Source organism: Streptomyces sp. GESEQ-35, from assembly GCF_017948485.1.
In the GTDB taxonomy this organism is placed as follows: domain Bacteria; phylum Actinomycetota; class Actinomycetes; order Streptomycetales; family Streptomycetaceae; genus Streptomyces.
In genome coordinates this window covers 278,086-335,282 of the sequence record NZ_JAFFSX010000005.1, presented here as the reverse complement: position 1 = coordinate 335,282, position 57,197 = coordinate 278,086, and the positions used below count along the sequence as shown (strand labels likewise).

At 70.5% G+C, this 57,197-nt stretch carries 50 protein-coding genes (2 of these 50 only partly in view); 27 read left to right on the top strand and 23 right to left on the bottom strand.

What is annotated here, in order from left to right; genetic code table 11:
- Together KCH87_RS13135 and KCH87_RS13130 are read right to left on the bottom strand one after the other, a co-directional pair.
- Positions 1 to 450, bottom strand: partial view of a phosphoribosyltransferase gene (locus KCH87_RS13135; RefSeq protein ID WP_210586197.1) — the 5' portion only. It extends 207 nt beyond the left edge of the window; the window shows 450 of its 657 coding nt (coding positions 1-450); the start codon lies at positions 448 to 450; its stop codon lies off the left edge, out of view.
- Between the two features lie 69 nt (positions 451 to 519).
- Positions 520 to 1,176, bottom strand: coding sequence for a dienelactone hydrolase family protein (locus KCH87_RS13130; protein WP_210586196.1), 657 nt, complete (start codon positions 1,174 to 1,176; stop codon positions 520 to 522).
- Positions 1,177 to 1,337: 161 nt separating this feature from the next.
- Between KCH87_RS13130 and KCH87_RS13125 the strand changes: the two genes are divergently transcribed.
- A complete protein-coding gene (locus KCH87_RS13125) occupies positions 1,338 to 3,320 on the top strand; it encodes an aconitate hydratase (protein WP_210586195.1) in 1,983 nt (660 codons plus the stop codon).
- Positions 3,321 to 3,395: 75 nt separating this feature from the next.
- Here KCH87_RS13125 and polX read toward each other — a convergent pair whose 3' ends face one another.
- Positions 3,396 to 5,132: a DNA polymerase/3'-5' exonuclease PolX gene (gene polX / locus KCH87_RS13120; protein WP_210586194.1), complete on the bottom strand. Its 1,737-nt coding sequence runs from the start codon at positions 5,130 to 5,132 to the stop codon at positions 3,396 to 3,398.
- Between the two features lie 177 nt (positions 5,133 to 5,309).
- Here polX and KCH87_RS13115 point away from each other — a divergent pair, with 177 nt between their 5' ends.
- Both KCH87_RS13115 and KCH87_RS13110 read left to right on the top strand, forming a co-directional pair.
- Positions 5,310 to 6,515, top strand: coding sequence for a hypothetical protein (locus KCH87_RS13115; RefSeq protein ID WP_247196120.1), 1,206 nt, complete (start codon positions 5,310 to 5,312; stop codon positions 6,513 to 6,515).
- Between the two features lie 77 nt (positions 6,516 to 6,592).
- Entirely contained in the window at positions 6,593 to 7,060 is a 468-nt protein-coding gene (locus KCH87_RS13110) for a pyridoxamine 5'-phosphate oxidase family protein (protein WP_210586193.1), read from the top strand.
- A gap of 30 nt (positions 7,061 to 7,090) precedes the next feature.
- Here KCH87_RS13110 and KCH87_RS13105 read toward each other — a convergent pair whose 3' ends face one another.
- Both KCH87_RS13105 and KCH87_RS13100 read right to left on the bottom strand, forming a co-directional pair.
- A complete protein-coding gene (locus KCH87_RS13105) occupies positions 7,091 to 7,813 on the bottom strand; it encodes a response regulator (protein ID WP_210586192.1) in 723 nt (240 codons plus the stop codon).
- Positions 7,810 to 9,435, bottom strand: a complete 1,626-nt coding sequence (locus tag KCH87_RS13100) for a sensor histidine kinase (RefSeq protein ID WP_210586191.1) — start codon at positions 9,433 to 9,435, stop codon at positions 7,810 to 7,812. The genes KCH87_RS13105 and KCH87_RS13100 overlap by 4 nt, the downstream gene beginning before the upstream one ends.
- 218 nt (positions 9,436 to 9,653) lie before the next feature.
- Here KCH87_RS13100 and KCH87_RS13095 point away from each other — a divergent pair, with 218 nt between their 5' ends.
- From KCH87_RS13095 to KCH87_RS13080, 4 genes are all read left to right on the top strand, one after another.
- Positions 9,654 to 10,640: a tripartite tricarboxylate transporter substrate binding protein gene (locus KCH87_RS13095; protein ID WP_210586317.1), complete on the top strand. Its 987-nt coding sequence runs from the start codon at positions 9,654 to 9,656 to the stop codon at positions 10,638 to 10,640.
- A gap of 31 nt (positions 10,641 to 10,671) precedes the next feature.
- Entirely contained in the window at positions 10,672 to 11,208 is a 537-nt protein-coding gene (locus KCH87_RS13090) for a tripartite tricarboxylate transporter TctB family protein (protein ID WP_210586190.1), read from the top strand.
- Between the two features lies 1 nt (position 11,209).
- Positions 11,210 to 12,703, top strand: a complete 1,494-nt coding sequence (locus KCH87_RS13085) for a tripartite tricarboxylate transporter permease (RefSeq protein ID WP_210586189.1) — start codon at positions 11,210 to 11,212, stop codon at positions 12,701 to 12,703.
- 160 nt (positions 12,704 to 12,863) lie between these two features.
- On the top strand, positions 12,864 to 13,862 hold the full coding sequence (locus tag KCH87_RS13080) for a serine protease (RefSeq protein WP_210586188.1): 999 nt from the start codon (positions 12,864 to 12,866) through the stop codon (positions 13,860 to 13,862).
- Positions 13,863 to 13,913: 51 nt separating this feature from the next.
- Here KCH87_RS13080 and KCH87_RS13075 read toward each other — a convergent pair whose 3' ends face one another.
- Complete coding sequence (locus tag KCH87_RS13075; RefSeq protein ID WP_210586187.1) at positions 13,914 to 15,554, bottom strand: thiamine pyrophosphate-binding protein; 1,641 nt, start codon at positions 15,552 to 15,554, stop codon at positions 13,914 to 13,916.
- Positions 15,551 to 16,336, bottom strand: a complete 786-nt coding sequence (locus tag KCH87_RS13070) for a cyclase family protein (protein WP_210586186.1) — start codon at positions 16,334 to 16,336, stop codon at positions 15,551 to 15,553. The genes KCH87_RS13075 and KCH87_RS13070 overlap by 4 nt, the downstream gene beginning before the upstream one ends.
- A 104-nt stretch (positions 16,337 to 16,440) precedes the next feature.
- On the opposite strand from KCH87_RS13070, the gene KCH87_RS13065 reads away from it, so the two are divergent.
- On the top strand, positions 16,441 to 17,619 hold the full coding sequence (locus KCH87_RS13065; protein ID WP_210586185.1) for a cytochrome P450: 1,179 nt from the start codon (positions 16,441 to 16,443) through the stop codon (positions 17,617 to 17,619).
- Positions 17,620 to 17,625: 6 nt separating this feature from the next.
- Here the strand turns inward: KCH87_RS13065 and KCH87_RS13060 are convergent, their stop codons facing one another.
- Positions 17,626 to 19,599, bottom strand: a complete 1,974-nt coding sequence (locus KCH87_RS13060; RefSeq protein WP_210586184.1) for a serine protease — start codon at positions 19,597 to 19,599, stop codon at positions 17,626 to 17,628.
- 119 nt (positions 19,600 to 19,718) lie between these two features.
- Positions 19,719 to 21,407 carry a heme peroxidase family protein gene (locus tag KCH87_RS13055; RefSeq protein ID WP_210586183.1) on the bottom strand — a complete coding sequence of 563 codons (1,689 nt, stop codon included), beginning with the start codon at positions 21,405 to 21,407 and terminating at the stop codon, positions 19,719 to 19,721.
- Between the two features lie 320 nt (positions 21,408 to 21,727).
- On the opposite strand from KCH87_RS13055, the gene KCH87_RS13050 reads away from it, so the two are divergent.
- The gene (locus tag KCH87_RS13050; RefSeq protein ID WP_247196119.1) at positions 21,728 to 24,622 is read left to right on the top strand and encodes an AAA family ATPase; all 2,895 of its coding nucleotides are present in this window, start codon (positions 21,728 to 21,730) and stop codon (positions 24,620 to 24,622) included.
- Positions 24,623 to 24,638: 16 nt separating this feature from the next.
- Here the strand turns inward: KCH87_RS13050 and KCH87_RS13045 are convergent, their stop codons facing one another.
- Both KCH87_RS13045 and KCH87_RS13040 read right to left on the bottom strand, forming a co-directional pair.
- Positions 24,639 to 25,745 carry an FAD-dependent oxidoreductase gene (locus KCH87_RS13045; protein ID WP_210586182.1) on the bottom strand — a complete coding sequence of 369 codons (1,107 nt, stop codon included), beginning with the start codon at positions 25,743 to 25,745 and terminating at the stop codon, positions 24,639 to 24,641.
- A gap of 153 nt (positions 25,746 to 25,898) precedes the next feature.
- The gene (locus KCH87_RS13040; RefSeq protein WP_308298823.1) at positions 25,899 to 26,408 is read right to left on the bottom strand and encodes an FAD-binding oxidoreductase; all 510 of its coding nucleotides are present in this window, start codon (positions 26,406 to 26,408) and stop codon (positions 25,899 to 25,901) included.
- On the opposite strand from KCH87_RS13040, the gene KCH87_RS13035 reads away from it, so the two are divergent.
- Positions 26,304 to 26,555, top strand: a complete 252-nt coding sequence (locus KCH87_RS13035) for a helix-turn-helix domain-containing protein (RefSeq protein ID WP_308298822.1) — start codon at positions 26,304 to 26,306, stop codon at positions 26,553 to 26,555. The genes KCH87_RS13040 and KCH87_RS13035 overlap by 105 nt on opposite strands.
- Before the next feature lie 25 nt (positions 26,556 to 26,580).
- Here the strand turns inward: KCH87_RS13035 and KCH87_RS13030 are convergent, their stop codons facing one another.
- From KCH87_RS13030 to KCH87_RS13015, 4 genes are all read right to left on the bottom strand, one after another.
- Positions 26,581 to 26,922, bottom strand: a complete 342-nt coding sequence (locus KCH87_RS13030) for a VOC family protein (RefSeq protein WP_210586181.1) — start codon at positions 26,920 to 26,922, stop codon at positions 26,581 to 26,583.
- Positions 26,923 to 26,958: 36 nt separating this feature from the next.
- A complete protein-coding gene (locus tag KCH87_RS13025; RefSeq protein ID WP_210586180.1) occupies positions 26,959 to 28,377 on the bottom strand; it encodes a DEAD/DEAH box helicase in 1,419 nt (472 codons plus the stop codon).
- Positions 28,378 to 28,565: 188 nt separating this feature from the next.
- Complete coding sequence (locus KCH87_RS13020; protein ID WP_210586179.1) at positions 28,566 to 28,769, bottom strand: cold-shock protein; 204 nt, start codon at positions 28,767 to 28,769, stop codon at positions 28,566 to 28,568.
- A 474-nt stretch (positions 28,770 to 29,243) separates the two neighbouring features.
- A complete protein-coding gene (locus tag KCH87_RS13015) occupies positions 29,244 to 29,867 on the bottom strand; it encodes a hypothetical protein (protein ID WP_210586178.1) in 624 nt (207 codons plus the stop codon).
- A 242-nt stretch (positions 29,868 to 30,109) separates the two neighbouring features.
- Between KCH87_RS13015 and KCH87_RS13010 the strand changes: the two genes are divergently transcribed.
- The 5 genes from KCH87_RS13010 to KCH87_RS12990 all read left to right on the top strand — a co-directional run bounded on the left by KCH87_RS13010 (position 30,110) and on the right by KCH87_RS12990 (position 36,607).
- Positions 30,110 to 31,249 (top strand): sensor histidine kinase, encoded by a 1,140-nt coding sequence (locus KCH87_RS13010; RefSeq protein ID WP_210586177.1) that lies wholly within the window; start codon positions 30,110 to 30,112, stop codon positions 31,247 to 31,249.
- A complete protein-coding gene (locus KCH87_RS13005; protein WP_210586176.1) occupies positions 31,246 to 31,896 on the top strand; it encodes a response regulator transcription factor in 651 nt (216 codons plus the stop codon). Before KCH87_RS13010 ends, KCH87_RS13005 begins: the two co-directional genes overlap by 4 nt.
- A 177-nt stretch (positions 31,897 to 32,073) precedes the next feature.
- Positions 32,074 to 33,333, top strand: a complete 1,260-nt coding sequence (locus tag KCH87_RS13000; RefSeq protein WP_210586175.1) for an EfeM/EfeO family lipoprotein — start codon at positions 32,074 to 32,076, stop codon at positions 33,331 to 33,333.
- Positions 33,330 to 34,550 (top strand): iron uptake transporter deferrochelatase/peroxidase subunit, encoded by a 1,221-nt coding sequence (gene efeB, locus KCH87_RS12995; RefSeq protein WP_210586174.1) that lies wholly within the window; start codon positions 33,330 to 33,332, stop codon positions 34,548 to 34,550. Before KCH87_RS13000 ends, efeB begins: the two co-directional genes overlap by 4 nt.
- A gap of 185 nt (positions 34,551 to 34,735) precedes the next feature.
- Positions 34,736 to 36,607, top strand: a complete 1,872-nt coding sequence (locus tag KCH87_RS12990; RefSeq protein ID WP_210586173.1) for a phospholipase C — start codon at positions 34,736 to 34,738, stop codon at positions 36,605 to 36,607.
- A gap of 66 nt (positions 36,608 to 36,673) precedes the next feature.
- Here the strand turns inward: KCH87_RS12990 and KCH87_RS12985 are convergent, their stop codons facing one another.
- The 3 genes from KCH87_RS12985 to KCH87_RS12975 form a co-directional block, all read right to left on the bottom strand.
- Positions 36,674 to 37,888 (bottom strand): beta-propeller fold lactonase family protein, encoded by a 1,215-nt coding sequence (locus tag KCH87_RS12985; protein WP_210586172.1) that lies wholly within the window; start codon positions 37,886 to 37,888, stop codon positions 36,674 to 36,676.
- A gap of 243 nt (positions 37,889 to 38,131) precedes the next feature.
- On the bottom strand, positions 38,132 to 39,154 hold the full coding sequence (locus KCH87_RS12980; protein ID WP_210586171.1) for a DNA-directed RNA polymerase subunit alpha: 1,023 nt from the start codon (positions 39,152 to 39,154) through the stop codon (positions 38,132 to 38,134).
- Between the two features lie 194 nt (positions 39,155 to 39,348).
- The gene (locus KCH87_RS12975) at positions 39,349 to 40,176 is read right to left on the bottom strand and encodes a hypothetical protein (RefSeq protein WP_210586170.1); all 828 of its coding nucleotides are present in this window, start codon (positions 40,174 to 40,176) and stop codon (positions 39,349 to 39,351) included.
- A 255-nt stretch (positions 40,177 to 40,431) separates the two neighbouring features.
- Between KCH87_RS12975 and KCH87_RS12970 the strand changes: the two genes are divergently transcribed.
- Genes KCH87_RS12970 through KCH87_RS12955 form a run of 4 tightly spaced genes read left to right on the top strand, consistent with a single transcriptional unit; the run spans position 40,432 to position 44,050 of the window.
- Positions 40,432 to 41,079 (top strand): ABC transporter permease, encoded by a 648-nt coding sequence (locus tag KCH87_RS12970; protein ID WP_210586169.1) that lies wholly within the window; start codon positions 40,432 to 40,434, stop codon positions 41,077 to 41,079.
- Positions 41,076 to 42,275 (top strand): ABC transporter ATP-binding protein, encoded by a 1,200-nt coding sequence (locus KCH87_RS12965; protein ID WP_210586168.1) that lies wholly within the window; start codon positions 41,076 to 41,078, stop codon positions 42,273 to 42,275. Before KCH87_RS12970 ends, KCH87_RS12965 begins: the two co-directional genes overlap by 4 nt.
- Complete coding sequence (locus KCH87_RS12960) at positions 42,276 to 43,064, top strand: ABC transporter permease (protein ID WP_210586167.1); 789 nt, start codon at positions 42,276 to 42,278, stop codon at positions 43,062 to 43,064.
- The gene (locus KCH87_RS12955) at positions 43,061 to 44,050 is read left to right on the top strand and encodes a glycine betaine ABC transporter substrate-binding protein (RefSeq protein WP_210586166.1); all 990 of its coding nucleotides are present in this window, start codon (positions 43,061 to 43,063) and stop codon (positions 44,048 to 44,050) included. The genes KCH87_RS12960 and KCH87_RS12955 overlap by 4 nt, the downstream gene beginning before the upstream one ends.
- A 47-nt stretch (positions 44,051 to 44,097) precedes the next feature.
- Here KCH87_RS12955 and KCH87_RS12950 read toward each other — a convergent pair whose 3' ends face one another.
- Positions 44,098 to 44,520, bottom strand: a complete 423-nt coding sequence (locus KCH87_RS12950; protein WP_210586165.1) for a YjbQ family protein — start codon at positions 44,518 to 44,520, stop codon at positions 44,098 to 44,100.
- A gap of 123 nt (positions 44,521 to 44,643) precedes the next feature.
- On the opposite strand from KCH87_RS12950, the gene KCH87_RS50740 reads away from it, so the two are divergent.
- The 6 genes from KCH87_RS50740 to KCH87_RS12925 all read left to right on the top strand — a co-directional run bounded on the left by KCH87_RS50740 (position 44,644) and on the right by KCH87_RS12925 (position 49,784).
- Positions 44,644 to 44,727 (top strand): putative leader peptide, encoded by an 84-nt coding sequence (locus KCH87_RS50740; RefSeq protein ID WP_349817350.1) that lies wholly within the window; start codon positions 44,644 to 44,646, stop codon positions 44,725 to 44,727.
- Between the two features lie 127 nt (positions 44,728 to 44,854).
- A complete protein-coding gene (locus tag KCH87_RS12945; RefSeq protein ID WP_210586164.1) occupies positions 44,855 to 45,745 on the top strand; it encodes an ABC transporter permease in 891 nt (296 codons plus the stop codon).
- Positions 45,718 to 46,458, top strand: a complete 741-nt coding sequence (locus KCH87_RS12940; protein ID WP_210586163.1) for an ABC transporter ATP-binding protein — start codon at positions 45,718 to 45,720, stop codon at positions 46,456 to 46,458. The genes KCH87_RS12945 and KCH87_RS12940 overlap by 28 nt, the downstream gene beginning before the upstream one ends.
- Before the next feature lie 42 nt (positions 46,459 to 46,500).
- The gene (locus KCH87_RS12935; protein WP_210586162.1) at positions 46,501 to 47,526 is read left to right on the top strand and encodes an ABC transporter substrate-binding protein; all 1,026 of its coding nucleotides are present in this window, start codon (positions 46,501 to 46,503) and stop codon (positions 47,524 to 47,526) included.
- The gene (locus KCH87_RS12930) at positions 47,526 to 48,665 is read left to right on the top strand and encodes an LLM class flavin-dependent oxidoreductase (RefSeq protein ID WP_210586161.1); all 1,140 of its coding nucleotides are present in this window, start codon (positions 47,526 to 47,528) and stop codon (positions 48,663 to 48,665) included. The genes KCH87_RS12935 and KCH87_RS12930 overlap by 1 nt, the downstream gene beginning before the upstream one ends.
- A 51-nt stretch (positions 48,666 to 48,716) precedes the next feature.
- Positions 48,717 to 49,784, top strand: coding sequence for an NAD(P)-binding domain-containing protein (locus KCH87_RS12925; RefSeq protein ID WP_210586160.1), 1,068 nt, complete (start codon positions 48,717 to 48,719; stop codon positions 49,782 to 49,784).
- 12 nt (positions 49,785 to 49,796) lie between these two features.
- Here the strand turns inward: KCH87_RS12925 and mltG are convergent, their stop codons facing one another.
- Together mltG and KCH87_RS12915 are read right to left on the bottom strand one after the other, a co-directional pair.
- Positions 49,797 to 50,636, bottom strand: a complete 840-nt coding sequence (gene mltG / locus KCH87_RS12920) for an endolytic transglycosylase MltG (protein WP_210586159.1) — start codon at positions 50,634 to 50,636, stop codon at positions 49,797 to 49,799.
- Between the two features lie 43 nt (positions 50,637 to 50,679).
- Positions 50,680 to 52,482, bottom strand: coding sequence for an ABC transporter ATP-binding protein (locus KCH87_RS12915; RefSeq protein WP_210586158.1), 1,803 nt, complete (start codon positions 52,480 to 52,482; stop codon positions 50,680 to 50,682).
- Positions 52,483 to 52,576: 94 nt separating this feature from the next.
- Here KCH87_RS12915 and KCH87_RS12910 point away from each other — a divergent pair, with 94 nt between their 5' ends.
- A complete protein-coding gene (locus tag KCH87_RS12910) occupies positions 52,577 to 53,020 on the top strand; it encodes a MarR family winged helix-turn-helix transcriptional regulator (RefSeq protein ID WP_210586157.1) in 444 nt (147 codons plus the stop codon).
- A 66-nt stretch (positions 53,021 to 53,086) separates the two neighbouring features.
- On the opposite strand, the gene KCH87_RS12905 is transcribed toward KCH87_RS12910, so the two are convergent.
- Together KCH87_RS12905 and KCH87_RS12900 are read right to left on the bottom strand one after the other, a co-directional pair.
- A complete protein-coding gene (locus KCH87_RS12905) occupies positions 53,087 to 54,475 on the bottom strand; it encodes a cation:dicarboxylate symporter family transporter (RefSeq protein ID WP_210586156.1) in 1,389 nt (462 codons plus the stop codon).
- 169 nt (positions 54,476 to 54,644) lie between these two features.
- Positions 54,645 to 56,252 (bottom strand): peptide-N4-asparagine amidase, encoded by a 1,608-nt coding sequence (locus KCH87_RS12900; RefSeq protein ID WP_210586155.1) that lies wholly within the window; start codon positions 56,250 to 56,252, stop codon positions 54,645 to 54,647.
- 184 nt (positions 56,253 to 56,436) lie between these two features.
- Here KCH87_RS12900 and KCH87_RS12895 point away from each other — a divergent pair, with 184 nt between their 5' ends.
- Positions 56,437 to 57,197, top strand: the beginning of a protein-coding gene (locus tag KCH87_RS12895; RefSeq protein ID WP_210586154.1) for an ABC transporter ATP-binding protein. Its footprint extends 1,027 nt past the window's final position; only the first 761 of its 1,788 coding nucleotides appear in the window; the start codon lies at positions 56,437 to 56,439; the stop codon falls past the right edge of the window.

The window sequence follows — 57,197 nt, the reverse complement described above, 5'->3', positions numbered from 1 at the left end:
GCGTACCCGGCGCAGTGCGGCGCGCGCGGTCGCGCCGGTGGCCAGGCCGTCGTCGACGACGATCACCGTGCGGCCCCGCAGATCCAGTGCGGGACGGCCCCGCCGGTAGCGCTGCTCGCGACGCCGTATCTCCTCCTGCTCCCGTTCGACGGTCCCGGCGAGGGCGGCCTCGCTCAGGCCCAGCCGGTCGAGGGCCCGTTCGTCGAAGAGCGGAGGGTCGTCGCCGGCGATCGCGCCGACGCCCAACTCCTCCTGGAACGGCGCCCCGATCTTGCGGACGACGAGTACGTCCAGCGGGGCGTCCAGCACGTGTGCGACCTCGCGGGCGACCGCGGCACCACCGCGGGGCAGGGCGAGGACGACGGGGTGCGGGAGAGTGCCCTTCTCCTGGAGGGTGCGCAGCCGCTCGGCCAGTTCCCGCCCGGCCTGCCTGCGGTCGCGGAACTGCATGGCCGCTCCCTTCGGGTTGTCTCCGTGCGCGCCTGCCGGGTACCCGGCCCATCGGTCGCCCACACGGCGTCACCGCCGCTCCGCGCCCATGCGCTCCGCACACCACTCCCGGGCCAGGCCGGCGACCTGGTCCAGTGCGCCCGGCTCCTCGAACAGGTGGCCCGCGCCCGGCACGACGCGCAGCGTGCAGGGCGCCCGCAGTCGCCGGGCGGCGTCCTCGTTGAGTCGCAGCACCTGCTCGTCGTGCCCGCCGACGATCAGCAGCACGGGTGCACGTACGTGTTCCAGGGCGTCGTCCGCCAGGTCGGGCCGTCCGCCGCGTGAGACGACGGTCAGAACGCGGTCCGGCCGGTCCGCCGCTGCCGTCAGGGCGGCGGCCGCGCCGGTGCTGGCCCCGAACAGGACGACGGGGACTCCCCTGACGTCGGGTTCCCCGTCGAGCCAGTCGATCGCGGCCACCAGGCGGCGCCCGAGCAGCGGGATGTCGAAGCGGAGTTCGGCGGTCACCGCGTCCCGGCGGTCCTCGCCCTCGGTCAGCAGGTCCATCAGCAGGGTGCCCAGTCCGGCGGTGCGGAGTTCGGCGGCGACCTGCCGGTTGCGCGGGCTGTGCCGGGAGCTGCCGCTGCCGTGCGCGAACAGGACGACGCCGTGCGCCGACGGCGGGACGACGAAGTCACCTGGAAGCTCGACGCCGTCCGCGGGCACCAGGACCGTCTGCGAGATCATCGGATCCGGCCCTCCTCCGTCCGGAGCGGTCCTGACCTGGTCCGGGTATCCGTTGCGCGGAGATCGACACGTCCCGCTTCGCGGCTCGTCGTAGAACCATGTGCAAGTGCCGCCGCTCAGGGCACCCGGTTCCCGAACGGAAGGCGGGAGGTGGTCGGCGTATGGCCGCACAGTCGCGCTCCGGCGGCACGGTGGCGCACCAGCTGATCGAGGAGCACCTGCTTGAGGGAGACATGGTGCCGGGTGAGGAGATCGGGCTGCGGATCGACCAGACCCTCACCCAGGACGCCACGGGCACGCTGGTCATGCAGGAGCTGGAGGCGCTCGGACTGGACCGGGTGCATACGGAGGTCAGCGTGCAGTACGTCGACCACAACCTGCTCCAGGCCGACGAGCGCAACGCCGAGGATCATGTCTTCCTGCGCTCCGGCGCCCGCCGTTACGGCGTCTGGTACTCCAAACCCGGCAACGGTGTCTCGCACCCCACCCACATGCAGCGCTTCGGCCTCCCCGGCAGCAGCCTGGCCGGCTCCGACTCGCACACCTGCGCCGCCGGTTCCCTGGGCATGCTGGCCATCGGCGTCGGCGGCCTGGAGGTCGCGCTGGCCATGGCGGGACGGCCGCTGTACCTGCGGATGCCGGAGATCTGGGGCATCCGGCTGACCGGTGCCCTGCCGGACTGGGTCAGCGCCAAGGACGTGATCCTGGAGCTGCTGCGCCGCCACGGTGTGAAGGGCGGGGTCGGCAGGATCCTGGAGTACCACGGGCCGGGGCTGGCCTCGCTGACCGCGATGGACCGGCACGTCATCGCCAACATGGGTGCCGAACTCGGCGCCACGACCACCGTCTTCCCCGCCGACGACGCCGTACGGGCCTTTCTGCGCACCGAGGGACGCGAGGACGCCTTCGTGGCGGTCACCGCCGAGCCCGACGCCCGCTACGACCTGGCGGAGGAGATCGACCTGTCCGTCCTCCGGCCGCTGATCGCCAGGCCCACCTCCCCCGGCAACGTCGTGCCGGTGCGCGAGGTGGCGGGCGAGCCGATCGGGCAGGCCGTCATCGGCTCGTCGGCCAACCCGGGCCTGCGGGACTTCGCGATCGCCGCGGCCATGGTCCGCGGCCGGCAGACCGCGCCGGGGGTGAGCTTCGACGTCAACCCGACCTCCCGGGAGATCCTTCAGGACCTCACCCGGGCCGGGGCGACCTTCGACCTGCTGGCGGCCGGTGCGCGGCTGCACCAGGCGGGCTGTCTGGGCTGCATCGGCATGGGCCAGGCCCCCGCCGCCGGACGCAACTCGCTGCGGACGTTCCCCCGCAACTTCCGCGGCCGCTCCGGCACCGAGGACGACGCGGTCTGGCTCTGCTCCCCGGAGACCGCCACCGCCTCGGCGCTGACCGGGACGATCACCGACCCGCGCGACTGGGCCGCCGACCGCGGGGTTGCGTACCCGGCACTGGACCTGCGCGAACGGGCCACGGTCAACGCGGCGATGCTGGAGCCGCCCCTGCCGCCCGCCGAGGCCTCGCGGGTACGGCTGGAACGCGGGCCGAACATCTCCGCGCTGCCCGACTTCGACCCGCTGCCCGACGCCCTCGACGTGCCGGTACTGCTGAAGGCGGGCGACCATGTCTCCACCGACGAGATCTCCCCGGCCGGCGCCAGGGCCCTGCCGTACCGCTCCAACATCCCCAAGCTCGCCGAGTTCACGCTCACCCGGCTCGATCCCGACTATCCGTGGCGGGCGGCCGAGATGCGCGAGCACGGCGGGCACGTCATCGTCGCCGGGGAGAACTGGGGCCAGGGCTCCTCGCGCGAGCACGCCGCGATCACCCTGCGCCACCTGGGGCTGCGCGCCGTGATCGCCCTGTCCTACGCCCGCATCCACTGGCAGAACCTCGCCAACTTCGGTGTCCTCGCCCTGGAGTTCACCGACCCCGACGACTACCGGCGCGTCGAGCCCGGCGACCGCCTCCGCCTGGACGGCCTGCACGATGTGCTCGCCCCCGGCGCCCCGCCGGAGCCGACCGCGCACAACATCACGCGCGACCAGACGTATCGTCTGCGCCACCGCCTCTCTGACCGGCAGCGGGAGGCCGTGCTCGCCGGTGGCACGATTCCCGCACTCGCCCGGGTCACGCAATGAATCTCCGGCCGCGCGGGCCGTCGAGAAGCAGGAACTCGCGGACGGCACCCTCATCGGGCTGTACCGCCGCTGAGATCAGACGGTGCCGCGCCCCTTGCGCAGGAAGCGCCGCAGCCGGGTCAGGGACCAGGTGTTGATCACGTCGTCCTTGGTGAGCCGGCCGCGCTGTGCCGTGCCCACGCCGTAGCGCATGTTGGCCAGGTGGATGACGGAGTGCGCGTCGCTGTCCACGGCGAACTTCGTCCCGTGCCGCCCGGCCCACAGGATGTGCTCGTCGGACAGGTCGAGCCGGTCCGGATGGGCGTTGATCTCCAGGGCGGTGCCGGTGCGGGCGCAGGCGGCGAAGAACTCGTCGAGGTCGACGTCGAGGCCGGGCCGCTTGCCGATGAGGCGTGTGGTGGGGTGGCCGATGATGTTGACGTACGGGTTCTCGCAGGCCCGGACGAGCCGGCGGGTCAGCGCCTTGCGTCCCTGGTTGAAGTGGGAGTGCACCGAGGCCACGCACAGGTCGAAGCCGGCGAGGAACTCCTTGGGCCAGTCCACCGCGCCGTCCGGGTCGATGTTCAGCTCCGCGCCGTGCAGCAGCCGCATGCCGGGCTTGCCATGGGCGCGGTCGAGTTCCCGCACCCGTTCGCGCTGGGCCAGCATCCGCTCGTCGGTCATCTGCTGCATGTACAGGTTCGGGCCGTGGTCGGTTATCGCGTAGTAGGCGTAGCCGCGCTCGGCGGCCGCGGCGACCATCTCCTCCAGCGGGGCGAGTCCGTCGGTGAGGTCGGTATGGGTGTGCAGGTCGCCCACGATGTCCCGCTCCTCGACCAACTCGGGCAGCTCCCCGCGCAGACCGGCCTCGATCTCACCGCGGTCCTCGCGCAGCGGCGGCGGGATCCACGGCAGTCCGAGCCGGGCGTACACCTCCTCCTCCGTCTCGGAGACGACCTTCTCGCCGCTCTCGACGTCGAACAGCCCGTACTCGGAGAGCTTGAGCCCCTGGTGCACGGCCAGATTCCGGGTGCGGATGTTGTGGGCCTTCGAACCGGTGAAGTACTGGAGCGCCGCTCCCCATGAGTCCGGTGGTACGACACGGAGGTCGACCGCGAGGCCTTTGCCGGTGCGGATCGACGTCTTGGTCTCGCCGCGCGCGATCACTTCGGTGACGTACGGCAGCTCCGTGAACGCCCGCATCAGCGGCCCCGACTTCTCGGCCGCGGCGAGGACGTCGATGTCGCCGATCGTCTCGCGGCCGCGGCGCAGCGACCCGGCGTATGCGCAGCGCCGGCAGCCGCGTACCCCGGACAGCACGGCGACGACGTCCTCCGCGAGGTCGGTGGCGACGTCGAGCCGGACGCGGTCCCCGGCGGACTTCAGGAGGGCGATGCCGTGGAGGATGTTCTCCTCCGTCCTGGGCCCGAAGCCCTTGAGGTCGCGCAGCCGCTCCTCGTGGATGGCGTCGGCGAGTTCGTCGATCGAGGAGATGCCCAGCTCCTCGTACACGACCAGCGCCTTCTTGGGACCCAGTGCGGGGATGGCCGTCAGCCGCCGTACACCGGCCGGGATCTTCGCCCGCAGCTCCTCCACCGCGGACACGCGGCCGGTGCCGATGTACTCGACGACCTTCTCGGCGATCGACTTGCCGACGTTGGGGATCTCCGTCAGGCCCTTGGCGTCGAGCGTGGAGACATCGGCGTGATAGCCGCCGATGGCGCGGGCGGCCTTCTCGTAGACACGCGCCCTGAACGCCTCGCCGCCGGTGATCGAGATCAGGTCCGCGTATTCCTGGAACAGCGCGGCTACCTCGTCGTTGGGCCGGGCCATGTGCGGACCTCCCGGATCCACGGAGCTGGGCACGTTGCCCGCGTAGCCCAGTACGGGCAACGGCAAACCCGTCCCCGCCCCTTGACGCCCCGGGAGGCCGTTGGCACACTCACCGGCCACTCATAGAAAACGCTTGCTACAGCCTCGCCGCACACCCCACATTTTGGAGAGGACGAGATGGGACGCAGAGCCGCACATCACCTCGCCGACACTCCGGCAACGGCCCACAGAGGACGGGCCGTTGCCGCCGGCGCATGCGCCACCGCCCTGCTCACCGGCGCGGCCCTGCTCGCCGAACCCGCGAGTGCGGCCGCTCCCCCGCAGCCGACGGCGGCGTGCGGCGAGGGCTCGTACCAGGCGGAGGCCGTGCTCAGCGGCAGCACCTGGACCGCACGGCGCGGCAGCAGTGTCGTGTACTCCGGCAGCGATATGCGCGCGGCGATGCAGGCGGCCGTGGGCAGCCTCACGGCGGGCCGCACTTCGAAGGAACGGGTCGTCGTGCGCGGCTCGGGCTCCATCGGCGCCGGGTCCAGGGTCTCGCTGCCGAGCTACACCGTGCTCGACGTCTGCGGCACGATCAACGTCACCGGATCGGGCTCCGGCGACCAGGCCCCGGTGTACGCCCGCGGCGTCCGCGACATCGAGGTCCAGCACCTCAACCTCACCGGGACTCCGCTGTACGGCATCTTCATGCGCAACGTCCAGAACGTCGTGCTGGGCCAGCTCGACATGCGCCTGTCGGCGGGCCTCGGCGTACGCATCGACAACCGCGGCGACACCAGCCAGTGGACGCGGAACGTCAGGATCGACAACGTGTACGTGTCCGGCGCGAGCAGTCACGCGGTGGAGACGTACGGCGTCGACGGACTCACGGTCGGTACGGTCACCGCGCGCAACGTGGGCGAGTCCGGACTGCTGCTCAACCAGACCGTCAACGCCACCGTCACCAAGGTCGACGCGGACGGAGCGGGCACCGGCACCGGCTACGCGGCGTTCCGCATGGCCAACCGCAACGGCCGGGTGGGCAGTTCGTACCCCACCAACATCCGGGTGGGTGAGGTGATCGCGCGGGGCGGCGGCCGCGGGGTGTTCTGCGTCTCCGAGAGCGGCGGCGCGGTCATCGACCGGGTCAACATCTCCAACGCCGGCAACAACTCGATCCTGGTCGAGAACTGCTACAACGTGAACATCGCCGCGCAGAGCGGCAGCGTCACCGGCGGCGGCGAGATCCGGCTCGCGGCCCGCTCGGAGTTCCCCAACAACGCCGACGTCACCATCCAGAACCTCACGGTGACCAACTCGGCGATCAGGGAAAGCCCCTGCGGCACCAACACCACGTTCCGCAACAACACCCTCGTCAACAGCAGTCAGAGCATCTGCTGAGCGAACGGCCCGAGCACTGTGCCGGTGCTCGGGCCCAGGCTCCCGAACGACCGTCCCGAGAGAGCGGAGTGATCGACGTGGCCGAGAACGAGGCAGCGGCGCTGGCGCGCCGGATCATCGACGCCAATCGTTACCTCGTGCTGTCCACCGCCGACGCGACGGGACGGCCATGGGGTTCACCCGTGTACTTCGCCCACATCGACTCCACCGAGTTCTTCTGGGTCTCCTCGCCCGACGTCACACACTCCCGCAACATCGCGGTGCGCCCCGAGGTGGGGATCGTCGTCTTCGACTCCCAGGTGGAGATCGGCACCGGGCAGGGCGTCTACCTGCCCGCCGTCGCGGAGTTGGTGGACGGTGCCGCGTCGGCCCGGGGGATCGAGGCGTTCTCACGCCGTTCGGTGGCCCACGGCGGCCGGGAGTGGACCGGCGAGGACGTCCGGCCCGGCGGCGGAATCCGGCTCTACCGAGCCACCGCCGACTCGCACTGGATGCTCGCCAAGGACGGCCGACCCGACCACCGCATCCCCGTGGACCTCACCTGACCACTCTGCCGCGGCCCGTCACAAAGGAACTCACTGCATGACAGCGGGCTGTCCGCGGAACCGGTAGCGGCGTTCGGGGCGCCCGGCCGCGCCGTAGCGCAGGGAGACCTCCGCGTTGCCGGTGGTGTGGAAGTACTCCAGGTAGCGGCGGGCGCTCACCCGGGAGACACCGGTCAGGGTCGCGCACTCGGAGGCGGACAGAGTGCCGGGACAGTCGCGGAGAGTGCGCTCGACGAGGTCGGCGGTCTCCACGCTCATGCCCTTGGGCAGCATGGAGACGGTCGACGCCGGTACGGCGGCGCCGGCCAGGACCCGGTCCACGTCGGCCTGACTGCGGACGACCGTGGTGCGCAGCCGGCCGCGCTGTGCGGCGTACCGCTCCAGGCGGGAGCGCAGGTCCTGGAACTCGAACGGTTTGAGCAGGTAGTCCACGACACCGCGGCGGACGGCACGGCGTACCGTGTCGGCCTCCCGTGCGGCGCTGATCACCATGACGTCGCAGTCGTGGCCGGCGGTGCGCAGCCGGGGGATGACGTCGAGGCCGAAGACGTCGGGCAGGTACAGGTCGAGCAGGACGACGTCCGGGCGGAGTTCGTCGACGGCGGCGATGGCCTCCTCGCCGGTGGTGGCGACGCCGACGACGGTGAAGGGCCGGACGCGTTCGACGAAGGTGCGATGGACCCTGGCCACCATGAAGTCGTCGTCGACGACGAGGACGCCTATCTCGTTCGGCTCGCCGGTCGTGCCGGTCATGTCGCTCCTTCCGCCACCGCGTCGGTGAGGTGGCTGACGGTCATGCGCGCGGTGAACACGGCCCCGTCGGGGGTGTTGGTCACCGAGATCTCACCGCCGTGACGTTCGCAGACCAGCCGGGTGAGCGCCAGACCTATCCCGCGCTCGCCCTCGTGGGCGGCCTTGGTGGTGAAGCCGTGCGTGAACACCTCCCGGGCGAGTTCCGGTGCCACGCCGGGACCGGAGTCCCGTACGACGATCTCCACACTGGAGGCGTCCTGCCGCAGTTCGACCTCGACCCACCGTTCGCCGTCGTGCGCCGCGGCATCCACGGCGTTGTCGACGAGGTTGCCGACGACGGTCGCCACGTCGGCGGCGTCCTCCGGGGTGAGCCGGTCGAGCGCGGTGTCGTCCGAGATCCGCAGCGTGACCTTGCGTTCGGCGGCGAGGGAGGCCTTCGCCGTCAGCAGGGCGGCGACGGCGGTGTCCCGGACGCGGCGGCTGAGGGTGACATCCAGCGACTGACGGCGCCGGCTCAGCGCGCGGATGTAGCGGACCACCTCGTCCTGTTCGCCGATCTGGATGAGCCCGGAGATGGTGTGCAGCTGGTTGGCGAACTCGTGGGCCTGGGCGCGCAGCAGCTCCGACGAGCTGCGGAACGAGCCGATCTCCCGCTCCAGGCGGGCGAGTTCGGTGCGGTCCCGCAGGGTGGTGACCGAGCCGAGCAGCCGGCCGTCCTTGGTCACGGTCATCCGGTTCATCACCAGGACGCGGCCCCGGCGTACGACGACCTGGTCCCGCTGTTCGGGCGCGGCGCCGGCGAGGACGTCCCGCAGCCGTCCGTCGATGCCGAGTTGGTCCAGGCTCCGGCCCACGCACTCCTCGGGCAGGTCGAGCAGGGTCCGGCCCATCTCGTTGACCAGGGTCAGCCGAGCACCTGGATCCAGGGCGATCACACCTTCGGCGATGCCGTACAGCATCGCCTCGCGGTGCTCGGCAAGACCGGCGATCTCGCGCGGCTCCAGACCGAGGGTCTGCCGTTTGACGCGCCGGGCGAGCAGCCAGGAGCCGGCCACGCCGAGGCCGCTGGCGATGCCCAGGTAGGCGAGGAGATAGGAGGACGCGCCGCTCAGGCGCTGCCACACCGTCGGGTCGGCTTCGCCGATCATCACCGTGCCGAGGTGCCGGCCGAGGTTCTCCCGGGTCGCCCCGAGGACGGGCACCTGGGCCACACGTTCATGGCTGCCGTCCAGGGTCAGCGGCCCCGACCAGCCGCGTCCCGCCGCGCCGCCCTCCCCGAGGGGCAGCCGTTCGCCGATCACCGTGGGGTTGGTGGAGCTGACGATCCGGCCGAGGGCGTCGGCCACCGTCACCGAGGTGACCCCTGACTGGGTCTGCATGGAGTTCACCAGCGGGGCGAGGCCCTCCTGCGGCACCGGCTGGGCGAGTTCGCTGCGCACCAGGGGCGTGGCGGCCAGTTGCTCGGCGAGCGCGGTGACCCGGCGCCCCTCGACGCGGTTGAAGGTGGCCTCGGACTGGGCTAGGGAGACCGCGGCGATCGCGAGCAACACCACCACGACGATGGCGAGTTGGAGCACCAGCATCTCGCCCGCGAGGGTCTGGCGACGGAAGGTGGTGGCCACGACGTACTCAATCTCTGACCTGGTGGTTCGGGTGCCGGGACGCCCCATGATGGCCCCCGGCCGTGGTCAGGGGAAGACATCCGTCGCCGCCCGGCCCGCTGACACAAAGACCAAAACCTCCGTTGGTTCCGGAAGCGAGACACGTCGTCGGCACCCGTGCAGCATGTGGCCCACATCACGCTCCACTGACCCGCATCGACCGACAGGTGGTGAAACTCGTGCGCCTGCGCTTTCCCCTCGCCCTGCTCGGGGCCGCCGTGCTGGTCCTCGTCGGACCGCCGCTGCTCACCACCGGCAGCGGCTCCGAGACCGGCACACAGATCCCTGGCCTGCGCTTCATGGTCCCCAACACACCCGGCGGCGGTTACGACATCACAGCCAGGACGGCCGCGAAGAACGCCGAGGACGCCGGCCTCACGCACAGCATCGAGGTGTTCAACCTGCCCGGCGCCGGCGGGACGGTCGGCCTGACCCGGCTGGTGGGCGAGCACGGCAACGGCAAGCTGGCGATGTCGATGGGGCTCGGTGTCGTGGGCGCGGCCCGCTCCAACCACGCGCCCAAGACCCTGGCCGACACCACGCCGATCGCCCGGCTCACCGAGGAGCAGGACGTGGTCGTGGTCGCCAAGGACTCGCCGTACAAGACGATCGACGAGCTCATCGACGCCTGGAAGGCCGCCCCGGGCAAGCTGCCGGTCGGCGGCGGCTCCTCGCCCGGCGGGCCCGACCATCTGGCGCCGATGCTGATGGCGCAGGCCGCGGGCATCGCACCTAAGCAGGTCAACTACATCCCCTTCGACGGCGGCGGCGAGCTGCTCGCCTCGATCCTCGGCAACAAGGTCGGCTTCGGGGTGTCCGGCGTCGGCGAGTACCTCGACCAGATCAAGGCGGGCGAGCTGCGGGTGCTCGCGGTCACCGGCCCCGAGCGCGTGGGCGAACTCAAGGACGCGCCCACGCTCAAGGAGTCCGGCTACGACGTGAACTTCACCAACTGGCGGGGCATCGTCGCCCCGCCCGGTCTGTCCGCCGCCGAGCGCGACAAGCTCACCGGGCTCATCAGGGAACTCCACGACTCCCCCGAGTGGCAGAAGTCCCTGGAGCAGAACGGCTGGGAGGACGCCTTCCTCACCGGTGCGCAGTTCGGCGACTTCCTCGACGCCCAGGACAAGCGCGTGGTGTCGGTGCTGAAGGAGCTGGGGTTGTGACGACACATACGGAAGTGAAGGAGCTCGGGCCGTGACGACGCAGACTGATCTTCCCCCTGCCGAGGCGGCAAAGCGGCGCTCGTGGCTGCGCGAGCACTCCGAACTCGGTGTCTGCGTCCTGCTGTTGGCCCTCGGCGTGCTGGTCCTCACCGATGCGCTGACCATGGACGTCGAGATCGCCCAGCGCGGTCCCGTCGGGCCCAAGACCGTGCCGATCGTCGTCGGTATCGGCCTGCTGGTCATCGCCGCGCTCCTCGCCGTCGACGTACTGCGCGGCGGCCGCGGCCAGGCCGAGACCGGTGAGGACATCGACCTGTCCGAACCCGCCGACTGGCGCACGGTGCTGCTGCTCGCCGGGGTTTTCCTCGGCGCGGCCGTCCTCATCGAGCCGCTGGGCTTCCCCGCCGCGGGCGCCCTGCTCTTCTGGGGCGCCGCGTTCGCCCTCGGCAGCCGCCGTATCGACCGCGATCCGCTCATCGCGGCCGTCCTCTCCCTCGTCACCTACGTCGTCTTCAACAACCTGCTCGGAGTGCCGCTCCCCGGTGGCCCGCTGATGGGAGCGCTGTGACATGAACGCCCTCAACTCCCTTATGGACGGCTTCGGTACGGCACTCACCCCGCTCAACCTGCTGTGGGCGGCCGTCGGTGTGCTGCTCGGCACCGCGATCGGCGTCCTGCCCGGCATCGGGCCCGCGATGGCGGTGGCGCTGCTGCTGCCGGTGACGTACGGGCTCGAGCCCATCGGCGCGTTCATCATGTTCGCGGGCATCTACTACGGCGCGATGTTCGGCGGCTCCACCACCTCGATCCTGCTCAACACCCCGGGCGAGAGCGCCGCCGTGGTCGCGGCCATGGAGGGCAACCCCATGGCCAAGTCGGGGCGTGGCGCGCAGGCCCTCGCGGCCGCCGCCATCGGTCACTTCGCGGGCGGTCTGATCGGCACGATCCTGCTGGTGGCGCTGGCGCCGACGGTCGCCGATCTGGCCGTCGACATCGGCGCGCCGGACTACTTCGCCATCATGGTGCTGGCGTTCATCGCCGTGACGTCGGTGCTGGGCTCGTCCCGGATCCGAGGACTCGCCTCCCTGCTGATCGGCCTGACGCTCGGTCTGGTGGGCCTGGACCAGATGACCGGGCAGCAGCGTCTCACCTTCGGTTCCCTCCAACTCGCCGACGGCATCGACGTGGTGATCGTGGCGGTGGGTCTCTTCGCGATCGGCGAGGCTCTGTGGGTCGCGGCGCATCTGCGGCGCAGTTCCGGCGAGGCGATCCCGGTGGGCCGCCCGTGGCTGGGCCGCGATGATGTGCGGCGGACCTGGAAGTCGTGGCTGCGCGGCCCGTTCATCGGCTTCCCGTTCGGTGCGATTCCGGCGGGCGGCGCGGAGATCCCCACCTTCCTGTCGTACGTCACGGAGAAACGTCTGTCGAAGCACAAGGACGAGTGGGGCAAGGGCGCCATCGAGGGCGTTGCGGGACCGGAGTCGGCGGCGTCGGCCTCGGCGGCGGGCACGCTGGTGTCGATGCTGACGCTGGGCCTGCCGACCACGGCCGTCGCGGCGGTGATGCTGGCCGCGTTCCAGCAGTACGGCATCCAGCCCGGGCCGTTGCTGTTCGAGCGTGAACCCGAGCTGGTGTGGGGCCTGATCGCCTCACTGTTCGTCGGCATGGTGCTGCTGCTCGCCCTCAACCTGCCGCTGGCGCCGGTGTGGGCGAAGCTGCTGCGCATTCCACGGCCGTACCTCTACGCGGGGATCCTCTTCTTCGCGATGGTCGGCGCGTACGCGGTCGGCGGCGAGGTCATCGACCTGGTCACCCTGCTGATCATCGGGCTGATCGGCTTCGGCATGCGGCGCTACGGACTGCCCATCCTGCCCGCGGTCATCGGTGTCATCCTCGGGCCCAACGCCGAGCAACAGCTGCGGCGCGCCCTACAGATCAGCGACGGGAGTGTCTCGGGTCTGGTCGACACGCCTTTCGCGGTGACCGTTTATGCGGTGGTGGCGCTGCTGCTGGTGTGGCCGCTGATCAGGAAGCTCGTGGTCCGGGGCCGAACCGAGGCCTGATGTATGCAGGGTTTGTGCAATTTCGGCCATCGTGGTGACGTGCACCTGCCCAGACACCGCTTCCTGATGGCACGCTGCCCTGACCGCACGCCGTAACACCCCTGCCCACCCGGGCGGACGGTCCGCACCGCCCGGTCCCCCCACCGCAGAAGGAGACCGCGTGAAAGGCAGACTCGGCACATCCGGCGGTGCCCGCGTCCGGCGCACCGTTCTCGGCGCCCTGGCCGGCGTCGCCGCACTCCTGGCCACCGGTGTCACCGCATCCCCGGCCGGTGCCGCCACTCCGGAACCGGGGTCGTTGACCCTCTCGGCGCAGGAACACGCCCGTGACTTCTGGACCGCGGAGCGGATGCGGCAGGCCACGCCGCTCGACGTGCTGTCCGTCGACCGCTCCGACGTGACGGCATCGGCCCCTCGTCAGGGCAAGAAGGCCGTCGTCGCGCCGAGCACCCCGGCGTCCACTGTCGGAGCTCTGGCGTTCCCCAACGGCGGCGGCGCCTGGACCGGGGGCGGTGCCGTGGTGCAGACCGCGGGGCGGGTGTTCTTCAGCTACCAGGGCCGTACCGCATCGTGCTCGGGCAACGCGGTCACCAGCGCCAACAAGAGCACCGTGATGACCGCGGGGCACTGTGTGAAGCTGGAGGGGGCCTGGCACACCAACTGGGTCTTCGTGCCCGGCTATCACGACGGACAGGCTCCGTACGGCACCTGGACCGCGTCCAAGACCCTGTCCACGCCGCAGTGGACGGCCAGTGAGGACATCAACTACGACATAGGCGCGGCCGTGGTCGCCCCGCTGGACGGAAAGAGTCTGACCGATGTCGTGGGCGGCCAGGGCCTGGCCTTCAACACCGGCTACAACAAGGCGATGTACGCCTTCGGCTTCCCCGCCGCCGACCCGTACGACGGCGAGAAGTTCATCTACTGCAGCGGCACCACCTACCGGGACTTCCTGCTGTCCAGCGACCACGGCCTCACCTGCGACATGACCGGCGGCTCCAGCGGAGGCCCCTGGTTCACCCAGTTCGACGAAACCACCGGCACGGGCCTCCAGTCCTCGGTGAACAGCTTCAAGTACAACTTCCTGCCGACCGCGATGTACGGGCCGGTCTTCGGCACTGACGCGCAGAACCTGTACCAGACCGCCCAGTCGTCCTGACCGGTCGCCCCGTCCGGCGGGCCTGCGCCGCATGCAGGCCCGCCGGCGGGCTCAGTGCCCCCGGAACGCCTCCTCCAGCCACCAGGACCCGTGGTCGCGGACCACCTTCGCGTCGATGAGCAGCGGTGCGGAGCGTGGCCCGGCGACCCAGTCCTCCACGGCCTTCAGATCCGCCCGCGAGCGCACGGTGACCGCCTCGAAGCCGTAGCCTCGCGCCACGGCGGCGACGTCCGTCGGCGGGAACTCGACGAGGCCGAGGGGGTGTCCGTCGGGCCCGAAGTGGTGCACTTCGGCTCCGTAGGCGTCGTCGTTGTAGACGACGACCAACATCGGCAGCCCCAACCGACGGACCGTGTCGAAGTCGGCGGCGCCCATCATCGCGCCGCCGTCTCCGAGCGCGGCCACCGGAAGCCGGTCCGGCCGGGCCAGCGCCGCGCCGATCGTGGTCGCCAGGCCCAGGCCGATCGACTGGAAGGCCTGGGTGAAGCAGAAGCCGTCCTGGTCCGGCACCGACAGGTACATGCTGGGGTGGCCCATGAAGTTGCCCGAGTCCACGCCGATCACCCGCTCGCGGGGGAGGATGTCGTCGAGCGCGATGCTCAGCGTCCGCGGGTCGATCCGGTCACGGCCGCTCGTGTCGTCGTACGGCACGTCCCGCCAGTGCACGCGTTCAGCTACGGCGGCGCCGACCTCGGGGGTCCGATAGCCCTGCCTTGGTTCGCCGCCCGCGTCGAGAACGCGTCGCGCCGTGCGTGCCACGTCACCGGTGACGCCGAGATCCAGCGCCCGGTGCGCGCCGAGCGCCGACGCGTCGTCGTCGACCTGGACCACCGTCGCCTCCGGGCCGATCAGCCGGCCGTGCCGCATGGTCCACATGTTCAGCGCGCAGCCCCAGCCCACGATGAGGTCCGCGCCCTGGATCAGTTCGGCGGCCAACGGGGAGGCGAAGCCCCCGGACACGTCGAGCGACCATGGGTTGCCGTGGAACAGTCCGCGGGCGACGGCCGACGTCGCGAGCAGCGCGCCCTGGTGCTCGGCGAGTGCATCGAGGGCTTCGCGGCAGCCCGGCCCGCGTGCTCCCCGCCCGGCCACGAACACCGGGCGTCGGGCCTGCTCCAACAGCCGTGCCAGCGCGGTCACTTCGGCCGCCGACGGTTCGACCACGGCCCGTTCGGGCGGCGCCGCGGCCTGCGCCAGGGCTCCGTCCGGCACCTCCACGGCCTGCATCGGCAGGGGGAGGTTGAGCAGCACGGTGCGCCGTTCGTGCAGGGCCCGCCGTACGGCGGCGCATGCCTGCTCGACCGCGTCCTCCGCGGACGTGATCCGCGCCGTGACCGCGCCGACCGCGTGTGCCAACGCGTCCTGGTCGACGTAGAAGTTCGACCTCGGCTCGGTCACCTCGGCCGCGAGCACAAGGAGGGGCGTACGGCTCTTGGCCGCCTCGGCGATCCCCGTGACGGCGTTCGTCAGGCCGGGCCCCTGATGCACACTCAGTGCCGCCACCGTGCCGCTCATCCGCGCGTACGCGTCGGCCATCGTCGCCGCGCCGCCCTCATGGCGTGCGGCGACGAACCACGCTCCTGCCGCGACCATGGCGTTGGTCGGGTGGAAGTTGCCCGACCCGACCACGCCGAAGACCTGCTCGACCCCGGCCGCCACCAGCGCCCGGCCGACGGCTTCCGCGACGTTCATGCGCGCTCCACCAGGGCGAGCACGCGCGCGGGAGCCCCGGACCCGGTGACGATGGGCAGCGGGCCCGCGATGACGACGGCACCGGTCGGCGGCAGCGCGGCCAGGTTCTGCAACTGGGTCAGCCCGTACTTGTCGCTGCCCATGAGATAGGAGTGGCACGGGAACGCCGGGTCGAAGGAGTGGGCGCGTCCGGCGTCGGTGCCCACCGTCTCGACGCCGAGACCGATCACCGGCGACTCCTCGGCCACCCAGCGGGCGCACTCCGGTGACAGGCCGGGGGTGTGCGGACCGTTCTCGTCCGCGTTGAGAAACGCCTCCTGCGTGTCCGAGCGGGCATCCCAGCCGGTGCGCAGCAACAGCCAGCCGCCCTCGGGCAGCGGGCCGTTCTCGGCTTCCCAGGCCTTCACATGGTCCACTTCGACCAGGAAGTCCGGGTCGGCGTCCGCTTCGGCGGTGAAGTCCAGCACGGCGGCCGGTGCGATCAGCCGTCCGGCCGGTACCGAGGCCACGTCGATGAGGTCCTTGCCGGTGACCCAGTGGTTCGGTGCGTCGAAGTGGGTGCCGGTGTGCTCACCGCTGCGGAAGTTGTTCCAGTACCAGGCCGGCCCCCGGTCGTCGTACCGGCTGATCTCCTCCAGTTCGAACACGGCGGTCTGGCCGAACTCGGGCGGCAGCTGGATCACAGGCGTGGACGACGACAACGGCGAGGTGAGGTCGACGACGTCGATCGAGCCGCTCCGCAGCCCGGACACCAACGAAGCGAGAACGGACGGCTCGGACATGGGCGCCTCCAGAGTCGATGATGAAATGACAGCATCGCAGGCCACTATGGCGGCTGTTCAGATGCAGGACCGTAACTCCAGTGACAGGAACAGAGGCAGCTCCCATGGAGAAAGCGCACCGGTTTCCGCTCGGCGCCACGACCACGCTCGATGAACTGGAGGACGACCCGCATCCCAGGCTGGCCCTGCTGCGGGCCGGCGAACCGGTCTCGTGGCTCCCCGCGCTGGGCGGCTGGCTGGTGACCCGGCGGGATCTCGCCCTGCGGGTGATGCGCGACGCGGCCGGCTTCACCGTGGACGACCCCCGCTTCTCCACCGCCCAGGTCGTAGGTCCCAGCATGCTCTCCCTGGAAGGCGCCGAGCACGCACGGCACCGCGCTCCCTTCACCGATCCGTTCCGCGCGCGAGACGTGCAGGACCGGTTCGCCGGGTTCGTGGAAGAGGAAGCCGCCCGGCTCGTGGAGGCCGTCCGGCCGGGGGGCGGCGCCGAGCTGCGCCGGGAGGTGGCAGGGCCACTGGCGGTCGCGGTCGTCGCCGAGTCCCTGGGCCTGGTCGACGCCGACGCCAAGGCGGTGCTGTCCTGGTACGACGCCATCGTGAGCGCGGTCTCCGACATCACCGCGGGCCGGCCCGCGAATCCTGCCGGGGCGGCGGCCTTCGACCAGTTGCGGGGCAGCGTCGAGGCGACAGTCGCCGCGGAGGCCGATGCGTCGCTGCTGGTCGCGGCGGCCGAACGGCTGAAGCTGCCGGAGGTGGTCGCCAATGCCGCCGTGCTGATGTTCGGCGGCATCGAGACCACCGAGGGCATGATCGCCAACGCCGTACGGCATGTGCTGGCCGATCCCGCCCAACTGGCGCTCCTGCGGGCCGATCCGGGTCTCGTCGACGCGGCGATCGAGGAATCGCTCCGCCTGGAACCCGCCGCTGCGGTCGTCGACCGCTACGCCACCGCCGATGTGTCGATCGGCGGGGCCGAGGTGCGCCGCGGGGATCTCGTGGTCGTCTCGCTCGCCGGCGCCAACCGTGATCCCGAGGTCTTCGAGGATCCCGACCGTTTCGACCTGCGACGCACCAACTCCCGTCTCCAGCTGGCCTTCGCCCACGGCCCGCACTTCTGCCTCGGCGCCCACCTCGCCCGGCTGGAGACCCGCGTCTGCCTTGTCACGCTCCTCGATCGTCTCCCGGGCCTGCGCCTCGACCCCGCCGCGTCCTCCGCGCCCACAGGCCTGCTCTTCCGCAAGCCCCCGGCGCTGCACGTCCGTTGGGACACTCCGGGGTCGTGACGCCGCCTACGGGCGGGCGCCGCGACCGATCTCGGCTGCGATCCGGGCCTCGGCAAGGTACTGCGTGATGTCGTGTGCCCGGTCCTTGCGGTTGGCGCAGAGCACGTCGCGCACCCCTGTCCAGGTGTCGCCGAGCGGACAGCCGATGGCGACGGCGTCCGCAGCCGCCCAGGCGTTGATCCACACTCCGACCTGACCGGGCCGGACGGGTCCCCCCGTGAGCAACCGCCGGTACACGGCGTCGAGTCCGAGTGGGCTGCCCGCGGTCACGAGCAGAGGCACGGAGGCCCGCTTGTGCAGCCGGGTGAACAGGTCGAGCGCGACGACGGTGCCGAGGCTGTGGGTGACCAGGACGATCTCGCCGTCGTCGGGCATGTCGGCCAGCACCGCGTCGAGCACGGCGTCGCGTACCGACTTGTTGTCGAGGTAGGCGGCGATGTCGCGGAACACCGTCGCGATCACGGCGTCGTCGAGCCCGCTGCGCGCCGCGATCCAGGACAGCGGCCTTTGCAGTGCGGCGACCACCCCGCCGAGGAGGCCCGACTCCTGTGCGGCCACGCCCTCGCTCGCGCGTACGCCCTCCTCCACGGACTCCCGTTCCGACGCGGGCATCCCGGCGCGCTTGGCGGCCTCGGCGAGCAGGGTGGCGTACACCGCGCGGGCGCCGGGATCGGAGGGCGCGTACGCCTCGGCCGTGGTCGTCGCTTCGGGGGCGAGGTGCTCACGGTCGGCGGCCCAGGCGGCCAACGCGTCGCCGTAGTAGGGGAACCAGACGTCGCCGGCGTCGATCGGCGCAAGGCCCGCCGCCGCCAGCCCGATGGCCAGGCCCCCGCACCAGCCGGCGCGCAGCGCGGCGGGATCGCGGCCCTGCTGCCCGCGGCCGTGCAGGAACACCACGCGCCGGCCGGCGCCGGTCCGCCCGGCGACACCGCGCCGCTGCTGAGCACCCGCGCCGGCCTCGGCATGCGCCGCGGGCAGGGTTGCCTGAGCGGGGAGGACGTCTTCGGTCAGCGCCGCTTCGCTCGGTACCGCCTGCGAGCCCAACTCGGCCAGCAGCAGCTTCTGTTGCGGTGGCAGCTCGGCCAGCGCGAGGTGCCGCAGGATGGCGCTGACGCGTGCCCCCTCGTTGGCGATCCAGCCCTCGCCGTCCGGGTCTGGTACGCCGGCGTGGTGCAGCGCGACGACCTCCCACTGGTCGTTGAAGACGGGCGAGCCGGAGTTTCCGGGCTCGGTGTCCGTGCGGTAGTGCAGGAACTGCGGCAACTGGTTGAGCAGGGCGTTGTCGCGGACCGCGAGCTCTTTCGGCCGGGCGTCGGGATGGCCGACGACGTTCACCGGCTCACCGATGACGATCTTCCCCTGTTGGGCGATCAGCCTGAGCCAACCGTGCACCGCGCCGGGCCGGCTCCCGTCGGTGCCTGCCGCGACCGCGACGAGGGTGTAGTCGAGGTCGGCGTCGGTGACGAACAGGTCGCCCGGGACCAGGTCGTAGGCGGCGATCGGTTTGGGCACGCCGTCGACGTCGGATTCGAGGTCGAACTCCGCGAAGGATCCGGTCGCCGTCTTCACGTCGGGCAGCACGTGGTTGTTGGTGAGGAGCAGACGCTCCCCCACGAGGAACCCGGTGCCGAACCCGGCCCGCCGTCCGTTGTCGATGATGGACATGCGGGCGACCGCGCGGGCCGCACGTGCCCCACGGGCAAGGAAGTTGACGCTCTGAAGCTCGCTCGCGGCGCCGAGGATCCGTTCGGGCACGACGGCGGGAAGCACCGGGCCCCCGTCGGTCGGCACCGGCGCCAGCGTCTCCGGATCGACCTCGCCCTTGCTCAACAGCCGCTCCGCGCGGGCGAGCAGCTGCTCCTCGCTGTCGACGACGAAGGGCACGCCGGTCTCCGCCTGCCGACGCCGGATGTCCTCGCGCTGCTGCGCCGTGTCCCGGTATCGCTCCATCATGTTCTGCTGCTGTTCTGGTATGTCCATGCGCGGATGCTCCTCGGCGGGGGACGTTCGGCGCTTCGGGGAATTCCCTACGGGGGCAGGTGCGCCCCCACCGGTACGGGCCGGCGGGGGCATGGGGGGCACAGCTGGGCGCGGGTGGGTCAGAGGACGCCGGCGAAGCGGAGGAAGTCCGCGATCGTGCGCACCGGTCGGCCGTTGGGCAGCTGGACGCCCTGTGCGGGGCTCCAGCTCGTCTGGTTCACGTACGAACCGGAGTCCTGGCGGATCTGGCCGACGATGGTCTCGGCGACGATGCGGCTGCCGACCTCACCGAGCCGCCGGCCCAGCTCCCTCACCTCGGCCTCTTTCAGCACGTAGAACCAGAGCGGGGTCTTGTCGAACAGGCCGCCCGCCTCCAGGGCGTTCTTGACCGCGTCGCTGCTGTTCTGCTCGAGTTCCACGCGGCTGAGAGGTGTGACTTCGAGGGCTTCGGCCACGGCCTGGCCGGTGGGGGCGGCCAGCCGGTAGCCGCGCAGGAGGTTGCGCTGGGCGAGGTGCTTGAGCAGTTTCTTGATCCGGTCGGCCAGGCCCGGGTCGTTGCCCTCGTTGCGCAGTTCGGCGAGCGGTGGCGCGATCCTGGTGTCGATGAGCCGTGCGAAGCGGTTGGCGAACTGACTGTTCTTGTCGACCATCCGGTCCCACTCCGCCGGCCAGTTCGACGGGAGCGTCGTCAGCTGGCCGGCGAAACCGCCCTTGCCGGTGAACTGGAACAGCTGGTCCAGGGTGGACACGGGCGACCTGTCGCCGGGGCGGCCGAAGTTGCGGTTCCAGTCGTAGGCACCGCGCACCATGCTGTGGCCGAAGCGGAAAGCCGCAACCGCGAACTCGATCGGCACGTAGGTGCCGCGACGGTCCAGGGCGAGCAGGTTCCCCTCCGCGGTGTCCACCAGGTCGACGACGTCGGGGCGAGCCACGGTGCGCAGATAGTCGTGCACGCACAACCACTGGTAGGTCCATCGGGTGAGGTCCCTGGCCCGTCGGAAGACCTCGGCGTCGGACTCGAAGCCGGGCTCGTTGTCGCGCACCCAGTCGACCGCCGCGTTGTGGAACCGCAGGAACGCCACGTGCAGTTGAGCCACCACGAGGTTCTCGTCGTTGCGGGTGTCGCCGACGAGCGGTGTGCGGTCGGGCTTGCGCGGCAGATCCCGTTGCGTGTCGTCGACCGGGGGGATCAGCGCGCCCACATTGGCGGGCACCGGCGAGAGCAGGCCCAACCGGAACTTGATCCCGTCGTAGGGAACGGCGTCCTTGCCCACCACCGGTGCCGCGAACGGCCCGTCGCCGTAGACCGAGTCGAGGTTCAGTGCCGGGATCCGCAGGTTCTCCAACTTCTTGATCACTTCGTCCGGTGGCACGGGCGGCAGGTTCTCGTCGGTGATGTTGATCACCAGATCGCGGTCGGTCGCGGCGGTCAGATCGTGGTCGACGAACTGGCCCCAGTAGGTGTAGATCGCCGGAATCGGTGAGTTGAGCTCCGGGAGGCGCACCTCTTCCGGGGTCTCCACGATCGCCGAGCCCAGTTCGAGCAGTGCCTTGACCACCCTTGCGATGTCGTCCTGCGGCAGGTGGTGCTCCGGGAACTTCTTCGCGAGGTCGGGGAACAAGTAGTCGAAGGAAGTGGTGCCCACGTGCGCGGCGACGTCGGTGGACTCCTGAACCACCGTGCTGCGCGTGCTCAGGCTCTCCTGGGTCTGGGCGGTCTTCTCCGCCTCGTCGGCACTGTCGAGAATCGCGTGTCCGCCGTGCGTGAGGTTCGTGATCACCCGCCGGAACTGTCCCTGCTCAGCCATCCCCTGCCCCTTTCCGGTCTAGGGCACGCGAGTCTTTCCGGACGCTCGCACCACGGCTTCGGGGAACTCCCTACCTCCGCCCGGGACATGCGCTGCCGCGTTCCTGAGCAGCGCGCCCGCCGAAACGCCTACGCCATCCGCCGCGTCGCCGGCGCCGGATGCACCCGGCAGGTGCTACGCGCCATGGGCTCACCGCGCGGACAGCACCGTACGGAGGCCGCCGTAGGACCGTCCCGACCACTCACGCCGATCACCCTTCCGGGGGCACCCTGGTGATATGACGGACCGCCGCTGGGGAGCGGCAGGGGTACGGGGGCGTCATGGAAGAACCTGCGATGACCGGTGTGACGGTGGGCGCAGCGGCATGCGATCCGGTCCATGCGCCGGGCGACTCGGGTGTGCACGGGCCGTACTGCGTCGTGGCTGCCTCCGCGCCCGACGAAGCGACGTCCGACCCGGGGCCCGTTGCCCTGGTCGGCCGGAACACCGAACGCGACCTGGTGGCCGGCCTGGTGGACGCCCTGCCCCACAGGGGCGGTGCCCTGCTGCTGAGCGGTGAACCGGGGATCGGCAAGAGCATGGTGCTGCGCCACGCGGCCGCCCGCTGCCAGGACGCCCAGGTGCTGTGGGCCTGCGGAGTGGAGTCGGAGGCCGTGCTGCCGTACGCGGTGCTGGCCGATGTGCTGCTGCCGCTGCGCCATCACTTCGGCGAGCTGCCGCCGGCCCAGCGCAGAGCCGTGGAGGGCTGTCTCGCGCTCGCGGATGCGGCCGAGCCGAACCCGTACGCGGTGTGCGCGGGCGCGCTCGGCGTGCTGGCCGCCGCCGGGGAGGCGTGGCCGCTGCTGGTCCTCGTCGACGACCTGCACTGGGCCGATCCTTCGTCCCGGCAGGTGCTTCAGTTCGTGGCCCGGCGGCTGGCCACCGAGCGAGTGGCCCTCGTCATGGCCGCGCGCAGCGGGCCGGAGGAGGAGGGGATCGAGGAGAGCGTCCCGCACGCCGTGCTGGGGCCGCTGACGGACGACGAGTGCTGGACCCTGTTACGGCGGCACAGGCTCGACCGGGCGGATGCGGCGGCGGGCCGGATCGTGCGGCTGGCACACGGCAACCCCTTGGTCCTGGTCGAGTACGCGGCGGCGCTCGCCCGCAGCCGTGCGGGCGGTGCCGAGGCGTGGGACGACTCGTGGGAGGCACCCGGGCCGCTGGTGGAGCGCGCATGGCGCGGACAGCTGCGCATGCTGCCCCCGCGCAGCCGAGAGGCGCTGGTTTACGTCGCCGCCGGCCGAACCCCGCAATGGCCGCTGCTGCAACGGGCGTTGGCGTCCGACGGACTCACGACCGCCGATCTGGACCCGGCCGAGGCGGCCGGACTGGTACGGATGCGGGACGGCGCGTGCGAGCTACGGCATCCCGTGCTGCGGCCGGTGGTGCTGGGACAGTGCGCCACGGTCCGACGGCTTGAGGTGTACCGGAAACTGGCCGCCGTGAGCTCGGGCGAACTACAGACCTGGTACCTGGCAGCCGCCGCCCCCGGTCCGGACGAGTCGGTCGCCGCCCGTCTGGTGGCCGACGCCCGGCAGGCGCGGCAGCGCGGGGCGTTGGCGGCTGCCGCGCCCACCTGGCACCGTGCCGCCGAGCTGTCCCCGGACCCCGCGGACGCGGCCCGCCGCCTGTTCGAGGCCGCGCACGACGCTTTCTACGGCGGTACGACGCGGGATGCCGCCCAGTGGTGCGAGCAGGCGCTGTCGCACTGCCGGGACCCGCTGATGACCGCGGACATCGAGCTGCTGCGCGGCCAGGCCTGCACCTGGCTCGGAGATCCCGGCCGTGCGCATCAGCTGCTGGTCGGCGCGGCCCGCGCGGTCGAGCCGGTGGACCCCTCACGTGCCTGCCGGCTGTACGGGGCCGCGGTGGTGCCCGCGACGATGGACGGGCGGATGGGCGACGCCTGCGACATCGCCGCCCGCTGCGCGGAGTTGGCGGCCGGCACGCACGGCACGCAGCGTCGCCACGCCGCCGTGATGCGCGCCCGTGCGCAGGCTCTGGGCGGCGATGTACGCGAAGGCCGTACGGCCCTGCTCGGGCTGCTCGCCCAGACGCGCGGCCGGCCCGGCCCCGAGGAACGCCAGACGACGATGGAGATCGCGCAGGGCCTGTCCTGGACCGGTGACGGAGAGCTCGCCCGCCGCGTCCTGGACACGGTGATCGAGGGGATGCGCCGCGACCACTCCCCCGCCCTCCTGCCGTACACGCTGCTGGCGCGGTGCGAGGTGGAGATGTGGTCGCGCTGGCCGATGGCCCGCGCGGACGCCACCGAGGGGCTGCGCTGGGCAACGGAGTTCGGGCATCTGGCGATGACGGGCTACGCGTTGCTCCAGCTCGCACGGCTGGACGCCCTGCGCGGCGACGTCGCGGCCTGCGAGGAGCGTGTGGCGCAGTACGAGCGCTGGTGCGGCGGTCGGCTGCGCGGTCTGTCCTTGTTCGCACGCGGTGCGCTGGGTACGGCCGCGCTCGCCGCCGGTGATCCGGAAGCGGCGCGTGCGCACCTGGAGGCGGCGTTCGCGTCGGCGCAGGAGATGGGGCTGGTCAATCCCTGCCTGATGCCGTGGGTCGCCGACCTCGCCGAGGCCTGTCTGCGCACGGGGGCGAGAGAGCGGGGCGTCGCCGTCGCGGACTGGCTGCGGGAGCGTGATACCGCGACCGGTCTGGCATGGCCGGCGGCCGCGCACGCCCGCTGCCGGGTGATGCTCGCGCGGTCCGCAGAGGAGGCCGCCGACTGGCTGGCCGTCGCGGAACGCGTCCACGCCGACCAGGAGATGGCCTTCGAGCGGGCCCGGACCCGGCTCGTCGCGGGAGAGGTCCTACGCCGGTTCCGGCGGCCGTCCGCGGCACGCGAACCGCTGCTGCTCGCCCGGCGGACGTTCACCGCGCTGGACGCCGTTCCCTGGGCGGTCCGGGCCGAGGCCGAAGTCGCGGCAACGGGGCACCGCACCGCCGTCCACGGCAACGAACCGCCGCCGGTGGCCCTGCTCACCCCGCAGGAGCTCCAGGTGGCGCGCGCCATCGGCGAGGGGCTGAGCAACGTGGAGGCCGCCGCGTCCCTCTTCCTCTCCCGCAAGACGATCGAGGCCCACCTCACCCGCGTCTACCGCAAGCTGGGCGTCCGTTCCCGTTCGGACCTGGCCCGCTGTCTGGCCCACGCCGGGGTGACGGGCTGAGTACGCGGTTCGGCTCTCAGGTCGCGGTGTACCCGAGCTGGCGCCTCATGTACGGGGTCATGAGCGTCTTCGCCTTGGCCATCACGGAGGTCCGGCTGCCGAGGACCGCAGTCTCGCCGCCCGGCACGGGCAGCACGGTGAGTCCGTCGCCCGCGCCGAACGGCACGATGATCGGAGTGCGCTGCATCGGCCGGTACAGCCGGGGCTCCTTGCGGTGCTTGCCGGAACTGTTCAGGTAGGTGCGGATGTTGTGGGCGGCGAGGTCCGCCTGGGCGAGCGCGGCGGGGGTGATCTTGAGCTCGGTGGCGTCGTTGACGTCGCCGACCGCGAACACGTCCGGCTTCCCCTCGACCCGGAGCATCCGGTCGACCTTCACGTGCCCGGCGGGGTTCAGCCAGTCCCCGTGCCCGGCCAGGCGCAGCCAGAGCGTGTTGGGTGTGGTGCCCGTCGCCCAGAAGGAGAGGTCGGCCTCGACGATGTTGCCGTGGGCGTCGCGGTAGGTGCCGAAGTCATTGCCGGGCGCCATGAAGGAGTCGAGCCGCACCTCGACGTCGTGGGACTCCAGCCAGTCGCGTGCTTTGCGCCCGGCGCGGGCACTGCCCGTGGCGTTCAGCAGCGCCGGCCCGGCATGGGCGAGCGTGACCCGGGCGTCCGGGCGGGCCAGCCGGATCTCGGCGCTGAGTTCGACGCCGGACGGCCCGCCGCCGACGACGAGGACGTGTCCGGCGGCGGCGATGCTCCGCTGGTGCTCGGCGAACGACTTGACCGCCTCGTCCGCGGTCGTGCCGGTGAAACGGGCCGGTTCCGGGTAGTCGGCGCCGGTGGCGATCACCAGCACGTCGTACGGCAGCCGCTCACCCGTGGCCAGCACCACCTGCCGCTCATCCGTCTCGACGCGAACCGCCTTGGCCGCGGCCACACGGCCGTGGCGCAGCAGCCGGTCGTACGGGATGAAGGGCGTCACCGACCACTCCGGGCGCACACCGGCCCGCAGGGATGCGATGCGGTGGAAGAAGATCTCCTTGCGGTCCACCAACGTGACCCGCGCCGTCTCGTCCAGCCGTTTCGCCAGCCGAACGCCCGCATAGCCGCCGCCGATCACCACTACGTCGCCGTCATGCACACCGAGTCTCCTGTGCCTGGTGGGGGGAGCGAGTGCCGCGGCGCGTGGGGCGCCCTCGGCCACTCACCTGCCGGCGAGCGTAACGTTTGAAACATAAAGTTTCAGCAAGGAGTCTGTGGGCGTTCCGTGAAGTGCGTTCGCAGGGTTGCCCGTTCAGTGGCGGAGCCGGTCGAAGCGGAACGGCGCGAGGGTCTCGGGGCGTCGGCCGGTCCGGATGTACTCGGCGAGTCGCTGCCCTGTGGCGGGACCCAGGGTGACGCCGAGCATCCCATGGCCGGTGGCCGCGAAGGCGTTGTCGTGACCCGGGATGCGGTCGATCACCGGCAGTCCGTCGGGGAGGAACGGCCGCCGGCCGACCCAGGGTTCGCGGATCACGCTCACCAGGTCGTCCGGATCGTCGAACCAGCGGCCCAGACAGTGCCGGCTGGCCAGTGCCACGGCGACGATGCGGCGCCAGTCGAGACGGCTGTTGTTTCCGCTCAGCTCCATCGTGCCGCCGATCCGCGTGGTACCGCCGATCGGTGAGGCGACGGCCCGGCGCTCGCCGAAGTACAGCGTGTGCCGGGGCGCCGGGTCCAGCCGGACTGGCCGGTACTGCGCGACACGATCACCGCCTGGTGCGAGAGCGGATTCAATCTCGTACGCGCCTCGGCTGCCCTGCACATCCACCGCAACACCGTCGTCTACCGCATGAACAAGATCGAGCAGATCACCGGCCGCCCGCTCCGTGAGCACCGGACGACCATGGCCCTCTACCTCGCCTGTCTGACCGACGAACTGGGCGACGGCGCCACGACCGCCGACGGCTGACGCCGCTGGAACCGGCTGATCGCCGTCAGAGCGGACCCCCGCCGAACCCGATCTCGTTTCCCTCCGGATCCCGGTACGTGACCTTGCGTACGCCGTTCGCGTAGGTCTCGCGCTGTGAGGGCTTCAATCCCCGGTCGATGATCGCGTCGACGCGGCTGTCGAGGTCGTCGACGAAGAGGGTGAGCAAGGCGTGGCCGCCGTGGCCGGGCCGATGCTCGATATAGACGTACCGGTGTTCGGCGAGCTCCCAGACAGCCTCGGTGTCGTTCGGGAAGAACGCCGGCTCGGCACCGAACAGCCGCTCGTACCAGGTCAGCGCCGCTGCGTAGTCGTTGACGAGGATGCCTGCGAAGAGATCGACGGCCATGCCGCCATGGTAGGGCCCGGCCGGTGCCGTGTGTTCCTATGCGCCACGACGGACCCTGGCGGCCTTCCGGGCCTCGGCAATCTGACGCGACTCGGCAGACCGGCGGGTCTCGCCCCCGGCCCGCCCCGAGCGGGTGCCCATACCCCGGAACGGGGCACCGCCGCGCTTCGGGCGCTCCGCGACCGGCCCGCTGCCGCTGACGGGGACACCGGACGGAGCCTGGGCGCCGGTGATGCGGTTCAGCTCGGCCTCGCCGGAGCGCACCTGCGTGATCTGCGGCCTGATGCCCGCGGCGGACATGAGACGGGCCATGTCCCGGCGCTGGTTGGGCAGGACCAGGGTGACGACGGTGCCGGACTCGCCGGCCCGCGCGGTGCGGCCGCCGCGGTGCAGGTAGTCCTTGTGGTCACCGGGCGGGTCGACGTTGACCACCAGGTCGAGGTCGTCGACGTGGATGCCGCGGGCCGCGACGTTGGTGGCCACCAGGACCGTGACGTGGCCCTCCTTGAACTGGGCCAGGATCCGGGTTCGCTGGGGCTGCGACTTGCCGCCGTGCAGCGCCGATGCCTTCACGCCGCTGCCCAGCAGGTGCTTGGTGAACTGGTCGACGGCGTGCTTGGTGTCCAGGAACATGATCACGCGTCCCTCGCGGGCAGCGATCTCGGTGGCGGTGGCGTACTTGTCGGCGCCGTGCACCTGGAGCACGTGATGCTCCATGGTGGTGACCGCGCCCGCCGACGGGTCGACCGAATGAACCACCGGGTCATGGAGGTATCGACGGACCAGGAGGTCGATGTTGCGGTCCAGCGTCGCCGAGAACAGCATCCGCTGGCCATCGGGGCGTACCTGGTCCAGCAGTTCGGTGACCTGGGGCATGAAGCCCATGTCGGCCATCTGGTCGGCCTCGTCCAAGACGGTGATGTTCACCCGGTCCAGGCGGCAGTCCTTGCGCTCGATAAGATCCGCGAGACGGCCGGGCGTCGCTACGACCACCTCGGCCCCGGCACGCAGTGCGCCGGCCTGCCTGCCGATCGACAGGCCGCCGACCACGGTGGCCAGCCGCAGCTTCAGCAACCGGGCGTACGGGGTGAGTGCATCGGTGACCTGCTGTGCCAGCTCGCGCGTGGGGACGAGAATCAGGGCCAGCGGTTTCCGCGACTCGGCACGCTGCCCGGCCGTGCGCGCGAGGAGCGCCAGGCCGAAGGCGAGCGTCTTGCCCGATCCGGTGCGCGCGCGGCCCAGGACGTCGCGCCCTGCGAGGGAGTTCGGCAACGTGGCGGCCTGGATCGGGAACGGCTCGTTCAGACCGAGACTGGTGAGCATCTCCAGCAGCTCGACGGGCATGTCCAGTTCGCCGAAGGTCGCAGCCGCGGGGAGGGCAGGGGCGACGGTGGCCGGCAGCGTGAACTCTCCCTGGGGCCGGAAACGGTCATTCGTTCGAGCTGAACGGCTCACGGAGAACCTTCCTCGACGGGCACGCATCGAGGAATTCCCGACAGAAACGAGTCGGATGAATTGCAAGAACGAGCCGAAATTGAATACTGGAATAAGTCCGGTTGAAATGGGTTCATCGGTATACAAAAAGCAGCAAGCTGGGGCCCCACCTTGGAGGTGGGACCCCAGCTGCCTCTTACGCTTCAGGCTCAGGCAGGAGTGATGTTCTCCGCCTGCGGACCCTTCTGTCCCTGCGTGACGTCGAAGTTCACCTTCTGGCCTTCCTGAAGCTCACGGAAGCCCTGAGTGGCGATGTTCGAGTAGTGGGCGAAGACGTCGGGGCCGCCACCATCCTGCTCAATGAAGCCGAAGCCCTTTTCCGCGTTGAACCACTTGACGGTGCCAGTAGCCATGTCCATCTCCTTTGGGGCAGTGCCCGGGGCTCAACACTGTGCGAACCCCTGTGTTGCCACAATGACCCCGTCCGGATAAGCACCGGAGATACAAAAGTGCCCGACGACATACGGTCGCCAAGGCACTTGAAGTTTCGGGAACCACAACTGCAACTATCGTCGATTTTAGCACGGCTCACACATCCGCACTACTTTTCGCCCGTGCCGCCGGGTCCCGCTCCCGCGGCAGCGCCGGATCAGTACGCCACCCGGCGCCAACTCGAATGCATGCGGAAGGTATTATACCGATTCGTGTCCGTAGGCGACGGGCCCGGAATGGGAGAGGTCCAGGGGCCCGCGCGGTCTCAGCCGGCCGGAGTGAGCCCCAGGGTCCACACCGGTGGTCCGCAGCCGCCACACGGCGACGACCACGGGCGGCAGACAGCAGGTAAGGATCTGTACGGTGCGGCGGCGGACGCGTACTTCTCGTTCCCCTCAGACCGGTGTTCGATCCGGAACGCCCGCGTGATCGGTCGCCGTGGCGGATTGCCACAGGGCCGTGGAGAGCCACGTCAAGGTGGCTCCGACGACGATGTGCAGCGCGCTCGTGAGCACGGACTCGGGCAGCGCGGTCAGGAACGCGAGCAGGGGCAGCACGACGGCGTACGCCCATGACGGGACCTTCGGGAACCTGCCGGCGCGGATCATCGCCGCCCCGAACAGGGCACAGCCCACCGCGAAGACGACGGCCGAGCCGAGGAACGCGGGAATCGTGGGGCCGGTCAGTTCCGCGTCGATGATGTCGTCGTCGAGATAGAACAGCACCAGGTTCGAGGCGAACGCCGCCCCGCCGAACAGGCCGAGGCCGATGAGGTTCACGACGTAGGCGACTTCTCCGAAGCGGCCGGTGGCCCGGCTCTGCCTCTGGTGGAGCGCGGTGAGGAACGGCAGGGAGAACGCCGGGGACAGGGCAAGGAGGAGGCTGGTCGCGGCGGTTTCACCGGTGAACGCCTCGACGAGTGCGGGCAGTGCGATGAGCAGGCCGGACAGCGCCCCGGAGAGGGCGCCGACGCGGGCGAGCCGGGAGGAGACCGGCGCAGAGCTGATCGGCGAGGACATGAGGGCAACTCCGGTTCGTCGAGGGGCAGGTCAGACCCGAAACGGTAGGGAGCGGCCGGCCGGCTGAGGGAGGTGCCGAGTGGTGACACCAACCGCTGGAGGTCACCGGTTCCCGGTGCGGTTCCGATGCCGATCGGCATGTGCCGTTCGGCCATACCCGGCCGGAGTTTTCCTGTCGCTGTCGCCCGGCGTGCGCGCCTTGCCTAGCCTGGGCGGCAGCGTCGGGCGGGTGGGGGGTGTGCATGGCGGCGTATGTGCCTGTGCCGTGGGTGTCACCGCTGCTGTACAGCGCGGTGCTCGTAGGCGGTCTGTACTACCTGGCTGCGGATCTGGGCGACGGTCCCGGGCTGGTGTCCTGGCGCACAGCCGGTTTCGTCGCCGGGCTCGCGGCGCTGTTCGCTGTGGAGGTGGCAGGACACCGCCGGAGTCTGCCCCGTTTGCCGTTGCTGCTCAGCCGGTTCGGGCTGACGGGTGCCGTGGTCGTCCTGGATGCCTCGGGACTGTCCCAAGTCCTGTTCGTGCTGCTGCCGTTCACCGCCTACTTCGCGTTCGGCCGCACGGCTGCGCTCGCGCTGGGGGCGCTGTGCGTGGCCGGTCTGCTCACCGGCTATCTGCTGACGGCCCCCGGCTGGTACCGCGACATGGAGTACGTGTCCGACCTGCTGATGCTCGGCATCGGCCTGGTGCTGGCGATCTCGATGGCCGCCGTCGCCGTCGGCGAACAGCGGGCCCGGCGTGAACTCCAGGAGTATGCCGCGCGGGTGGCGGAACTGTCCGCCGCAACCGAGCGCAACCGGATGGCCCGGGACATCCACGACAGCCTCGGCCACCATCTCACCGCGATTTCCGTCCAGTTGGAGATCGCCTCGGAGTTCCGCGCCCTGGACCCGGACGCCGCAGGGCGAGCGATGACCGAGGCCAGACAGTCGGTGAAGCTCGCGCTGGGCGACGTACGGCAGTCCGTGCGCGCGCTGCGCGACGAGGCGGCACAGCCGTCGCTGTCGGCTGCACTCGCGGAATGGGCGCGCGACGGCGGCACGGGACCGCGTGTCACCGTCGAAGTGACCGGCGACGAGGACGGCTACAGCGCGGCGGAACTGACCGCGTTGTACCGGGCTGCGCAGGAGGGGCTGACCAACGCGCTGCGGCACGCACGAGCCTCGCGGGTGTCGGTGGTGGTCCGGTTGGCCGAACACACTGCACGGCTGGCCGTCGCCGACGACGGTCGCGGCTTCGCCGCGGACGGGGCCAGGGCCGGATTCGGCCTGACCGGTATGCGGGAGCGGGTGCATCTCGTGGCGGGCAGCGTGGACATCGACAGCAGGCCGGGCGAGGGCACGCGGCTCACGGTCGTCGTCCCGCGGGGCGGAGGCGAGCGGTGAGCGAGGAGCCGACGGTGGTGCGGGTGCTGGTGGTGGACGATCAACAGCTCATCCGGGACGGCATCGCGTCGCTGCTCTCGATCCGGCCGGGCATCTCGGTCGTCGGCACGGCGTCCAACGGACGGGAGGCCGTGACGAAGGCGGTGGAAGTGCGGCCTGACGTGGTGCTGATGGACGTGCGGATGCCGGAGCTGGACGGTGTGGAGGCCGTGGCCGTGCTGCGCGCCCGGGCGCCGGAGTGCCGGGTCGTGATGCTGACGACGTTCGACGACGAGGAGTACGTCGTCCAGGCTCTGCGGGCGGGCGCCAGCGGCTATCTGCTCAAGGACCTGCCGGCCGAGGAACTCGCGCACGCGATCCGCCTGGCGCACGCGGGAGTCACCCAACTCGACTCCTCGGTGGCCGGCCGCATCGCGGCGGCGCTGCCGTCGCCCGCCGCCGCTCCGGCGCCGGCGGTTGCCCTGAGCCCGCGCGAGATCGACATCCTGCGGCTCGTGGCACGTGGTCGGACCAACCGGGAGATCGCCACGCAGCTGTACCTCAGTGAGGGCACCGTGAAGAACCACATCTCCCGCATCCTCAGCCGACTCGCCCTGCGCGACCGTACTCAGGCCGCGCTGCGCGCCCGCGACCTGGGTCTGCTGTGAAGGCCACGGCGGCACCGCAGAAGCGACCCTGCTCGCGGGGCCCTGCGTGAACCGGGGACGAATTCTCTCTTTTCATATGGTCAGGGGCTGGTCAGGAATACGGATTCCGGGGGCGGGGGCTGCCTAACATCGACCGCGCCGCCTCGTTCGTACGTACGACTCCCCTGGAGGCCCGGCGTGCCCGGAACCGCACTCGCCGCCGAAGCCGAACCCGAATCCCCCTCCGTCTCCGGCTCCACCGCCCGGCGGCGCCCCCTGCTGCTGGCAGGCGGTGCTCTCCTGGCCGCCGGAGCGGTGACGGCGGGCGTGCTCTTGGGCGGCGGCTCCGGTGACGACACGCACCGGGCGACCGCGGCTGACGGCCTCCGCCACACCGCCGTCGAGGTCACTCCCGCCGGCTGCGGACGCGGCTGGACGCACCCCGAGCCCGGTCACCAGGTCTTCGACCTGAGCAACACCTCCAGCACCGCGGCCGAGGTGTATCTCACCGATCCGCGGTCGGGCGCGGTGTTCGGCGAGGTCGAGGGGCTCGCCCCGGGCACCGTCCGCCCCATGGGCGTGACCCTCGGCAAGGGCTCGTACGCCTTCAAGTGCCTGGCCGACGACGCGGACGCCGTCACGGGCCCGACCGTGCGCATCACCGGCGGGGGGTCCGTGAAGAGCGGCCCGGCCGCCGTCCCTGTCACCGAGCAGGACCTCATCCCGCCCACGCTCGCCTACCAGAAGTGGATCCAGGCCCGCACGGTCGAGCTGGCGCAGCGGACGGATGTGCTGCGCGATGCCGTCGACCGCGGGGACCTCGCCGCCGCCCGCGCCGCCTGGCTGCCCGCCCACCTGGTCTACGAGCGGATGGGCGCCGCCTACGGCACCTTCGGGGACGCCGACGCGGCGATCAACGGCACCACCGCCGGGCTGTCCGGAGGAGTGCGCGACGCGGGCTTCGCCGGCTTCCGCCGGGTCGAGTACGGGCTGTGGCACGGCGAGTCGGCGAGCAGCCTGCGCGGTCCGGCCGACCGGCTCGCCGAGGCCGTACGGGCGTTGCACGACAGCTGGCCCGACCAGCGGATGGACCCGGCCGACGTCGGTCTCCGGGCGCACGAAATCCTGGAGAACACCGTGCAGTTCGAGCTCACCGGCCGTACGGACTACGGCAGCCACACCAACCTTGCGACCGCCCGCGCCAACCTCGACGGCACCCGGGTCCTGCTCGGGTATCTGCGCCCGCTGCTGACGACGCGGGCCGTCGGCCTGCCCGGCATCGACGCGTGGATGAACCGTGCGCAGAGCACCCTCGGCGGGTTCGAGCACGACGGACGGTGGACTCCGCTGACCGGGCTGACGCGTGCGCAGCGGGAGAAGGCCGACGCGGACCTGGGCGAACTCGTGGAGCGGCTCGCTGACGTGGCCGCCCTCACCGACGTACGGAGGACCGCGTGAACTGCCCGAACGACGTGGGCCGCCGAGGCTTCCTGGCGGGCGCGGCGGCCGTCGCCGGCGCCGGGCTCGTGGCCGCCGACCAGGCCACCGCCGCCGCGGCTCCCACCGCCGCGCGAGAGCGGGTGTCCTTCCACGGCCGCCACCAGGCCGGGATCGTCACGCCCGCCCAACGGGCCACGGCGTTCGTGGCCTTCGACGTCACCGCCGAGAACCGCACCGAGCTGGCCGAACTGCTGCGCACCGTCACCGAGCGGGCCCGTTTCCTCACCGCCGGCGGCAACCCCGATCCGCTGGGCATCACGGCCCCGCCCAGCGACTCCGGCACCCTCGGCCCGGACCTGCCCGCCGACGCACTGACCGTCACCGTCGGCGCCGGCGGCTCGCTCTTCGACGACCGCTACGGCCTCGCGGCACGCAGGCCGCACCGGCTCACCGCGATGCCGTCCTTCCCCGACGACGACCTCGACGCCGCCTGGTGCCACGGCGATCTGAGCATGCAGTTCTGCGCCGCCGACACGGACACGGTGCTGCACGCCCTGCGCGACATCGCCCGGCACACCCGGGGCGGTATGCAGGTGCGCTGGCGGATGGACGGTTTCGTCAGCCCGCCCCGCCCCTCGGGCACCCCGCGCAACCACATGGGCTTCAAGGACGGCACCGCCAATCCGGATGTGCGCGATGCCCGTGAGATGGACCGTCTGGTGTGGGTGGGCACCGGCGACGGCGAGCCGCAGTGGGCGGTCGGCGGCAGTTACCAGGTCGTACGGCTGATCCGGATGCTGGTCGAGTTCTGGGACCGGGTGGCGATCACGGAGCAGGAGCGGATGTTCGGCCGCGCCCGGGACACCGGCGCGCCCCTCGACGGTCGGCACGAGACCGACACCCCGCAGTACACGCAGGACCCCAAGGGCGACGTGATCCCCCTCGACAGCCACATCCGGCTCGCCAACCCGCGCACCACCACGACCTCCGGCCAACGCATCCTGCGCCGCGCCTACAACTACGACCGTGGCACCGACAGCAACGGCAACCTCGACATGGGACTGCTGTTCTGCTGCTACCAGCAGGACCTGGCCCGGCAGTTCGAGACCGTGCAGAAGCGGCTGGCCGGCGAGCCGCTGGTCGACTACATCAGCCCCTTCGGCGGCGGCTACTTCTTCGCCCTGCCGGGAGTGCGGGACGACACCGACTGGCTGGGGCGGGCACTTCTGGCCTGAACTCGCCCGCCAATACCGGTCAAGAACAGGCCAAAAGCCCATGGGAGTTTCCTGACCGGACGTTCGCCTTACCTACGTTGTCGCTCACCCGGGCCGCCGACACGATGGCCGAGGATCCGGCCGTAGCAGGCCGACAGGTGGCACAGACACCGACACCTCACCGCTTCCTCGGAAGGCGAGACAGCATGTCCGGCACAGCAAGAACTCGGGTGGCACGCCTCAGTGCCCTGCTCGGCGCCGCGGCGCTGGCGACGGCGAGCGGGATCGTCCCCGCGGCGGCGCACGGCGGGCCCGGCCACTCCGGCACGCAGACCGCGACGCCGATCAAACATGTGGTGGTGATCTACGACGAGAACGTGTCGTTCGACCACTACTTCGCGACCTACCCGCAGGCCGCCAACACCGACGGCACCACCTTCAAGGCCGCGGTGCACACCCCCAAGGCCGACAACCTCCTGAACGCCGGGCTGCTGAAGACGAACCCGAACCTCTACCTGCCCGAGCGACTGGCCAGTTCGCAGGCCATGACCTGCGACCAGAACCACTCCTACGGCCCCGAGCAGTACGCAGCCGACGGTGGCAAGGCCGACAAGTACGTCGAGAACACCGAGGTCAGCAAGTGCACCGGGCTGTTCGGCGAGCCCGGCCTGGTGATGGACTACTACGACGGCAACACCGTGACCGGCCTGTGGAACTACGCGCAGCAGTACGCGCTCAACGACAAGTCGTTCAGCTCGGTCTACGGCCCCTCCACCCCCGGCGCCCTGAACCTGATCTCCGGCCAGACGCACGGCGTCATCTCGACCGACCCGGCCTCCGGCACCGAGCACCCGAAGCAGACGTCGACCCCGGACCCGTACGCCGTGGTCTCGCCGGACGCCAAGGGCGTCGGCACCGTCACCAACGACCCGGACCCTGCCTTCGACGACTGCTCCGACAAGGACCACACCAGCACCAGCGCGCTTGCGGTGATGCAGGGCAAGAACATCGGTGATCTGCTCAACTCCAAGGGCGTGAGCTGGGGTTGGTTCCAGGGCGGCTTCCGCCCCAGCACCGCGTGGGACGGCGAGAGCGGCGACTACGCGAAGTGCGCCGGTACCACCCACACCAACATCGGCGGGGCGGCCTCGGAGGACTACAGCCCGCACCACTCGCCGTTCCAGTACTACAAGTCGACGTCCAACCCGCATCACCTGGCCCCGAAGACCGTCGCTGAGATCGGCCACAACGGCCGGGCCAACCACAACTACGACCTCACCGACTTCGACGCCGCCCTGAAGGCCGGGAACCTGCCGGCCGTCAGCTTCCTCAAGGCCGCCGAGTACCAGGACGGCCACGCCGGCTACTCCGACCCGACCGACGAACAGCACTTCCTGGTCAAGGAGATCAACGCGCTACAGCAGTCCCCGGAGTGGAAGTCCACCGCGGTCGTGGTCGCCTACGACGACTCCGACGGCTGGTACGACCACGTCGCCCCGAAGGTCGTCAACGGCTCGAAGGACTCCACCGTCGGCTCCAACGGCAAGGCCCTCGACAGCGCCGCCTGCCAGTCCGGCCCGGCCGCCGCGAACGGCTACGCGGACCGCTGCGGCCCCGGCACCCGGCAGCCGCTGCTGGTCATCTCCCCCTACAGCAAGGTCGACTCGGTCGACCACACCGCGACCGAGCAGGCGTCGATCACCCAGTTCATCGAGGACAACTGGCACACCGGCCGTATCGGCGACGCCTCGTTCGACCAGCGGGCCGGCACGCTGACCCACATGTTCGACTTCCGGCACCCCAACGACAAGCAGGTGCTGCTGGGCTCGGACGGCTCGGTCAAGTCCGTGCAGAAGATCCCGCACTACACGCGCACGGCCACGTCCGCCGCCGCCAAGGCCCCGTACGCCCCGTACACACAGGACCTCGCGGCACAGAACGTCGCCGACACCACGTCCGCCTCCCCCGCCCTTCCGATCGCCGTCGCAGCCGGTATCGCGACCGCGGGGGCCGCCGTCGGCGTGGTCGCCCTGCGCCGCCGCCGGGCACACAACACGGGCACGCCCACGGCCATGTGATCCCCTGACCGACGCCCCGGACAAGGTGGCTGTCCGGGGCGCCGACGCCGCGGCGGCCGCTTTCCCTTACACCGCGACGATGCCCTCCATGCCGGACTCGGCGAAGGCGGGCAGTCCAGTGACGGTGGTGACCTTGGCGAGCGAGCCGTTCCTGCCGACCCTGAAGCCGTCGACCGTACCCGAAACGGCGTTCTGCACGTAGAGGAACCTCTCGTCCTGCGTCACCGCCAGATCGATGACCCCCTGGGACTTGGCCGACGGGGGCGTGGCGATGCCGACGTCGTTGGTGAGCGCGAGCCTGCCCTGGCGGTCGGTGCGGTAGCCGGTGACGGTGGAGTTGCCGGTGTTGCCGCCGTAGAAGAAGTCCCCGGCGCGCTCCAGCCAGCACAGTGTGTCCTGGCCGTTGGCCAGCGGCTCCTGGACCACCTTGAGGCTGGCGTCGGCGCGCACCTTGTACGTGGTGACCGTCGACTTCTCCGCTTCGGCCACCAGCATCCGGCCGCTCTTGTCGAAGGTGATCGCGAACGGCACGCCCCCGGCGGAGTCGTTGACCACGGCCTGGTGCGCGGGCCTTCCGTCGCGCCCTATCGCGAAGACCTCGATGGTGTTGGCGGACTTCGTGGTCACCGCCAGGGTCCGGCCGCCCGGGGTGAAGGCCACCTGGCCGGGCGAACTGCTGAACAACGGCACCTTGGCGTTGTCCAGGCCCAGGGAACGGTGCGAATCGCGCAACGGCTTCAGCCCCTCGGCGGTGATCCGGAAGCCCTGGATGCTGCCCTCGCCGCCCGCGTTCATGACGTAGGCGAGTTTGCCGTACACCGTGATGGAGGCCGGGAAGTCGCCGCCGGAGTCCACCACTTTGCGGTGCGTCAGTTCCTGTCCGTCGACCTGGAAGGACGTCACGGTGCCGCTGCCCGCGTTGACCGCCAGCAGCAGCCCCGACTTCTTGTCGTAGACGAGCGACCCCTGGGAGGCGAGCGAGTCGGTGGGCGCGTCGACCTGGTCGCCGCCCTTGCCGCCGGTGGCGAAGTCGCCGGACGCGCTCAGTGCGCCGTCCTGGCCGCGCTCGAAGACGTGGATGGTGTTGCCGTCGAGTTCGTTGCCCTGGACGAACACGGCGTGGTCCGCGCCGGTCCTGGCCTGTTGCGCGTCCTGTCCGCCGGGCTCGTCCGCCGAGGCGACGGCCACCGTCGCGACCGCCGCCACCGCTGCGACGACACCGGCTCCGGCCGTCAGCAGCCGGACCTGTAACGGGGACCTGCGCCTGATGTGCCTGCTCATGCATCGCTCCTCGGGCTCGTGCCGCCACCACGATCCGGCGGCGGACGGGACCAGAGTTGCCCGCGAGGCACAAGGGGCAGGGGGGTTTCACGACCGCGTCAGGCTCTCGTAAGAACTGCGCCCCGGCACGGAAATGCCCGGGGCCCGAGGGATCGCGCAGTTCGCGATGTCACAACGTGACGGGCGCGCGGACACCGCCGCGCTGCTCACCCGGCACCCTCGCGCCCCGGCACAGCGCAGCGGTCAGTACTCCTCGGTCTCGACGAACCCGGCGTCCACGTCATTGCTCGCGCCGAAGGCGTCGGCAGCGGCGGTGGGGTCGAATCCGGGCGGGCTGTCCTTGAGGGCCAGACCCATGCCGGCCAGCTTCGCCTTGACCTCGTCGATGGACTTCGCACCGAAGTTACGGATGTCCAGCAGGTCGGCCTCGGAGCGGGCGACGAGCTCACCCACGGAGTGGACGCCCTCACGCTTGAGGCAGTTGTACGACCGAACGGTGAGCTCCAGCTCCTCGATCGGCAGTACCAGATCGGCTGCGAGCGCGGCGTCCGTGGGGGACGGGCCCATATCGATGCCCTCGGCATCGAAGTTCAGCTCGCGCGCCAGACCGAACAGCTCCACCAGCGTCTTGCCGGCGGACGCCATGGCGTCACGCGGACGCATGGCCTGCTTGGTCTCGACGTCGACGATCAGCTTGTCGAAGTCGGTGCGCTGCTCGACACGGGTCGCCTCGACCTTGTACGTGACCTTCAGCACCGGCGAGTAGATGGAGTCGACCGGGATACGGCCGATCTCCTGGCCCACCTGCTTGTTCTGCACGGCGGAGACGTAGCCGCGACCGCGCTCGACGGTCAGCTCCATCTCCAGCTTGCCCTTGCCGTTGAGCGTGGCGAGGACGAGGTCGGGGTTGTGTACCTCGACACCGGCGGGCGGCGCGATGTCAGCGGCAGTGACCAGGCCGGGACCCTGCTTGCGCAGGTACATCACGACCGGCTCGTCCTGCTCGCTGCTCACGACCAGCTGCTTGATGTTGAGGATCAGGTCGGTTACGTCCTCCTTGACGCCCGGCACGGTGGTGAACTCGTGCAGGACGCCGTCGACGCGGACCGACGTGACCGCCGCACCCGGGATCGAGGAGAGGAGGGTACGACGCAGGGAGTTGCCGAGCGTGTAGCCGAAGCCCGGCTCCAGCGGCTCGATCACGAACCGGGAGCGGAACTCGTCTACGACCTCTTCGGCCAGGGACGGACGCTGAGCAATCAGCACGGGGTGTTGCCTCCAGTGGTTCGGCGCCCGCGATGTGACGCCGTGGTCACCATGAAGGATAAGGGCGATACGGGCGATACGGCCTCCGAAAAGACCGAACCGCCCGGCGCCGCCCGTCTGACGGCCAGTCGGCGGGCCCGGTTCCCTGCGGAAATGGAGCCCGCCGATCAGCTGCTTCTACTCCTGGGCGTCAGTCATTCGGAGGGCGGCCGGGACTGGTACAGCCGGGTGTGATAGCGGCCGTCCGCCTCCAGTCCGGTGGGGTCGTCGCCGGCACGGAGCACCTGCTCGACGGCGCGACGCTGTTCCGCCGCGCTGGTGAACAGCCGCTGGGGATAGGTTTGCGCGGACTCGGTCTCGGTGGTCAGGCCGTGGGCTGCCAGCGTCTCGATCACGGGCTGGTAGCGCACGGTGCGCAGGACGAACGCGCTGACCCAGATCGGCTTCCGTCGACCCCCCAGCAGCGCCTCGAACGTGCGCTGGGTGATGTAGCCGACGCCTCCGGTGACGGTGACCAGGCCGGTGTCCGCGACGGCGCGCCGTAGCCGGGGGCTGGGCGGGTGGTGTTCCAGGTTCTCGGCATAGGCCTCGTCGAGCAGGCCGACGGCCAGGGCGTACTGGACGGCGTTGTCGGCGGTGTCGAGCCCGACGACCGGGGCCGCGTCCTCGCGGCGCCGCGAGGCGTAGAACTCCTTGTCGTGTTCGATGAGTTCGGCGGGTGTGAGGGAGTCGGCCTCGGAGCTGGTGTAGTGCGCGTACAGCTCCGCAAGTGTGACGTGGTGGTTGAGGAGAGCGGCGTTGAAGCCGTACGAGCAGCAGAGGTCCAGGACGGTGACGGGGCCGTCGGTGCGGCCGGCCGCGGACCGGTCGGCGCGGGTGCGCCGGAAGACGTCCTGGGCATGGTGCGGTATCTCGTACTCCAGCGGGGCGAGTCGGCGGACGTAGGCGCGAGGGTCCGGCTGGTTGTAGATGTCGTCGAATCGGGTTTTGCCCGATGCGGTGCTGACAGGGCTTACGGCCACGGCTCGTACCTCCACACTATGGGGCGGGTCCGCTGCACAGCTCTATCGGGCCAGTGACACCGACCGATAGACCTCATGGCTGAAACCAGCCACGGGTGACCCTCGGGTCCCGCGCGGCGCGGCCCGCACAGAGGAATCACCGACCGGTCATCAGGCAGAAAACCTTTGCCTGAAGAATCATCAGAAATGGGCCGATGATCCGCAGATGAGCTTCTCGTGACGTTCGGATGGCCTGTCGGCGGGTAAGAGCGCGCCGTGGATTTCATCGACTTCCTGTCCGGGAACTGGCCGGATGTTCGGGATGCCACGGTGGATCATGCCGTGCTCGTCCTCGAAGGGCTCGGCCTGGCGGTGGCGGTGGGCCTGCCCCTGGCGGTACTCGTCTACCGCACCAGGCTGCCGCGCGCCGCTGTTCTGGGGGTCGCGGGGGTGTTCCTCACGATTCCCTCGTACGCCTTGTTCGGTCTGCTCATCACCCCGCTCGGGCTGGGCACCGGGCCCTCGATCGTGGCTCTGACGATGTACGCCCTGCTGCCCGTCATCCGTAATACGGTCGTAGGCCTGCGTGAAGTCGACCCCGCCGTTGTGGAGTCGGCGCGGGGCATGGGCATGAGCCGGCTCAAGGTGCTGCTGAGCGTGGAGTTGCCGCTTGCCTGGCCGGTCATCGTGACCGGACTGCGGGTGGCCGCCCAGCTGCTGCTCGGCATCGCCGCCATCGCCGCCGCCGTCAACGGCCCGGGCCTGGGCAATCTCATCCTCCAGGGCCTCGACAAGGCCGGCACTCCCTTCGCCATCTATCTGACCATTGAGGGCGCCGCGGCGATCGTCGTGCTCGCCGTGCTGTTCGACGCGGCGTTCGCACTGCTGAAGCGACTCACGACGTCGAGAGGGCTCAGCACATGACCGAGACCCAGGCCGAGCCGATGATCCGGCTGGACCGGCTCACCAAGGCGTACGACGGACAGACCGCCCCCGCCGTGGACGGACTCTCGCTCGACATCCCGGCGGGCGAGATCGTCGTCCTCGTCGGGCCGTCAGGCTGTGGCAAGACGACCACGATGAAGCTCATCAACCGGCTGATCGAGCCCACCTCCGGGCGGATCCACCTGGACGGCAAGGACGTCACCGACGGCAACCCGGACGTGCTGCGCCGCCGTATCGGCTACTCCATCCAGCAGACCGGCCTCTTCCCGCACCGCTCCGTCGCCGACAACATCGCGACCGTGCCGCGGATGCTCGGCTGGTCCAAGGACCGCGTCGCCGCCCGAGTCGACGAACTCCTCGCGCTCGTCGGCCTCGACCCGGACACGTACCGGCGGCGCTTCCCCAAGCAGCTCTCCGGCGGTGAGCAGCAGCGCGTCGGCGTCGCCCGCGCGCTCGGCGGTGACCCGCAGGTCATGCTCATGGACGAGCCCTTCGGCGCCATCGACCCGCTCAACCGCGCGTCACTCCAGAACGAGTTCCTGCGTATTCAGGCCGAGTTGAGGAAGACCATCGTCTTCGTCACCCATGACATCGACGAGGCCGTGAAGATGGGCGACCGGATCGCGATCTTCTCGTCGAACGGCAGGGTCGAGCAGTACGACACCCCCGAGCGCATCCTCTCCGAGCCGGTCAACGACTTCGTCGCCGGCTTCATCGGCAGCGGCGCCGCGGTGCGCCGGCTCTCGCTGAGCCGACTGGCGGACGTCGACATACCCGGTGACTGGCCGACCCTCGCCGAGGGCGCCTCCGTCGAGGAGCGGCGGAGCGCGGCGGCGGCCGCGAACGGGCGGGAGTTCCTGCTCGTACTCGACGGCGACCGGCACCCTGTGGGCTGGCTGCCGGCCGACCGGGCCGCGGACGGCGAGCGAAGCGAGATGGGGGTCCCCCCGGACGAAGTCTGGGGGAGGGCGATACCGGTGCTCTCCCCGCTCGGACCGCGCGACACCCTCTACGAGGCGCTGGACCAGATGCTCACCCTCAACGCCGCGGCCGCTGTGGTCACCCATGACGACGGCCGCTACCGCGGCGTCCTCGAGCTCGACTCGCTGCGCACCCTCATCCACGCGGAGCGCGCCGGGGCCGTGGCAGCGCCCACCCGCCGGGAGGTGCGGTAGATGGCGGTCATCACCCAGCCCCGCCCCCCGGTGACCGAGACCGCCGCCCGCGGGCGACTGCTCACATTCGGGCGGTACGCGGTCCTGCCGGTGGTCATCGGCCTCGCGCTGCTCGCGCTCTACCTCTACGTCTCCGGTCATCAGCTGGACTCCATCGAGCAGCGCAGCCTCAACGCCGACTACCTCACGAACCGGATCCTGAAGCATCTCGGCCTCACGCTCGTCGTGTCCGCCCTCATCCTGGTGATCGCCGTGCCCTGCGGCGTCCTGCTCACCCGCCCCTGGGCGCGCCGCTGGGCCTCGCCGATCCTGGTCGTCGCCAACATCGGGCAGGCACTGCCGTCCCTCGGGCTGATCGTGCTGCTGGCCGTCGGCTTCAAGACGCTGGGCGTCAACGAGATCGCGATCATCGCCTTCCTCGTGTACGGAATCCTGCCCGTGCTGCGCAACACCATCGCCGGGCTTCAGCAGGTCGACCGCTCGGTGATCGAGTCGGCGCGGGGCATGGGAATGACCCGTTGGTCGGTGCTGCTCCAGATCGAGCTGCCCCTGGCCGTCCCGGTGATCCTCGCCGGTGTACGTACGGCCCTCGTGATCACCGTCGGCACCGTGGCGCTGGCCACTTTCGTCGGTGCGGGCGGCCTCGGCGACGTCATCTCCAACGGCATCAGCTCCAGCCGCGATGTGGTCCTGCTCACCGGCAGCGTGCTGGTCGCCGCGCTGGCGCTGCTCGTCGACTGGGCGGCGTCGATCGCCGAAGACCTTCTCAGGCCACGGGGGCTGCAATGAACCGTCCGCAAAGGCGCCTGGGCGCGCTGCTGGCCGTACTGTCCTTCACCGCGGTCTGCGCCGGCTGCTCGTCCACCTCCGGCGATCTGGCGTCGAGCGTCTCCGCGGGGCAGCTCAAGGGCGGCAGTATCGCGAAGGCCGTCGATCTGTCCGGCAAGAGCTTCACGGTCGGCTCGAAGGAGTTCACCGAGCAGACCGTCCTCGGCAACATCCTGATCTACGCCCTACAGGCCGCCGGCGCGAAGACCAAGGACCAGACGGGTCTTACGGGTTCGGCGATCGTCCGTAAGGCGCTGCGCGGCGGCGACATCGACATGTACTGGGAGTATGCCGGTACCGGGTGGTCGGAGTTCCTCAAGAAGACGAGCGTTCTGCCGGGGGCCAGGGAACAGTTCGACGAGACGGCGCGGCTGGACGAGGAGCAGAACAAGATCACCTGGCTGGGCCCGGCGAAGTTCGGCGACCAGTACGCCATCGCCCGCGCGGGCGACGCCGAGGGCCCGGCCGGCGAGGTCGACAAGCTCAGCCAGCTCAAGCAACTGGCGAAGGATCACCCGGGCGAGGTCACGCTGTGCGGCGCGGCCGAGTTCCTCGACCGGGAGATCGGCCCGGTGCAGAAGGTGTACGACGTGCGCATTCCGGCCACGCAGGTCTACCAGAACGCCTTCGCGCTGAACTTCGTCAATGTGGCGAAGCAGAGCCCCTGCAACTTCGCCGAGGTCTTCACCACGGACGCCCGCATCAAGTCCCTCGGCCTGAAGGTCCTCGATGACGACAAGACCCACTTCCTGACGCAGCTGGTGGGTCTGACGCTGCGTGAGAAGACCGCGAAGGAGAACCCGGAGTTGAAGACGCTGGTGCAGCTGCTCGGGGACAAGCTCACCCAGCAGGTGATCATCGAGCTCAACGGCATGGTGGACATCGACGGCGCGACTCCGCAGCAGGCGGCGGTGAAGTTCCTCAGGGACGAGGGGTTCATCGCGTAGCGAGATGAGCGTGCCGGGGAACGCCGCACCCCGGCGCCAGGTCAGGATCACGCAAGAAAGGTGAAACGAACCTTTCGCTCAGCATTATCCCTATTTGTGTCAACCAGACACACCGACTGCCACGTCCCCAACTCCAGCCGCCCGCCCAGCACCGGCAGCGTCGCATGTGGGGGTACGAACGCCGGCAGGACGTGGTCGCGGCCGTGGCCGGGGCTGCCGTGGCGGTGTTGCCAGCGGTCGTCGGCGGGCAGAAGGGTGTGCAGGGCGGCGAGGAGGTCGTTGTCGCTGCCCGCGCCCGTCTCGATGATCGCGATGCCGGCGGTGGCGTGGGGGACGAAGACGTTCAGCAGGCCGTCGCGACCGGCCGCCGCCTCCCGCAGGAAGGTCTCGCAGTCGTGGGTGAGGTCGACGACCCGCTCCGCGGAACCGGAGGTGACGTTCAGCACTCGGGTGGTGAAGGCATCTGACATGCGTCCCATCCTCATGCACGTCCCCCGTCTCGTGCGGCATCGGACGGCCGAGGCCTGATACGTGCAGTCCACACCGCGAGACACCGTTGACCGCGCGCATGTCATCTGACTACTTTCAGCCGCATGTTGCGTTCAGCCCTGCTCACCACGCGCGGTCACATCGACCTGCTGCGGGTGGCTTCCGCCGCGTGTCGCCGCGGCTGCTGACGCCCCTCTCCCGCCTTCCTCGCGCCTGCGCACTCTCCTGTCCGCACGCCTGATGCACTGATCCGCATCGGCACGGCGGCGTTCCGGCGCATCTCCTCACCGGCCGCTCTCCTCCCGTGGAGCACTCATGAGCATCAGCCATGCCCCGCCCGACTCGCATGAATGCGATATTCCGGATATAGGAGATTCCTCGGCTCCCTCTCCAAGGCCCTCGCCCGACCTCGTCCCCATCGTCCCCACTTCCTCCCGCCGTACCCGCGTCCCTCGCTGGCTGCGCCGCACCACCGGACCGCTTCTGCTGCTCGCGCTCTGGCAACTGCTCAGCGTCACTGGCGTGTTGACCGCCGACGTGCTCGCCTCTCCCGGCCGTATCGCGCAGGTCGGAGGTGATCTGATCTCCGACGGTTCGCTGCCGTCCGCCATGGGCACCTCGCTCCAGCGCGTCGCGCTCGGACTGCTGCTGGGCACCGTCGTCGGCACCGGACTCGCCCTGGTGTCCGGGCTGTTCCGGATCGGCGAGGACGTCGTCGACGCTCCGGTGCAGATGCTGCGGACCGTTCCCTTCGTGGGGCTCATCCCGCTGTTCATCATCTGGTTCGGCATCGGTGAGGCCCCGAAGGTCGCGATCATCACGCTCGGCGTCACTTTCCCGCTCTACCTCAACGTCTACGCCGGGATCCGGGGCGTGGACGCCCAGTTGATCGAGGCCGGCGAGTCCCTCGGGCTGTCGCGGTGGGGGCTGGTGCGGCATGTCGTCCTGCCGGGTGCGCTGCCCGGCGCGATGACCGGGCTGCGCTACTCGCTGGGCATCGCCTGGCTCGCACTCGTCTTCGCCGAGCAGGTCAACGCGGATTCCGGCATCGGCTTCCTCATGGTGCAGGCGCGGGACTTCCTGCGCACCGACGTGATCGTGGTCTGCCTGATCGTCTACGCCTTCCTCGGCCTGCTGGCCGACTTCATCGTCCGCTCCCTCGAAAGGCTGCTGCTGCAATGGCGACCGACGTTCACCGGCCGGTGACCACACAGGCGGCCGTGCGGGTCGAGGGGCTGACCCGCTCCTTCGACGGCCGCGCCGTCATCGACGACCTCCGACTCGACGTCCGTCCGGGCGAGTTCGTGGCCCTGCTCGGCCGCAGCGGCTGCGGCAAGTCGACCCTGCTGCGCATCCTCGCCGGGCTCGACCGCGACATCGAGGGCACCGTCCTCGTACCGCGCCGCAAGGCCGTCGCCTTCCAGGCACCGCGGCTCATGCCGTGGAAGAAGGTGTGGCGCAACGTCCTGCTGGGCCTGCCCGGCAAGCCGGAACGCGCCGTCGCGGACAAGGCCCTGGAGGAGGTCGGCCTGACCCAGCGCTCGGACGCCTGGCCCAAGACCCTGTCCGGCGGTGAGGCCCAACGCGCCTCCCTGGCAAGGGCCTTGGTGCGCGAGCCCGATCTGCTGCTGCTCGACGAGCCGTTCGGGGCGCTGGACGCCCTGACCCGCATCAAGGCCCAGCGTCTGGTGGGCGAGTTGTGGCAGCGCCGCGGCTGCGCGGTGCTGCTCGTCACGCACGACGTCGAGGAGGCCGTCCTGCTCGCCGACCGCGTCCTCGTGATGGACGGCGGTGTCATCGCGCACGAGCAGGAGATCGCCCTCGACCGGCCCCGTGACATCGCCGATCCCCGGTTCGCCGAGCTGCGCGCCGGCCTGCTGGCACGGCTCGGCGTCGACACCGCCGCCGAAGCCGCCTGAACTCCCCTCCCCCAGCTCCCAGTTCAACAGAACGGAACCTCCATGCGACGACGCCTCGTCCCCGCCGCGCTGCTTCTCCCCCTCGCCCTCCTGCTCACGGCCTGCGGCGGGAGCTCGTCCGCCAGCACGGGGTCCGACACCGACGGCAAGGGCTCCCTCACCCTCAACGTCGGTGACCAGAAAGGCGGTTCCGAAGCCATCCTGCGAGCTGCCGGCGAGCTCAAGGACCTCAACTACAAGATCAAGTGGTCCACGTTCACCTCCGGCCCACCGCTCCTCGAAGCCGTCAACGCCAAGGCCGTCGACATCGGCGGCGTCGGCAACACCCCGCCGGTCTTCGCGGCCGGCGCCGGCTCCAAGGTCACGGTGGTGGCAGCCTGGCACGGCACGTCCGAGGGCGACGCCGTCCTCGTACCCGACGGCTCGGCGCTGAAGAAGACCGAGGACCTCAAGGGCAAGTCCGTCGCCGTGGCGCAGGGTTCCTCCGCGCACTACCAGCTGGTCGCCTCCCTCAAGGCGGCCGGGCTGACCCTCAGCGACGTGCAGGTCAAGTACCTCCAGCCCGCCGACGCACTCGCCGCGTTCACGTCCGGCAGGGTCGACGCATGGGCGGTCTGGGACCCGTACACCTCGCAGGTGCTCCAGGCCAAGCAGGGGACGGTTCTCACCACCGGCGAAGGCGTGACCAACGGCCTCAGCTTCCAGGTGGCGGCGCCCTCCGCGCTCCAGGACAGCAAGAAGACGGCGGCGATCGAGGACTACCTCGGCCGGCTGCGCCGCGCCTACGACTGGGTGTACGACCACCCGGATGAGTGGGCGAAGGTGTGGTCGAAGGAGACCGGGCTGCCGTACGAGGTGGCGCTGGCCTCGGTGAAGCGGACCAACGCCTCCCGGGTCGCGGTCGCCGTCGACAAGCCGCTCATCGCCTCCGAGCAGGAGATCGCCGACACCTTCACCGACCTGAAGCTGATCCCGCGCCAGGTCGACTTCGCGAAGTTCACCGACACCCGCTTCAACGGCGATCTGCCGCCGTCCACCGCCAAGCCCCGTATCTACAAGGACTCCTGATGACCGTTCACCTGCACTGGTTCCTGCCGACCGGCGGTGACGGCCGCACCCTTGTGGACCGGCATGCGTACGCCTCCAACGCGCGCTCCGTCCACGGCATCCGCCCGCCCGACATCGAATACCTCGCCCAGATCGCCAAGGCGGCCGAGCAGTTGGGCTTCGAGGCGGTGCTGACGCCGACCGGCACGTGGTGCGAGGACGCGTGGCTGACGACGGTGGCGCTCGCACAGCACACCGAGCGGCTGAAGTTCCTGGTGGCGTTCCGGCCGGGGCTGATCTCGCCGACGCTGGCCGCGCAGATGGCGGCGACCTATCAGCGGGTCACCCGCGGGCGGCTGCTGCTGAACGTCGTCACCGGCGGCGACTCGACCGAACAGCGACGCTTCGGTGACCGGCTCGACCACGATCAGCGGTATGCCCGTACGGACGAGTTCCTGACCGTCGTACGAGGGGTGTGGCACGGGCAGCCGTACGACCTCCACGGCACGCACTACCAGGTGGAGGGCGGGCTGGTCGCGCTGCCACCCGAGCCGGTGCCGCAGGTGTTCTTCGGCGGGTCCTCCACAGCCGCCGGGCCCGTCGCGGCGCGGCACGCGGACGTCTATCTGACCTGGGGCGAACCGCCCGCTCAGGTCAAGGAGAAGATCGACTGGATCCGGTCGCTGGCCGAGCGGGAGGGCCGCACGGTCCGCTTCGGGATCCGGCTGCACACCATCTCGCGCGATTCGTCGGCCGAGGCGTGGGCCACCGCGAACCGGCTGCTCGACGATCTCGATCCCGAGACGATCTCGGCCGCGCAGACGGCGCTCGGGCGCAGCGAGTCGGTGGGGCAGCAGCGCATGCTGGCCCTGCACGGCGGCTCCCGGGACGGGCTGGAGATCCACCCGAACCTGTGGGCGGGCGTCGGTCTGGTCCGCGGCGGTGCGGGCACGGCCCTCGTCGGCAGCCATGGCGAGGTCGCCGACCTGATCGAGGAGTACCACGCGCTGGGCGTCGAGCACTTCGTGCTCTCCGGGTATCCGCATCTGGAGGAGGCGTACTGGTTCGGGGAGGGCGTGATCCCCGAACTGGCCGTTCGTGGGCTGCTCGACAACCGGCCGGCGGCCGGCGCGCCGATCCTTGTGGCGGGCGGGCGCTGACGCCATGGGAAGCAAGGGAAGATCCACGCACCCCGCACTGTTAGTAGAACCGTGAACAACACCCAGGTAGTCGTCATAGGCGCCGGCCAGGCAGGTCTGGCCGGCGCCTATCACCTGCTGCGTTCCGGATTCGAGCCGGAGCGTGACTTCGTGATCCTCGACCACTCCCCCGGCCCCGGCGGCGCCTGGCAGTTCCGGTGGCCGTCGCTGACGTACGGCAAGGTGCACGGGATGCACGCGCTGCCCGGCATGGAGCTCACGGACGCCGACCCGGCGCGGCCGTCCTCCGAGGTCATCACGGAGTACTTCGACGCCTACGAGCGCGCCTTCGACCTGCGGGTACGGCGACCCGTCGATGTCCGTGCCGTACGCGAGGGCGACGCCGGACGGCTGCTCGTCGAGACCTCGGACGGCGTGTGGTCGACTCGGGCACTGATCAACGCGACAGGGACCTGGGACCGGCCGTTCTGGCCGCGCTATCCCGGTCAGGAGACCTTCCGGGGGCGGCAGTTGCACACGGCGCAGTATCCGGGGCCGGAGGAGTTCGCCGGGCTGCGGGTCGTCGTGGTGGGAGGGGGCGCGTCCGGCACGCAGCATCTGCTGGAGATCGCCCCGTATGCCGCGGCCACCACCTGGGTCACCCGGCGCCCGCCGGTCTTCCGCGAGGGGCCCTTCGACGAGAACGCGGGCCGCGCGGCGGTCGCGCTGGTGGAGGAGCGGGTGCGGCAGGGGCTGCCGCCGAGGAGCGTGGTGTCCGTCACGGGGCTGCCGTTGAACGATGCCATTCGCGAAGGGCTGGCGGACGGAGTCCTGGATCGGCAGCCGATGTTCGACCGGATCACTCCGGACGGGGTGGCGTGGAACGACGGGCGGCATGTGCCCGCCGACGTCATCCTGTGGGCGACCGGGTTCCGGCCTGCCGTCGACCATCTGAGGCCGCTGAAGCTGCGCGAGCCGGGCGGGGGGATCCGGCTCGACGGGACCCGTGCGGTCGCCGATCCGCGGATCCATCTGGTCGGCTACGGTCCGTCGGCGAGCACCATCGGCGCCAACCGGGCGGGCCGTGCGGCCGTGCGGGACATCCGGCGGCTGCTCGCCGAGGAGCCGGTCGCCGCGTGATGTCCCGGCCGGTCATGTCTTCGACTGCGGAGTCCTCTGGAGGGCGTTGAACTCGGCCACGTTGCGCTGGTGCTCGACGTAGTCGGCCGTGAAGCGGGTGTCGCCCGGCTTGATCGTGACGAAGTACAGCCAGTCGCCCGGCGTCGGAGTGACAGCGGCGCGCACGGCCTCCTCGCCGGGATTGTCGATGGGCGTGGGCGGCAGCCCCATGCGCTGGTAAGAGTTGTACGGGCTCTCGATCCGTGTGTCGTCAAGGGTCGTCTTCAGCGTGGAGCGGTTGAGCGCGTAGTTGATGGTGGAGTCCATCTGGAGCGGCATGCCGCGTTCGAGCCGGTTGAAGATGACCCGGGCGACCTTGCCCATGTCGGCCTTGGTGGCTGCCTCGGCCTGCACGATGCTCGCGATGGTGACCGCCTGATAGACGTTCATCGCGTTGCGCTGCGCGCCGGCGGCGATCGGGGCACCGTTGAACTTCTGGTTGGCGATGTCGACCATGGACGACAGCAGCGTCTCGGGCGTCGCCTTCTCGCCGAGCGGATACGTCGCCGGGAAGAGGTAGCCCTCGGGGTTGCCCTCGGCGTCGACCGGCAGCCTCAGGTTGGCCTTGGCCAGGGACTTCTTGGTGGTGCCCGGCGGCAGTTCGAGGGCCTTGTCGACGGCGTCGTAGACCTGGCCCGCGCGCCAGCCCTCCGGGATCATCAGGGACGTCGGCTTGGCCTCGTCCTCACTGCCCAGGCTCAGCAGCGGCACCGCCACGGCGGTGCCGGCCAGGACGGCCCCGGTCGCGATGAGGGCGACACGGCCCCGACGCGTCAGTCGAATCGTCTTCCGGGGCGGAATGTTGAAGTGCATGCGGGAACGGTAACCCGCATATCACCGCAAACCCGGCATATCTTCAGCTGGTCGGCTCCAGTTGGGCGTCCCTGCGGACCAGGGCCGCATACCGCCCCTCCCGGTCCAACAGCTCCTCGTGCGTGCCGCGTTCGACCGCGCGCCCGGCATCCAGGACCACAATCTGGTCGGCACCCCGAATGGTGGACAGCCGGTGGGCGATGGTGAGCGTGGTGCGGTTGGCCGACAGCGCGTCGATCGCCTCCTGGACGGCCTGTTCGGTGCGGGTGTCCAGGGCGCTGGTCGCCTCGTCGAGGATCAGCACCGGCGGATCGCGCAGGATCGTGCGCGCGATGGCCAGGCGCTGCTTCTCGCCGCCGGAGAAGCGGTGCCCGCGCTCGCCCACGACCGTGTCGTACCCGTCGGGAAGCGCGGCGATGTGGTCGTGGATCTGGGCCGCCTGCGCCGCCGCGTACAGCTCCTCGTCGGTGGCGTCCGGCTTCGCGAAACGCAGGTTCTCGGCGATGGAGGCGTGGAAGAGGTACGTCTCCTGGGAGACGACGCCGACCGCGCGGGCGAGCGTGTCGAAGTCGAGGTCGCGGACGTCGACGCCGTCGAGGGTGACGCGGCCGCCCGTCACGTCGTACAGCCGCGGCACCAGATAGCCGAGCGTCGACTTGCCCGCGCCGGTCGGGCCGACGAGCGCGAGAGAGCCGCCCGCGGGGACGGTGACGTCGATGGCGTCGAGGATCGGCCCGCTCTTGGCGTCGTAGCGGAACTCGACGCTCTCGAAGCGGACCTCGCCCTTGATGCGGTCGAGGTGGACGGGCTGTTCGCGTTCGGTGATGTCGATCGGCAGGTCGAGGTACTCGAAGATGCGCTGGAAGAGGGCGAGCGAGGCCTGGATCTGAACGCCGGTGCCGAGCAGACTCACGGCCGGGCGGAACAGGCCCTGCTGGAGCGAGACGAACGCGACGATCGTGCCGATCGAGACCCCGGGGCCGCCGACTTGGAGGGTGATGCCCGCGGCCCAGTAGATGACGGCGGGCATGGCGGCCATGACGATCGTGATGACCGCCATCCGCCAGCGTCCGGCCATGCTCGACCGCACTTCGAGGTCGACCAGTTCCTCGGACTCCTCCCCGAAGGACTTCGTCAGCGAGTCGGAGCGGCCCATCGTGCGGCCGAGCAGAATGCCGCTGACGGAGAGCGACTCGGTGACCGTGGCGGCCATCGCGGCCATCTGCTTCTGGCGCTGGGTGGTGATTCTCCGGCGTTCGTTGCCGACGCGGCGGCTGATCCACACGAACAGCGGCAGCAGGAGCAGCGAGACGACGGTCAGCCGCCAGTCGAGCGCGATCATCGCGATGATCGTGGCCACCACGCTGGTGAAGTTGGCGACGAGAGAGGTCGCGGTGGAGGTGACGGTGGCCTGCATGCCGCCGATGTCGTTGGCGATGCGGGACTGGACCTCGCCGGTGCGCGTGCGGGTGAAGAAGGCGAGCGACATGCGTTGCAGACGGCCGTAGACGGCGGTGCGCAGGTCGTGCATGACGCGCTGGCCGACGGTTGTGGAGATCAGGGTCTGCAGGACGCCGAAGACGCTGGTCAGGACGGCGCTGAGGATCATGCCGAGCGCGAGCAGGCTGAGCAGGCCGGTGCGGCCCTGCGGGATCGCGGTGTCGAGGATCGCCTTCAGAAAGAAGGGGGTGGAGACGGAGACGAGGGACGAGGCGCCGACCAGGAGGCCGACCACGGCGAGACGTCCGCGGTACGGACGGAAGAGTTTCAGGATGCGCCGCACCTGCCGGGGCTCCTCCTCGGCGTCGGCGAGCGGGGTCCACACGGGTTCGTGTTCGGGTTTCATGGGCTCCTGCGGGAGGTGAGTCGATGATGACTGACGGAGCTTAGCTCATTGTTACCTATACTCACAATGAACGTAGTCCTGATATTGTTCCCGCATGACCGCCCCCGACCCCGACGGCCCGCTCGCCGAGCAACTGCTGCGGCTCACCCGTCGCGTACACCGCATCCAGAAGCGCCACCTGGAGCAGCGCGGCCTGGGCGTCACCCCCGCCCAGTCCCGACTGCTGCGCACCCTCGCCCACTACGACTCGCCGCCCCGCATGGCCGACCTCGCCGAACGCCTCGAAGTCGTCCCGCGCGCCGTGACGACGCTGGTGGACGGCCTGGAGACGAGCGGCAAGGTGCGGCGGGCGCCCGATCCGACCAATCGCCGGGTGATCCGTATCGAGCTCACGGACGACGGGCAGAAGACGCTACGGGCGCTGCGGGCGGCGCGCCGGTCCGCGGCCGAGGAGATTCTGGCGCCGTTGACGGACACGCAGCGCGAGGTGCTCGGGGGGTTGCTGGACACCTTGGTGGACGGGGTGCCGACCTGCTGACAAACGTCGTGGCCACCGCCCCGAGGAGCGATGGCCACGTAGTGGTGCGAGTGAGTCCCAACTGACCTAGGAGGCCGGTTCCTTGGCCGACTGGGCGGGTACGGCTGCGGGGGCGGGCGTGTCCGTTTCCAGAATCTCGCCGTCCGCGGTGCCGGGCGTGGGCTCGACCTCGCCGTTCAGCACCTTCTTCGCCCGCTCCGCGTCCAGCGCGCCCTCCCACCGGGACACGGCGAACACGGCGACGCAGTTGCCGAGCAGGTTCGTGACGACGCGCATCGAGTCCATGATGCGGTCCACGCCGAGGAGCAGGGCGACGGCCCCGGCGGGAATCGCCCCCAGCGAGGAAGCGGTCGCGGACAGCGCGAGGAAGGCCGAACCGGGGATGCCGGCCATGCCCTTGCTGGTGAGCATCAGCACCAGGATCACGGTGATCTGCTGGCCCAGGCTGAGATCCACGCCCACGGCCTGGGCGATGAACAGCGTGCCGATGGACAGGTAGAGCGAGGCGCCGTCGAGGTTGAAGGAGTACCCGGTGGGCAGCACCAGGCCGACGGCGTCGTCGCGGGCGCCGGCCTTGCGCAGCTTCTGCATCACGCGCGGCATGACGGACTCGGTGGAGGCGGTGCCGAGCGCGAGGAGCATCTCCTCGCGGATGTAGCGGAGGAACTTCCACAGGCTGAGTCCGGTGACCATCTTGAGCGCGACGGCGAGGAGCACGATGAAGACCGCCGCGGCGGCGTAGCACAGGATGATCAGCTTGGCGTAGGTCTCGATCACGCCGAGCCCGTACTGGCCGATCAGGACGGCCATCGCACCGAACACCGCGATCGGGGCGAGTCGCATGATGAAGCCGACGACCGCGAAGATGATCTCCTGGGCCTGCTCGATGGCGGGCAGGACCTTCGGCACCTTGGTGTGGCCGAGGTGCAGCAGCGCGGCGCCCACCAGACAGGCCAGGATCAGCACCTGGAGGAGCTCGTTCTCGGCGAAGGCGCCGATGAAACTGGTGGGAATCGCGTTGACGATGAACTCGGTCGTCGAGGGCAGCGAGCCACCGGCCGTCTTCGCGTCGACGGCCGAGGTGTCGAGCGTGGACGGGTCGACGTTCATCCCCGAGCCGGGCTGCACGACGTTGGCGGCGAGGAGCCCGATGAGCAGGGCGAGCGTGCTCGCGACCTCGAACCAGATGAGGGCCTTGAGTCCGATCCGGCCGAACGCCTTCAGGTCACCGGCCTTGGCGATACCGACGACGACCACGCAGAACACCAGCGGCGAGATGATGGTCTTGATGAGCCGGGTGAAACCGTCGCCGAGCGGCTGGAGATCCGCGGCGAAGTCGGGCCACAGCTTGCCGACGACGATTCCGAGCACGAGCGCGCAGGCGACCTGCGCGAAGAGAGAGGTACGCAGTATGCGTGCGACGCGTCGCGGCAGTGACGGTACGGACTGCGGCACGGGCACTCCTAGTGGGGACGGCGGTACGCCAGAAGCCCCAGGGAACTTCTGGCATACGGAAAGCGGCTTCCGGGTTGGATCACTCTCAAGGTGCCGTTGATCCATCCGGAAACCGCTACGTATCAGCCAGGTAAATCAACCGCCGGGTGACGCATCGCACACCACCTGCTCAGCAGCGCTCGCGGTCCTCGGTCAGCACGCCCTGAACGGTCGTCAGCGCACGGTCGTAGCACCCGCCCGAGCCGTACAGCCGATACCGCTCGCTCGACGTGCCGACCGCGTGCCGCTGGTCCCGCGGCACGTTGATCGTGTACGTGGCGTCGCCCGCGTAGGTGTCGTCGAGCCGCGACCACGCGAGGCGCCGGCCGCCCTGTGAGGTGATGACCGAGGCACCGTCGACGAGCGTCAGCACCGTGCGCAGCCGATCTCCCGCGCCGAGCGTGGTCGTGCCGTCCATGGTGTACGTCCGTTGCGCGCGCGTCGTCCGGGCCGGGCCGCGTCCGTCGACGGTGACCGACTCGTCGTCCGTCCAGCGGGCGTCGAGACCGTCGACCGCCTCGCCCTGCGTCCAGCGGTGCACGGAGGAGTTCGCCAGCGACCGGCTGACGGTGGTCGTCACCCGGCCGTGCGAGGTGTCGACGTATCCGGCCACGGTCAGCCGATGTCCGCCCTCGGTGTCCACACGGAGTTCCGAACCAGGCGTATACGTCGAGGAGTTGGTGAGCTCTCCCGCTCGGTGGACGGTCAGCTTCCCGCCGACGTGCGCGCTCTTGGCGTCCTGCCAGACCAGGATGTTCACGGGAGCGCTCCAGCCGGCCTGCCCCTCGGGGACGCCGACCACGGAGACCTCGACGCGGTGCGGACGGCCGTCGTTGAGGATCCCACCGAAGGGAGTGAGGTCGTACTCGATCGGCTTGATGTCGAAGGCGCGCGGCCCCGGAACGACGTACCAGAGGAAGGGGTTCGACCAGCCGCCGGTCCACACCGTCGGGAACGGCGCGGCGATTCCGGCCAGTTGGCCGTCGACCTTCACCTGCACCTCGCGGTAGGGACCGTCGTCGGCCCGGCAGGAGTAGGGCGCCGAGTCGGGCACGGTCAGATACCAGTACTCCTCGCAGCCGCCGCCCGAACCGGTGGCGTACACCTCGGCGACGATGCGTTCGCTGTTGCGCGGGGTGGTGAGGGTGGAGTCGGCGGCGAGGGTGAGGACCTGGTCGGGGGTCGCGGCCGGCCGGGCGGACTTCTCGGCCGCGTAGAACGTCAGCGTGACCTTGACGTCGATGATCCCGGTGTACGTGTCGTCCACGACGTTCCCGATGAGCATCTCCACGTCCTGGGCGTCGCGGAACGTGTCGCTGTAGCGCGTGACGTCCTTCTCGACGGACCACTCGATGCCGTCGGGCGACGGCTGCGGTGTCGACGTACGGAAGACCTCGACACCGCCGACGTGCAGATAGCCGAGCCGGTCGTACTGCCGCCCCTTGACCTTGCCGTCCATGCGCAGGACGACCTTGCTCCAGCGGTCGCCGCAGCCGTCCGGTGGTGTGTAACTGCCGGTGTACGGCGTGAAGTCACGGAACCGCGCCTCGGCGAGGGTGACTTGGCAGGACGTGCCGGCGGGCTTGGTGACGGGCGGGGCGGCGGTGACGGGGTCGTGCCAGTCGGTGGTGCTGAACTCGGGCGGGGCGTCGGCGGATTGAGCGGGGGCCGCCGCGACGAACGTACTCACGAGGAGGGTCGCTCCGGCGAGCATGGACATGATGATCCGTCTCTTCATGGCCGGTGTTCTACGGGGAGTGGTGTGTCCCGCGCAATGAGCAGCCGGGGCGGGCCCCAGCCGGATCCGTGCCGGGGACCGGAAAACCGGTTGCCTCCGGACACGCTGCGACGCGAACCTGTCACGGCTTGTTGCCGCCCTTCCACAACACCCCTTACGACCTGAGACGAGCCACTGGGACGTCATGCAGATTCAAGACCTTCCGTATCCCGACCCCGGTGTGCCGGACGCGCGCTCGGGGCCCCGATTCCTGCGGTGGCTCTTCCGGAATCAGCTGGGCGGGCAGCTGAAGTCGCTGGCCTCGGGCCTGCTGCACTTCGGGTCCGTCTCCGCGCTGCCGTTCTGTGTCGGACTGGCCGTCCAGGCCGCCGTCGACCACTCCGGCACCCGGCTCGCCCTCGCAGGCGGTCTGCTGGCGCTGGCCTGTGTGGGCACCGCGACCGGCGAGCTCCTCCTGCACCGCACCGCGGTCACCAACTGGATCACCGCCGCCGCCCGCGTGCAGCAGCTGCTGGCGCGCAAGGCCTCGGTGCTGGGCTCGGCGCTGACCCGACGCGTGGCGGCCGGTGAGGTCGTCGCCGTCTCCACGGGTGACGTCGAGAAGATCGGCTGGTTCGTGGAGGCCGTGTCCCGGTTCACCGCGGCTGCGGTCACCGTCGTGCTGGTCTGCGTCGCCCTGGTCGTCTACCAGCCCGCAATCGGGGTGGTCGTGGCCGTCGGTCTGCCCGTCGTGGCCGTCGCCGTGCTGCCACTGCTGCCCCGGGCCACCAGGCGGGCGGACATCCAGCGCGAGAAGGCGGGGCGCGCGACCGAGCTGGCCTCGGACACCGTTGCCGGACTGCGCGTCCTGCGCGGCATCGGCGGCGAGGAGCTCTTCCTGGACCGCTACCGCAGCGCCTCCCAGGAGGTGCGCCGCGCGGCGGTGCGCAGCGCCCGGATGTGGTC

Excerpts from the sequence above, each read along its gene's own strand:
- KCH87_RS13130 (WP_210586196.1), bottom strand. The coding sequence starts at position 1,176 with ATGATCTCGCAGACGGTCCTGGTGCCCGCGGACGGCGTCGAGCTTCCA.
- KCH87_RS13125 (WP_210586195.1), top strand. The coding sequence starts at position 1,338 with ATGGCCGCACAGTCGCGCTCCGGCGGCACGGTGGCGCACCAGCTGATC.
- polX (WP_210586194.1), bottom strand. The coding sequence starts at position 5,132 with ATGGCCCGGCCCAACGACGAGGTAGCCGCGCTGTTCCAGGAATACGCG.
- KCH87_RS13115 (WP_247196120.1), top strand. The coding sequence starts at position 5,310 with ATGGGACGCAGAGCCGCACATCACCTCGCCGACACTCCGGCAACGGCC.
- KCH87_RS13105 (WP_210586192.1), bottom strand. The coding sequence starts at position 7,813 with ATGACCGGCACGACCGGCGAGCCGAACGAGATAGGCGTCCTCGTCGTC.
- KCH87_RS13085 (WP_210586189.1), top strand. The coding sequence starts at position 11,210 with ATGAACGCCCTCAACTCCCTTATGGACGGCTTCGGTACGGCACTCACC.
- KCH87_RS13075 (WP_210586187.1), bottom strand. The coding sequence starts at position 15,554 with ATGAACGTCGCGGAAGCCGTCGGCCGGGCGCTGGTGGCGGCCGGGGTC.
- KCH87_RS13070 (WP_210586186.1), bottom strand. The coding sequence starts at position 16,336 with ATGTCCGAGCCGTCCGTTCTCGCTTCGTTGGTGTCCGGGCTGCGGAGC.
- KCH87_RS13065 (WP_210586185.1), top strand. The coding sequence starts at position 16,441 with ATGGAGAAAGCGCACCGGTTTCCGCTCGGCGCCACGACCACGCTCGAT.
- KCH87_RS13060 (WP_210586184.1), bottom strand. The coding sequence starts at position 19,599 with ATGGACATACCAGAACAGCAGCAGAACATGATGGAGCGATACCGGGAC.
- KCH87_RS13055 (WP_210586183.1), bottom strand. The coding sequence starts at position 21,407 with ATGGCTGAGCAGGGACAGTTCCGGCGGGTGATCACGAACCTCACGCAC.
- KCH87_RS13050 (WP_247196119.1), top strand. The coding sequence starts at position 21,728 with ATGGAAGAACCTGCGATGACCGGTGTGACGGTGGGCGCAGCGGCATGC.
- KCH87_RS13030 (WP_210586181.1), bottom strand. The coding sequence starts at position 26,922 with ATGGCCGTCGATCTCTTCGCAGGCATCCTCGTCAACGACTACGCAGCG.
- KCH87_RS13020 (WP_210586179.1), bottom strand. The coding sequence starts at position 28,769 with ATGGCTACTGGCACCGTCAAGTGGTTCAACGCGGAAAAGGGCTTCGGC.
- KCH87_RS13015 (WP_210586178.1), bottom strand. The coding sequence starts at position 29,867 with ATGTCCTCGCCGATCAGCTCTGCGCCGGTCTCCTCCCGGCTCGCCCGC.
- KCH87_RS13010 (WP_210586177.1), top strand. The coding sequence starts at position 30,110 with ATGGCGGCGTATGTGCCTGTGCCGTGGGTGTCACCGCTGCTGTACAGC.
- KCH87_RS12990 (WP_210586173.1), top strand. The coding sequence starts at position 34,736 with ATGTCCGGCACAGCAAGAACTCGGGTGGCACGCCTCAGTGCCCTGCTC.
- KCH87_RS12985 (WP_210586172.1), bottom strand. The coding sequence starts at position 37,888 with ATGAGCAGGCACATCAGGCGCAGGTCCCCGTTACAGGTCCGGCTGCTG.
- KCH87_RS12965 (WP_210586168.1), top strand. The coding sequence starts at position 41,076 with ATGACCGAGACCCAGGCCGAGCCGATGATCCGGCTGGACCGGCTCACC.
- KCH87_RS12960 (WP_210586167.1), top strand. The coding sequence starts at position 42,276 with ATGGCGGTCATCACCCAGCCCCGCCCCCCGGTGACCGAGACCGCCGCC.
- KCH87_RS12955 (WP_210586166.1), top strand. The coding sequence starts at position 43,061 with ATGAACCGTCCGCAAAGGCGCCTGGGCGCGCTGCTGGCCGTACTGTCC.
- KCH87_RS12950 (WP_210586165.1), bottom strand. The coding sequence starts at position 44,520 with ATGTCAGATGCCTTCACCACCCGAGTGCTGAACGTCACCTCCGGTTCC.
- KCH87_RS50740 (WP_349817350.1), top strand. The coding sequence starts at position 44,644 with ATGTTGCGTTCAGCCCTGCTCACCACGCGCGGTCACATCGACCTGCTG.
- KCH87_RS12945 (WP_210586164.1), top strand. The coding sequence starts at position 44,855 with ATGAGCATCAGCCATGCCCCGCCCGACTCGCATGAATGCGATATTCCG.
- KCH87_RS12940 (WP_210586163.1), top strand. The coding sequence starts at position 45,718 with ATGGCGACCGACGTTCACCGGCCGGTGACCACACAGGCGGCCGTGCGG.
- KCH87_RS12935 (WP_210586162.1), top strand. The coding sequence starts at position 46,501 with ATGCGACGACGCCTCGTCCCCGCCGCGCTGCTTCTCCCCCTCGCCCTC.
- KCH87_RS12930 (WP_210586161.1), top strand. The coding sequence starts at position 47,526 with ATGACCGTTCACCTGCACTGGTTCCTGCCGACCGGCGGTGACGGCCGC.
- mltG (WP_210586159.1), bottom strand. The coding sequence starts at position 50,636 with ATGCACTTCAACATTCCGCCCCGGAAGACGATTCGACTGACGCGTCGG.
- KCH87_RS12915 (WP_210586158.1), bottom strand. The coding sequence starts at position 52,482 with ATGAAACCCGAACACGAACCCGTGTGGACCCCGCTCGCCGACGCCGAG.
- KCH87_RS12910 (WP_210586157.1), top strand. The coding sequence starts at position 52,577 with ATGACCGCCCCCGACCCCGACGGCCCGCTCGCCGAGCAACTGCTGCGG.
- KCH87_RS12900 (WP_210586155.1), bottom strand. The coding sequence starts at position 56,252 with ATGAAGAGACGGATCATCATGTCCATGCTCGCCGGAGCGACCCTCCTC.